This is a genomic window from Blastococcus sp. TF02-8 (assembly GCF_003319175.1).
Lineage (GTDB): Bacteria > Actinomycetota > Actinomycetes > Mycobacteriales > Geodermatophilaceae > Blastococcus.
Map to the genome: position 1 here is coordinate 286,297 of NZ_QOHK01000003.1, position 56,944 is coordinate 343,240.

A 56,944-nucleotide genomic window follows, 5' to 3' on the forward strand; every position below is an offset into this window, starting at 1 on the left:
TGACCACCCACCTCGGCTGGCGGCTGGTCTTCCTGGCCCTGCTGCCGCTGATCGTGCTCGGGCTCGGGCTGGTCCTGCCGGCGGTCCGGGCCCTCCCGCGGCCCGCAGCCGGAACGGTCGCGCGGTCCCGGCGCTGGTGGGCGCTGCTGGCGGGGCTGGGCATCGGCGCGCTGCAGTACGCCGGCCAGCGGCTGGACCTCCTCGCGCTGGGGCTCGCCGGCGTGGGCGCCCTGGCGCTGGTCCTCGGCCTCCGTCCGCTGGTTCCGCGGGGCACGGCGGGCATGCGACCCGGGCTCCCCGCGGTGGTCGCCGGGCGCGGACTTCTGGCGGGCGCCTTCTTCGGCATGGACGTGCTGCTGCCACTGGCGCTGACCGAGCTGCACGGCTACCCGGCGGCCACCGCCGGGATCCCGCTGACCGCCGGTGCGCTCGGCTGGGCCGCGGCCTCGCAGGTGCAGGGCCGCAACCCGCACTGGTCGCGGGTCGCTCTCCTGCGCACCGGCTTCCTGCTCCTCGCCGTCGGTCTGGTGGCCACCGCGCTCGTCGCCGTCCCCGGGGTGGGCGGCTGGCCGGCGTACCTCAGCTGGGCCGTCGCCGGCCTCGGCATGGGGCTGGGCATGCCGTCGCTCAGCGTGCTGCTCCTGGACCGGTCCTCCGACGCGAGCCGCGGCGCGGACTCGGCGGCCTTCCAGATCGCCGACGTCACCGGCAGCGCGGTCTGCATCGGCATCGTCGGTGTCCTGGTCGCGGGTGCGGCCGCCGGCTCCTACGGCCTGTCCACCGCGGTGCTCGCGGGTGTGGCGGTGCTCACGGCCGTGGCCACCACCGGCGCGCTCCTGGCCCCGCGGGCCGGGGCGGGCGCGGGATCGACGGCGGGACCGGCGGTTCCCGCGTCTACCCTGAGCGCGTCATGACCAACACCGAGCCGGTCTACCTGGACCACGCGGCGACCACGCCCGTGCTCCCCGAGGTGCTGGTCGCGATGACCGAGCAGCTCGGCCGCGTGGGCAACGCCTCCTCGCTGCACGCCAGCGGCCGGTCCGCCCGTCGCGCCGCCGAGCAGTCGCGGGAGCGGCTGGCCGAGGCGCTGGGCGCGCGGCCGTCGGAGGTCCTCTTCACCGGTGGTGGCACCGAGAGCGACAACCTGGCGGTGAAGGGCCTGTTCTGGGCGCGCCGGGAGGCCGACGCCCGCCGTCGCCGGATCGTGGTCAGCCCGGCCGAGCACCACGCGGTGCTGGACAGCGTGGAGTGGCTGGCCAAGCACGAGGGCGCCGAGCTCACCTGGCTGCGGGTGGACCCCTCGGGTCGCGTGACCCCGGAGGCGCTGGCCGAGGCCCTGGGCGACGGCAGCGACGTCGCCGTCGCCAGCGTGATGTGGGCCAACAACGAGATCGGCACGGTCAGCGACATCGCCGCGCTGGCCGCCACCGCCCACGACGTCGGGGTGCCGCTGCACACCGACGCGGTGCAGGCCGTGGGCCAGGTGCTGGTCGACTTCGGCGCCACGGGGGTCGACGCGCTGACCATGACCGGCCACAAGCTCGGCGGGCCGATGGGGGCCGGCGCCCTGCTGCTGCGCCGCGACGCGGAGTGCACGCCGCTGCTGCACGGTGGCGGGCAGGAGCGCGACGTGCGCTCGGGCACCCTCGACGTCGCTGCCATCGTCGGCCTGGGGGTGGCCACCGTCGCCGCCGTCGGCAACCGGGTGGAGCGGGCCGGCGAGCTGGCCCGCCTGCGCGACCGGCTCGTCGCCGGGGTGGTGGACCAGGTGCCCGATGCCCAGCTCAACGGCGCCCCGCTGGACGACGTCGTCCGCTCCGGCCCCGGCCGGCTGCCCGGCAACGCCCACCTCTCGTTCCCCGGGGCGGAGGGTGACGCGCTGCTCATGCTGCTCGACGCGCGTGGCATCGAGTGCTCCACCGGCTCGGCCTGCAGCGCGGGCGTCGCCCGACCCAGCCACGTGCTGACGGCGGTGGGCGCCGACCCCGAGCGGGCGCGCAGCTCGCTGCGGTTCAGCCTCGGGCACACCAGCACCGACGGCGACGTCGACGCCCTCCTCGGTGTGATCGCGCCCGTGGTCGAGCGCGCCCGGCGGGCCGGGATGGGCCGGCGATGAGGGTGCTCGCCGCGATGAGCGGGGGAGTGGACTCCGCGGTCGCCGCCGCTCTGGCCGTCGACGCCGGGCACGACGTCACCGGCGTGCACCTGGCCCTCTCCCCGGACCGGCAGACGCTGCGCAGCGGTGCGCGAGGCTGCTGCAGCGTCGAGGACGCGCACGACGCCCGCCGGGTCGCCGACGAGCTCGGCATCCCGTTCTACGTCTGGGACCTCGCCGACCGGTTCCGCGAGGACGTCGTCGACGACTTCGTGGCCGAGTACGAGGCGGGTCGCACGCCCAACCCGTGCCTGCGCTGCAACGAGAAGATCAAGTTCACCGCGGTTCTCGACCGCGCGCAGGCGCTCGGGTTCGACGCGGTGGTCACCGGCCACCACGCGCGGCTGGCCGGCGGGGAGCTGCGCCGGTCGGTGGACGCGGCCAAGGACCAGTCCTACGTGCTGGGCGTGCTGACCCCCGCGCAGCTGGCCTCGGCCATGTTCCCGCTGGGCGGCATGACCAAGGACCGGGTGCGGGAGATCGCCGCCGAGCGCGGCTTCGCCGTCGCCACCAAGGCCGACTCGCACGACATCTGCTTCATCCCCGACGGCGACACCCGCGGCTTCCTGGCCCGGAAGCTGGGCAGCCGGCCCGGCCCGCTGGTCGACGCCGCCACCGGCGCGACCGTCGGGCAGCACGACGGCACCTACGGGTTCACCGTCGGGCAGCGGCGCGGCCTGGGTGTGAGCGTCGGCGACCAGCAGCCCCGGTACGTGCTGGGGATCGAGCCGGTCACGCGCACGGTCACGATCGGGACCGCCGACCTCGCCGGCGTCGACGAGATCACCACCGCCGCCGCGACCTGGACCGGCGCCGCCCCGCTGCTGCCCTTCCGGGCGCAGGTCCAGCTCCGGGCGCACGGGACCCCGGTGGGGTGCGAGGTCCTGGCGGGGGAGGACGGCGGGCTCGTCGTGCGGCTGGACGAGGTGCAGCGGGGTGTGGCCGCCGGGCAGTCCGCCGTCCTGTACGAGCCGGACGCCGAGCGGGGCGACCGCGTTCTGGGGCAGGCCGCCATCCGGCTGTCGGGTAAACGACAGGGAACGGTTCGTCACTGACCCTTGGCTTCGTGAGCGCAAGCAATTAGCTTCCTGTCACGAGCCACTTCCTGAGTGCTACTCCCTGCTCCGGCTCCCGCTCCACCCCGTACGGCCGCCTGCCCGGGACGGCCGGTTCCCGCATGTCCTCTGGAGGACCTCCCTTGCGCAGAACGCGCCTCTCCCTCGCCGCTGCTGTGGTCGCAGCGACGTCGGCCGCCCTGGTCGCGGCGCCGATGACGGCCTCGGCCGCCCCGAAGAAGGGCCCGGCCCAGGACGTCACGGTCCAGCTCCTGGCCATGAACGACTTCCACGGCCGGATCACGCCCCAGGGCCCGACGCCCGACAAGGGTGCCGGCGACGGCACCCTGGCCACGGCGCCCGGGCCGGACGGCAAGTACGGCGGCGCGGACGACGTCGTCTTCCCCGTCGGTGGTGCCCCGCAGATCGCCGCCACCGTCGACCGGCTGCAGGCCTCCTTCTACGGCACGGTCGACGGTCCGAAGGACTCCCTGTTCGTGGGCGCCGGGGACCTGATCAGCGCGTCGCCGTTCGAGTCCAGCGTCTACAAGGACGAGCCCACCATCGAGGCCCTGAACGCGATGGGGCTCGACGTCTCGGCCGTCGGCAACCACGAGTTCGACCGGGGCACGCAGGAGCTGCGCCGGATCTCCGCCGCGACCGACGGCACCTACACCGACGACGTCACCGCCTGCCAGGGCATCACCCCCGGCGTGGACGGCTGCTTCGGCGACGGTGAGCACGCCTTCTCCGGCGCGGAGTTCCCCTACCTGGCCGCCAACGTCGTGGACAAGACGACGAAGCAGCCCATGCTCCCGCCGTACCAGGTCTTCCAGACCCCGGCGAACCAGAAGCTGGCGCTGATCGGTGTGGTCACCGAGACCACGCCGACCATCGTGTCGCCCGACGGCGTCAAGGACGTCGAGTTCCTCGACGAGGCCGACGCCGTGAACCGGTGGGTCCCGGTCCTGCAGAAGCAGGGGATCCAGGCCATCGGGGTGCTGGTCCACGAGGGCGGCGAGGTCGCCGACCCGAACGCGGCTCCCTTCGTGAACGGCTGCAACGCCCTGAAGGGCCCGATCGTCGACATCAACCAGCGCGTCTCGCCCGCGGTCGACCTGATCGTCAGCGCGCACAGCCACCAGGCGTACAACTGCAAGCTCGCCGTCCCCGGCGGCCAGCCGCGGCTGGTGACCCAGGCCGGCTACTACGGGCGGCTCGTCACCGACATCCGCCTCTCCATCGACCGCACGACCGGTGACGTCAACCGCGCCGCCTCGTACTCGGCCACCAACGTCCCGGTGACGCGGGAGACGGCCGACGCCGAGGTCCAGTCGATCGTCGACTACTGGAACGCGCGGTCGGCCGAGTCGCGCAACGTCGTCGTCGGGTCCACCACGCAGGCGATCGGCAGCTCGACGTCGAGCAACCGCAAGGCGGAGCAGCCGATCGGCAACCTCGTCGCCCAGGCCCAGCTCGAGGCGATGCAGCAGAGCCAGTACGGCTTCCCGGTCATCGCGTTCATGAACCCGGGCGGTGTCCGGGCCGACATCGACGCGGGTCCGACGACCTTCGGGGAGCTGTTCACCGTGCAGCCGTTCGGCAACACCGTGAACACGGCCACGCTGACCGGTGCGCAGATCGACGACCTCCTCGAGGAGCAGTTCCAGGACGACCCGGACCGGGTCGTCGACTCCAAGGGAACGGTCGTCAGCGACGGTCCGCTGACCGGTGGCCCGCGTGGGACCCGGCTGATCCTCGGCACCAACCAGGGCTTCACGTACGACTACGACCTCACGCGTGCCTACGGCGACCGCGTTCCCGACGCGTCGATCAAGCTGAACGGCGTCGTGCTGGGGGCCGGCACCCAGTACCGGGTGGCGGCGAACTCGTTCCTCATCGCCGGTGGGGACTCGTTCGACGCGTTCAAGGGCGCGGTGAACCGGACCACCGGCCCGGTCGACGTCGATGCCCTCGTCGCCTACTTCAAGGCGCACTCGCCCGTGAGCCCGCCCCCGGCGAACCACGGCACCCGGATCGGCTGATCGCGCGGCGGCTAACGTCGCCGTGTGAGCTCCGAGAACGACGACCAGAGGCCGGTCCCCACCACGTGGGGGCCGGCCTCCGGCGTCGGGTCGCTGCCCGGCGCCGACCCCGCCGAGGCGCTCCGGACCGTCGTCGGGGAACTGCCCGACTTCGCGCACCTGCCGGAGCTGCCCGGGCGTGGCGCCGGTGCGGACATGCTCGGACGCACGGCGGCACTGCTCGTCGACCTCGCGGTCGACCTGACCCCGGCCGGCTGGCGCCTGGTCCCGCGCCCGGGCATCGACCAGCAGCGGGCGCAGGAGTTCCTGGCCCGCGACCTGGACGCGCTGCACGACGTGGCCGAGGCCTGGACCGGCCCGTTCAAGATCCAGGCAGTCGGCCCGTGGACGCTCGCGGCAGGTCTGGAACGGACCCGCGGCGACCGCGCGGTGACCGATGCCGGTGCCCGGCGCGACCTGGGACAGTCGCTGGCCGAGGGCATCTCCACCCACGTCGCCGAGGTGCAGGCCCGGGTGCCCGGCGCGCGGATCGTCGTCCAGCTCGACGAGCCCTCCGTACCCGCGGTGATCCAGGGGGCGCTGCCGACCGCCAGCGGGTTCGGCAAGCTGCCCGCCGTCCCGGAGGACGTCGTCGAGCAGGAGCTGGGCGTCGTGGTGCGGTCGCTGCCCGGTCCGGCCGTGGTGCACTGCTGTGCCCGCCGCATGCCCCTGGGTCTCTTCCGCGCCGCCGGGGCGGCGGGGGTGTCGTTCGACCTCGGCCTGGTCCAGGACCTCGACGCCGTCGGGGAGGCCGTGGACGCCGGGGTCCACCTCCTGCCCGGGGTCGTCCCGGGGACCGACGCCGTCCTGCCCGCGCCCAGGGCCACCGCGTCCCGGCTGCAGGCCTGGTGGCGGGAGCTGGGGTTCCCGGCCGAGCAGCTCCCCGGCGCGGTGACCCTCACGCCCGCGTGCGGCCTCGCCGGTGCCAGCCCGGCGTACGCGCGCGCCGCGATGCGGCACGTGCGCGAGGCCGCGAAGTACCTGCTGCCCGAGTAGTCAGTCCAGCAACGCGAGCGCGAGGGCGGCGGCGACGGCGACCAGGACCGTGAGCACCGCGAGCGCCTGGAGCGCCGGAGCGGTCCGGGCGAAACCCGGCCGGGTCCGGAGGCCGGCGAGCAGCGCCGCACCGACCGCGCCGGCGAGACCGAGGAACGGGGCGGCGACGGCGCCGAGCAGGCCGACGCCGTCGGCCGGCGTCAGCGAGCAGCCGAAGCCGATGCCCTCGCACTGACCGTCCGCGTTCTCGTCCGGCAGCACCAGCGCCCCGACGACGACCAGGACCAGCGGGAGCAGCCACAGGGCTCCGAGCAGGTAGCCGTAGGCGCGGGTGCCGGGACGTCGTTCGCTGGGTGGGGCGGCCACGACCGGATCCTGTCGCACCTCGACCGGGTGAGCGTCGATTCGCCGTCGTACCCGCCGGATACCGTTCCCGCGTGACCAGCGAGACCGGCATCGGGGAAACCACCGTCGAGCAGCTCCCGGTCGGGGCGCCGACCGACCGGGAGGACCTCACCGAGGTGCCCGACGACGCGCGCACCCGGCACCGCGACCTCTCCGAGGAGCTGGACCGCTACGCCTTCGCGTACTACGTGCGGGACGAGCCGCTGATCAGCGACGGCCAGTACGACGAGCTGATGGGTGAGCTGAAGGCGCTCGAGGCCGCCCACCCGGCCCTGGTCACGCCCGACTCGCCCAGCCAGAAGGTCAACGGCGGGTTCACCGCCACGTTCGCCCCGGTCGAGCACCTGGAGCGGATGCAGAGCCTCGACAACGCGTTCAGCAGCGACGAGCTCTCGGCCTGGGCCGCGCGCGCCGAGCGCGAGGGCGCGGCCGGGGCCGGCTACCTCTGCGAGCTGAAGGTCGACGGCGTGGCCGTGGACCTGGTCTACGAGAACGGGCGGCTGGTCCGCGCCGCCACCCGCGGGGACGGCGTGACCGGGGAGGACGTCACGGCGAACGTGCGCACGATGGGCGACGTCCCGCAGCAGCTGACCGGGGACGACGTGCCGGAGCTGCTCGAGGTGCGTGGGGAGATCTACTTCCCGATCGCCGGCTTCGCCGACGTGAACGCCGGCATGGTCGAGCAGGGCAAGGCGCCGTTCGCCAACCCGCGCAACGCCGCCGCCGGATCGCTGCGTCAGAAGGACGCCCGGGTCACGGCCTCGCGCCCGCTGCGCCTCGTGGTCCACGGCCTCGGGGCGCGGAAGGGCTTCGAGCCGGAGCGGCAGTCCGCGGCCTACGAGCAGCTGCGCGCGCTGGGGCTGCCGGTGAGCGACCGCTACGAGGTGGTCGACGACCTCGAGGGCGTGTGGGCCTACATCGAGCGGTACCGCGAGCAGCGGCACTCGGTGGAGCACGAGATCGACGGCGTGGTGGTGAAGGTCGACCAGGTGGCGCTGCAGCGCCGGCTGGGTTCCACCTCCCGGGCGCCGCGCTGGGCGATCGCCTTCAAGTACCCGCCGGAGGAGGCGACGACCAAGCTCCTCGACATCAAGGTCAACGTCGGGCGCACCGGTCGGGTGACGCCGTTCGCCTACATGGAGCCGGTGAAGGTCGCCGGGTCCACGGTGCAGCTCGCGACGCTGCACAACGCGAGCGAGGTCGTGCGCAAGGGCGTGCTGATCGGCGACACCGTGGTCATCCGCAAGGCCGGTGACGTGATCCCGGAGGTGCTCGGGCCGGTGGTCGCCGCCCGCACCGGCGACGAGCGCGAGTTCGTCATGCCGACGCACTGCCCGGAGTGCGGCACCGAACTGCGCCCGGAGAAGGAGGGCGACGCCGACATCCGCTGCCCGAACGCGCGGTCCTGCCCGGCGCAGCTGCGGGAGCGGGTCTTCCACGTCGCGGGCCGCGGCGCGTTCGACATCGAGGTCCTCGGCTACGAGGCGGCGATCGCGCTGCTGCAGAGCCACCTGCTGGGCGACGAGGGCGACATCTTCTTCCTCGACGAGGAGCAGCTGCAGCGATCGCCGTTCTTCACGAAGAAGAACGGGACCCTGTCGGCGAACGGCGCCAAGCTGCTGACCAACCTGCAGACCCGCAAGGACGTCCCGCTGTGGCGGGTGCTCGTGGCGCTGTCCATCCGGCACGTGGGGCCCACCGCGGCGCAGGCACTGGCTCGTGACTTCCGCTCCATGGACCGCATCATGGCGGCGACCGAGGAGGAGCTGGCTGCAGCGGACGGCGTCGGCCCGACGATCGCGAGGTCGGTCCGCGACTGGTTCACCGTCGACTGGCACCGCGACGTCGTGGAGAAGTGGCGCCAGGCCGGTGTGCGCATGGCCGACGCCGCCGAGGACGCGCCCCCCGGCCCGCTCACCGGCGTCACCGTGGTCGTGACCGGATCGCTGCGCGACCACAGCCGGGACCAGGCGATCGCCGCGATCCAGGAGCGGGGCGGCAAGGTCACCGGCTCGGTGTCGAAGAAGACCGGCTTCGTGGTGGTCGGCGCCGATCCGGGGAGCAAGTACGACAAGGCGGTGCAGGTGAAGGCCCCGATCCTCGACGACGACGGCTTCCGCGTGCTCCTCGAGCAGGGGCCGGAGGCCGCCCGCGAGGTGGCCACCGTGGGGGACGGCAGCGAGCAGGAGTAGCCGTCAGTAGGGCGGCGGTGTCGTGCTCGCCACCAGGCCGCTCGGGGTGGTGACCGTGAGCGTGCCGTCCGGCGCGAGCACGTGCCGCCAGCCCGGTGCCTGGTGCTTGCCCCGGTGGTGGCCGGTGCAGTAGCCGGTCAGGTTCTCCGCGGAGGTCGGCCCCTGCGGGTAGGGGCGGTCGTGGTCGAGCTCGCCGCCCAGCGGAACCCGGCGGCGGCAGCCGGGGAAGCGGCAGCGTCGGTCGCGGGCACGCACGAACCGGTCGAGCGCCCGGCCGGGTCGGTACCCCGCGGAGGGGGCCGGCGGTGCCAGCCCGCTGCCGGCGGCGACCCGCCGACGCAGGTCGGTGCTGTCGGTCAGGGCGAGGAGCGCACCGGTCAGCTCGTCGACGACGGCGATGCGCGGGCGGTCGACCAGCGACCCACCCCCGCTCGCGTCCAGCAGGGCGGCCAGTGCCTCGCGCATCGGTCGGCTCGCCGCGGCCAGTGCCTCGAGGTCGCTCCGAGCGGTGCTGACCCGACCGGCGGCACTCTCCTCCCAGGCGCGCTCGTCGAGGGCGTCGGCGCGGCCAGCGTCGTGCACCGCCCGCCGGGCCGAACCCAGCGCCCGGTCGAGGCCGAGCAGTGCTGCTCCCGCGTCCTCCAGGGCGCGGTGCGCCCGCTTCCACGGGAACGACTCGGGTGAGGAGCCGGGGCCGGCCGCTGGTGGTCCGTCCGGTGACGAGCGGTCCTCTGCAGACGGGGACCACTCGCGTTCGTCGTCCCACGGCTCGAATCCGGGCTCCGACGCCCACCAATGGGCCTGATCGTCGGCCGGGGGATCGTCCTCGCCACCCCACTCGCCGCGCAGGGCACGGGCCTCGACCTCGGCCCACCAGCGCTCGTCGGCGGCGCGCACCGCCTCCGGCCACGACTCCACGGAGGACTCGTCGAGGACGTAGGGGGCGACCGCCCCTCGCGCAGTGCCTGCCGGAGTGCCGGCGTCGAGATCTGCCGGATCCGGTTCGGGGAGCAGACCGAGTGCGCGTGCCAGGGCGCGGACCATCTGTGCGGGCACCGGCTCACCACCGATCTCGGCAGGAGCATCGCCGCCCAGCATCGACCGCACTCCGGCCACGACGGTGAGCTGCGCCTGGACCGGCGACAGCTCGTGCTCGTCGGGGCGCAGCGCGAGGTCGAGCAGGCAGTCGGCCATCTTCTGACCCCGGGTCCGGTCGTCGCCGGGCTCGTCGAGCGTGTCGGCGCAGCGACCGAGCGCGTCCAGCAGCGCCTGCGCCTCGGGCACGGTCAGCAGCACCTCCAACAGGGCCATGCCCTCCTGCTGGTCGGGTCGGATGGAGACGCCTCGCCGGCGCAGCGCTCGGGCCAACCGGTTCGCCTCGTCGCTCGCGTCCCGCGCGAGGCCGAGCCTCCGCGCCTTGGCTCCGAGCTGGGCGGGCGTGGTGACCCGCCCGGACATCCACTCCAACAGCTCGCGCTCGACGGCTGCCCGCCTCGTGGGATCGGCGATCGGGGCGACCTTGTCGAGCATCGGCCACAGGTGACCGACGTGCAGCTCGCCGGACTCGAGGGCTGCGAGCGTGCCCGGCAGGCGGTGCACCAGCGTGAGCGATCGGACCAGCAGGGACTCGGCGGCCTGGGTGGAGATCGACAGACCCACCACCAGTTCCTGGGCTGCCCACTCGCTCACGTCGGCGAGGACATCGGGTCGCGCGGCGCGACGCTCGGCGCTCATCGCCCCCGGCTGCCCCGGCTGCCGGTCCGCGGATGCGGGGCAGCTCGCGGCGAAGTCGGCGACCGCCCGGGCCCGGAGCGCCGTCTGACGCGCGATCTCCCGGTCCGCGGCCTGCACGCGTCCCAGAGGTCCCGTCGCCCACCCCGCCGCAGGGGCGGACGAGGTCGGCGCTGCGGCGGTCACGGGTTCGATCATACGTTCGAACACCTCGTGCGGCAAGGGGGAAAGCGCAGGTGGGGGGCGTGCTGACCGCGCCGTGCTCAGGTCGGGGGGAGCTGGGCGACCGTCGTCGCGATGCCGGTCAGGTGCGCCAGCCGCAGCAGCTCCGACCGGCGGAACGCCGGACCGCCCGAACGGCCGAGCACCACGGCCCGGCCGTCGCCGTAGGGCGCAGCCATCATCTCGATCGCCATCTCCTGCCAGCGTTCCGGCAGCCACGACTCCTCGCTCGGCAGCAGCCGCGGCCCGGACAGCGGCAGCCACGGCAGGGTCAGCCCGGTGAAGTCCGGAGCCGCCTCCGATGCCGCGAAGACCGCGGCCTCCGCCAGCGGCCGCTGCGCTGCGTGCCCGTCGAGGACCACCGACCAGCCGCTGTGGAAGACCCGGGGCAGCTCCTCGCTGAGCAGGTCCGCCGCCGCCCGCTCACCCCGGGACAGCGCGTCCAGGAGGTCCAGCTCGCGGTGGGTGTCCAGCGGCCCGGCGAAGGGCCGCAGCGACTCCACCTGCACGCCCTCGACCGCCTGCACGACGGTGATGAGGCCGTCCGGCAGCCGGTCGGCGGGGAGGTCCACGACGACGTCGTCCACGGCGATGCCGTTGCCGCGCTCGAGCACGTCGAGCGAGACGATGTCGATGCCCGCGGCACCCAGGGCGGTCGCCACCGCGCCGAGGACACCGGGGCGGTCGGGAACGACCAGGCGCAGGAGATAGGACACGGTTCCTCCGGGAGTCCCGCGCAGCTTCTCACGCTGGTCGCGGCGCGGAACGCTCCACGTACAGTGATCCGGTCACGTCCCGGCCCGGAGCGGGCCGCCGGGCATCGCCGAAGTGGAGTTCCACCGCAGCATGAGCACCCCCTCCCCGAAGGGCCGACTGACCCGCGACGAGGTGGCGCACCTGGCGCACCTGTCCCGGCTGGCCGTGAGCGACGAGGAGCTCGAGCTCTTCGCCGGTCAGCTGGCCGCCGTGCTGGACGCCGTCGCCCAGGTGGGCAAGGCCGACGTCGCCGACGTCGCCCCCACCACGCACGCCGTGCCGATGACCAACGTCATGCGCCCGGACGTCGCTCGCCCGAGCCTGCCGCGCGACGTCGTCCTGGCCGGCGCCCCCGCCGCCGAGGACGACCGTTTCCGCGTCCCGCGCATCCTGGGGGAGGAGGCGTGAGCGCGGACCTGACGGCCAGCACCGCGGCCGACCTCAGCACCGCCCTGCAGGCCGGGGACCTCAGCTCCGTCGAGGTCACCCGCGCCTACCTCGACCGCATCGCGGCGACCGACGGGACGATCGGCGCGTACCTGCACGTCGACGCCGAGGCGGCCCTGCAGTCCGCCGAGGCCGTCGACGCCGCCCGGGCGAAGGGCGAGGAGCTCGGCCCGCTGGCCGGCGTCCCGATGGCGCTCAAGGACGTCGTCGTGACCGAGGGCGTGCCCACCACCAGCGGTTCGAAGATCCTCGAGGGCTGGCGCCCGCCCTACGACGCGACGCTGGCCGCGCGGCTCAAGGCCGCCGGCACCGTGCTGCTCGGCAAGACCAACATGGACGAGTTCGCGATGGGCTCCTCCACCGAGAACTCCGCCTACAAGGTCACCCGCAACCCGTGGGACACCGACCGGATCCCCGGTGGCTCCTCGGGCGGGTCGTCCGCCGCGGTCGCCGGCGGGCTGGCCCCGTGGGCGATCGGCACCGACACCGGTGGCTCGATCCGCCAGCCGGCCGCCGTCACCGGGCTGGTCGGTCACAAGCCCACCTACGGCTCGGTCTCCCGGTACGGGCTGATCGCGTTCTCCTCGAGCCTCGACCAGGCCGGGCCCATGACCCGCACGGTCCTCGACGCGGCGCTCCTGCACGAGGCGATCGCCGGCCACGACCCGCTGGACTCCACGAGCATCGACTCGCCGGTGCCGGTGCTGGCCGAGTCGGCCCGCCGCGGCGCCGAGGGCGACCTGGCCGGCCTGAGGGTCGGCGTCGTCACCGAGCTCGGCGGCGACGGGCACACCGACGGCTACGAGCCCGGCGTCCTCGCGCGGGTCGCCGAGGCGATCGCCCTGCTGGAGGGCATGGGCGCGGAGGTCCGGCAGATCTCCTGCCCGGCCTTCGACCTGGCCCTGCCGGCCTACTACCTGATCGCGCCCAGCGAGGCGTCGTCCAACCTGGCCCGCTTCGACGGCGTCCGCTACGGCCTCCGCGCCGGCGACGACGGCAGCCGCGACCTCGACGAGGTCATGGCCCTCACCCGCGAGCAGGGCTTCGGCCCCGAGGTGAAGCGCCGGATCATCCTCGGTACCTACGCGTTGTCCAGCGGCTACTACGACGCGTACTACGGGCAGGCGCAGAAGGTCCGCACGCTGATCACCCGCGACTTCACCAGCGCATGGGACGACGTCGACGTGCTGGTCAGCCCGACCAGCCCCACGGTGGCCTGGTCGATCGGCTCCCGGGTGGACGACCCGATCGCGATGTACGCCGCCGACCTCTGCACGCTGCCGGCGAGCCTTGCCGGCGTACCGGCCATCTCGGTGCCGTGCGGCCTCTCCGAGGGCCTGCCGGTCGGCTTCCAGATCATGGCGCCCGCGCTGGCCGACGACCGCTGCTACCGCGTGGCCGCAGCGCTGGAGGCGGCGCAGGACGCCGCCCGCGGGCACGCGCTGCTGGCCGGGATGGCCACGAAGGAGAACGCCCCCTCATGAGCGACACCCTGGTCGACTTCGACGAGGTCCTGACCCGCTACGAGCCGGTCATCGGTCTGGAGACCCACGTCGAGCTGGGCACCGCGTCGAAGATGTTCTGCGGCTGCTCGACGACGTTCGGGGCCGAGCCCAACACGCAGACCTGCCCGGTGTGCCTGGGCCTGCCCGGCTCGCTGCCGGTGGTCAACGCCGAGGCCATCGAGTCCACCATCCGCATCGGCCTGGCCCTGGGCTGCCGGATCGCGAGCTGGTCGCGGTTCGCGCGGAAGAACTACTTCTACCCGGACATCCCCAAGGGCTTCCAGACCAGCCAGTACGACGAGCCCCTGTGCACCGCCGGACACCTGGACGTCGAGCTCGACGGCGAGACCTACCGCGTCGAGATCGAGCGGGTGCACATCGAGGAGGACACCGGCAAGAACCTCCACGTCGGAGGTTCCACCGGCCGGATCCACGGGGCCGACCACTCGCTGGTCGACTACAACCGCGCGGGCATCCCGCTGGTGGAGATCGTGACCCGGCCGATCCCGGGCGCCGGCGCGAAGGCCCCGGAGGTCGCCCGCGCCTACGTGACCGAGCTGCGCGAGATCCTGCTCGCCCTCGGGGTCTCCGAGGTCCGCATGGAGCAGGGCAACCTGCGCTCGGACGTCAACACCTCGCTGGCCCCCATCGGCAGCCTCGACTGGGGCACCCGCACCGAGACGAAGAACGTGAACTCGCTGCGCTCGGTCGAGCGGTCGGTGCGCTTCGAGATGCGCCGCCAGGCCGCCGTCCTCGACGCCGGGGAGCGGGTGGTGCAGGAGACCCGGCACTTCCACGAGGACACCGGCAGCACGTCGTCGGGCCGGAGCAAGGAGGAGGCGACCGACTACCGGTACTTCCCCGAGCCCGACCTGGTGCCGATCGCGCCGGACGAGGAGTGGATCGAGAAGCTGCGCGCCGCGCTGCCCGAGCTGCCGGCCGCCCGCCGCGCGCGGCTGCGCGAGGAGTGGGGCCTCTCGGACACCGAGATGGCCTGGATCGTCAACGCCGGCGCCCTCGGCCTGGTGAGCGACACCGTCGCCGCCGGCGCCACGCCGGCCGACGCCCGGAAGTGGTGGCTGGGCGAGCTGGCGCGCCGCGCGAACGACAGCGGTGTGGAGCTGACCGAGCTCGCCGTCACCCCGGAGCAGGTCGCCGAGCTGGCCGGCCTCGTCGCCGCGGGCACGGTCAACGACCAGCTGGCCCGGCAGGCGCTGGACGGCGTCCTGGCCGGCGAGGGTGACCCGGCAGCGGTGGTCGAGTCGCGCGGGCTGGCCGTCATGGGCGACTCCGACGAGCTGGTCGCGGCGGTCGAGGCCGCCATCGAGGGCAACCCCGACGTCGCCGAGAAGGTGCGCAGCGGCAAGGTCCAGGCCATCGGCGCGCTGGTGGGGGCGGTCATGAAGACCACCCGCGGCAAGGCCGACGCCGCCACTGTCAAGCGCATGCTCGAGGAAAGACTGGTCAGCGGCTGATCTCTCGTGCCGAGTGGGCCCCGGAGGGGTCCGCGCAGGCGCGACGCAACGGCTCACCGCGGCCGGGGGACGGCTCCCGGCTGCGGTGCCGTCCGGAGGACTGCGGTGTCAGAGCGGGCTCTCCGGCTGGCCGCCGGGCGGGCGGATGCGCAGGACCTTGTCGTCGCCCTCGCCCGGCGTGCCGATGCCGTCCTTGTTCGAGGTCGTGACCCACAGGGAGCCCTCGGCGTCCAGCACCGTGGTGCGCAGCCGGCCGTAGCGGCCGCCGAGCACCTCGTCGGTCGCGTCCTCCATCGGCTTGCCCTGCTCGTCCAGCATCAGCACGTGCACCCGCTGGCCGTCGAGCGCGCCGAGGAACACCGTGCCGTTCGCGACCGCGCAGCCGCCCAGGCCGCCCTCCTCGGGCGGCACGGAGGCCAGTGGCGGCGCCGAGCCGCTCGCGCCCTCGGTGACGACGTCGAACTCGTCGCGGCCGTCGCGCGACTCGTCGGTCGCGTACATCCGCTGGTCGTCCTGGCACAGCGCCGTGACATCGCGGAACCCGCGGCCGAACACCGGCCCGGAGCCGCCCACCGGCCGACCGAAGACGTCGATCCGGAGCACCTTCCCCGCGAGGGACGCCGGGTCCGCGGCCAGCGCCGGGTTGCCCGCGTCGCCGGTGCCGACGTAGAGGTTGCCGTCCTTCCCCGTGAGGAGCGCGCCCCCGTTGCCGACCTCGCCCCGGGGGATGCCGGTGAGCACCGGGTTCGGAGTGCCACCGAGGGGGAACCGCACGACCCGGTTGTCGGTGGCCGTCGACATGTAGGCGAACAGCAGGCCGTCCTCGGGGAACGTGGGGGAGAGGGCCAGGCCGAGCAGGCCACCGTCCCCGCCGGTGTCGATGCCCGGGACGGTCATGAGCTCCTTCGCCGGCGAGCGGTCCGGGAAGACCTGCAGCAGCCGGCCGGTCTCGCGCTCACCCACGATCGCGCTGCCGTCGGGGAGCAGGACGAGGCCCGTGGGCACGGTCAGCCCCGAGGCGACGACGTTGGGGTCACCGCCCTCCTGGCCCGATCCCGGTTGCGCCGGGTCGTCGGGGACGGGCGCGGGGGCCGGCGGCTGGCCGACCTCGGGCGGGGCGCCCTCCGGCAGGGGGCGGAACGGTCCCGCGGGCTCGTAGCCGTCCTCGCCGCAGCCGGCCAGCAGCGCGGCGCCGAGCACGGCGGCGAGCAGCCGTGCCGTCCGCGTCCGCGAGCGTCGTCCCACCCGGATCACAGTACGTGCGCGGCGCCGGCGGCCGCCTAGAGTCCGGGCCGTGGCGCACCTCCCGCTGGAAGCCGACGAGCCCCTGCACGTCCTCGTGCCCTCGCGCGCGATCGGTACCGCCGTCGAGGCGCTGTCCCCGCGGGTCCGGGCCCACCGGATCGACGGCCCGCCCAGGGGCGACGCGGCCCTGGCGCAGGTGTGGGTGCCCCGCTCCGGTGGCACGGCCCCGCCCGAGGGGTTCCTCGACGCGCTGCCCCGGCTCCGCCTGGTGCAGCTGCTGAGCGCCGGCGCCGAGGCGTTCGCCGGCCGGCTGCCGGAGGGTGTCGTGCTGTGCAACGCCCGCGGCGCGCACACCCCGTCGACGGCGGAGTGGGCGGTCACCGCGACCCTCGCGTCGCTGCGCGGCATCCCGTCGTTCGTGCGCGAGCAGGACGCCGGACGCTGGTCCCCGGCGACGCACGGTTCCCTGGTCGGCGCGCGCGTGCTGATCGTGGGTGCCGGTGACATCGGCCGGGCGATCGGCCGCATGCTGGCGGGCTTCGACGTCGAGCCGACCTACGTGGGCCGGACCGCGCGGGAGGGCGTGCACGCGCCCGAGGAGCTTCCCGCGCTGCTCCCGCACGCCGACGTCGTCGTCGTCGTCGTCCCCGTGACCGCGGAGACCCGTGGCCTGGTCGACGCGCGGTTCCTGGCCGCGATGAAGGACGGTGCGCTGCTGGTGAACGCCGCGCGCGGCGTCGTCGTCGACACCGACGCCCTGCTCGCCGAGCTCTCCGGCGGACGACTCCGGGCAGCGCTCGACGTCACCGATCCCGAGCCCCTGCCCGCCGGCCACCCGCTGTGGGCGGCGCCGAACCTGCTGCTCACCCCGCACGTGGGCGGTGCGGTCCCGGCCACCAACGAGCGGGCGGCGGCCGCGGTCACCGAACAGGTCCGCCGGGTCCTCGAGGGGCTGCCGCTGGTGAACGTCGTCGGGGACTACTGAGCGGGCAGCTCGATCCGGCCGCCGGACAGCGCAGCCAGCCCGGGGAGGTCCCGGGCCCGCACCACGGGCAGGTGCACCTCCGTGCCGGCCGTGGTCACCAGCCAGAGGTCGCCCCGTGGCGCGACCCGGATCCCGGCCACCTCGGTCCAGGGCACGTGCCGCCGGCCGACCAGGGCATGCACCGTGAGACCGTCGTCGGCGACGTCCACGCCGGTCCGCAGCACCCACACGGCGAGCGCCAGGGGGACGAGCAGGAGGAGCTGCAGCCCGGGCGCGGCGGACGCGAGCGGGATCGCGCAGAGGGCCAGGAAGCCCACCGGCAGCAGCGCGGTGCGGTTCATCCGGATGCGGGCGGGAGCGGTCACGAGTGACCATGCTCCCACCCCGCGGCGGCGGCTCCCGGCGGACACGGGCCTACCATCGCCGCTCGTGACCACCGTGGAGGACCGCCCGAGCGGCAGCGACACCGCCAACCTCAAGCCCCGTAGCCACGAGGTGACCGACGGGGACGCCAAGGCACCCGCGCGCGCCATGCTGCGCGCCGTCGGCATGGGCGACGACGACTTCAGCAAGCCGCAGATCGGCGTGGCCTCGTCCTGGAACGAGATCACCCCCTGCAACCTGTCGCTGGACCGGCTGGCGAAGCGGGCCAAGGAGGGCGTGCACGCCGCCGGCGGCTTCCCCTTGGAGTTCGGCACCATCTCCGTCTCCGACGGCATCTCCATGGGCCACGAGGGCATGCGCGCGTCGCTGGTCTCCCGCGAGGTCATCGCCGACTCGGTCGAGACGGTCATGTTCGCCGAGCGGCTGGACGGCTCGGTCCTGCTCGCGGGCTGCGACAAGTCCCTGCCCGGCATGCTCATGGCCGCCGCGCGGCTGGACCTGGCCAGCGTCTTCCTGTACTCCGGCTCCACGCTCCCGGGGAAGCTGGGCGATCGCGACGACCTCACGATCATCGACGTCTTCGAGGCGGTCGGCGCCTGCGCCCGCGGGCTGATCAGCCGCGACGAGCTGACCGCGATCGAGAAGGCCGCCTGCCCCGGCATGGGCTCCTGCGGCGGCATGTACACCGCCAACACGATGGCCAGCGTCGCCGAGGCGCTCGGCATGTCCCTGCCCGGCAGCGCCGCCCCGCCGGCCCCGGACAGCCGGCGCGACGGCTACGCCGTGGCTTCCGGCGAGGCGGTCGTGAACCTGCTCCGGAAGGGCATCACCGCGCGGCAGATCATGACCAAGGAGGCGTTCGAGAACGCCATCACCGTGGTCATGGCCCTCGGCGGGTCCACCAACGCCGTGCTGCACCTGCTGGCGATCGCCCACGAGGCGCAGGTCGACCTCACCCTCGAGGACTTCAACCGGATCGGCGACCGCACCCCGCACCTGGCCGACGTGAAGCCCTTCGGCCGGTTCGTCATGACCGACATCGACCGCGTGGGCGGTGTCCCGGTGGTGCTCCGCGCACTGCTGGACGCCGGCCTGCTGCACGGCGACGCGCTCACCGTCACCGGCAGGACCATGGCCGAGAACCTGGCCGACATCGCGCCCCCGGACCTCGACGGCACGATCGTGCACGCGATGGACAACCCCATCCACCGCACCGGCGGCCTCACCATCCTGCGCGGCTCGCTCTCGCCGGACGGCGCGGTCGTGAAGTCCGCCGGCTTCGACGCCGAGGTCTTCGAGGGCACCGCACGCGTGTTCGACGGCGAGCAGGGGGCCATGGACGCCGTCACCGAGGGCACGCTGAAGCCCGACGACGTCGTCGTCATCCGCTACGAGGGCCCGCGGGGTGGCCCCGGCATGCGCGAGATGCTGGCCGTCACCGGCGCCATCAAGGGCGCCGGGCTCGGCAAGGACGTGCTGCTGCTCACCGACGGCCGGTTCTCCGGCGGGACGACCGGTCTGTGCGTCGGCCACATCGCCCCGGAGGCCGCCGACGGCGGCCCGATCGCCTTCGTGCGCGACGGGGACCGGATCCGGCTGGACCTCACCACCCGCACCCTCGACCTCCTGGTCGACGAGGCGGAGCTCGCCGAGCGGAAGGTCGGCTGGGAGCCGCTCCCGGCGCGCTACACCACCGGCGTCCTCGGCAAGTACGCGAAGCTCGTCGGCTCGGCCGCGCAGGGCGCGATCTGCGGCTGACCCCCCAAGGGGTGAGGCGGGGCCGGGTCGACTTGGTGGTCGGCCCGGCACTGCCGAGGAACCAGGTGTGTGCCGACGGCGGTCCTACCTGCCCGGGGTGGTCGCAGGATGACCCCCCGGCAGCTGTCGTTCGCGCCGGCGGCGGTGCTCCTGGGTGCCCTCGGCGGGATCACCGTCGGCGTCCGCCTGATCGGGGGCACACCGGCGGTACCGTCCACGGCCCTGCTGATGGCGCTGAGCGCCGTCGTCGCCACGGTCGCCGTCCTGAGGCGGGCTCGCCGTCTGGATCCCGCCTCGCAGCGGAGCTGGCGGTTCCTGGCCGTGGCCGGCGCCCTGCTGGGCGTCGGTGAGCTGCTGGCGGGTCTGGACGACCGCGGGTTGGCGGCCAACGGGTGGCCGCACCTGCCGCAGGGCCTCGCGGTCCCTGCCGTGATCGCCTGCATCGTCTACCTGCTCCCGCCCCGGGCCGGGCGTCGCGTCGGCGTCCGGGACCTCCTCGACGGCGCCGTCGTCCTCCTGGCGGTGAGCCTCGTCGGGGCCCTCGTCCTCTCCGACGCCGCCGCGCGGACCACCGGGATCGCGGGCGCGATGCTGACCATCGGGTACCCGTCCGTGGTCGCGGTCCTCTGCGGGATCGCGCTCATGGGGGTGTCGCGCGTGGCGGCCGAGCGCCGAAGGTCCGCCGTCGCGCTGCTGGTGTCGATGGTCGCGCTGGCGGTGGTCGCCCTCGCCGGCGCCACGGCCCGGCTCCTGGGCAGCACCACCTCCGACGTCCTGACCGACATCGCCTGGTCGGTCATGCTGCTCGCGGCGGTGCGCGCCGTCTCCATCGACGGCGGCCAGCGCCCCGCGGCGGACGAGGCCTCCGAACCGGGGCAGACGCTCTTCGGCGTCGTCGTCAGCCATGCCACGGCCTACGGGGTCTTCGGCATCACCCTCGGCCTGGTGGGCGCCGGCCACGACTTCACGTTCGCGGAGCAGATCCTCACCGGGCTGCTGCTGGCCGTCACCTCGGTGCGCAGCCTGTTCTGGGCCACCGACGGAGCGCGGGTGAGCCGCCGGCTGCTGCAGACCGAGGCCTACTTCCGCGCACTGGCCGCGAGCGCCGAGGACGTCACGGTCGTCCTCGACGACGAGGGCTGCGTGCGCTGGGTCTCCGGCGCCACCCTGACCCAGCTCGGCCGGACGGAGGCCGATCTCACGGGGCGCCCCCTGGCCGACCTGGTGGTCGCCGCCGACCGTGCCGTCCTCGCCCGCGTGGTGAGCGACGTGGCTGTGTCGGCATCCCTCCCGCCGACGGTGCGGCTGGCGACCGCGGCCGGGGACCTGCGGGACATCGAGCTGTCCGGCGTCGCCCGGGCCGGCGTGCCCGGGACGGCGCTGCGCGAGGGGCTCGTCCTGCACCTGCGGGACGTGACCGCCCGTCGCTCGAGCCAGCGCGAGCTGGAGCGCATGGCCTACACCGACTTCCTCACCGGGCTGCCCAACCGCGCCCGGTTCGTGGCGGAGCTCGATGCTGCGCACGCCCGCGCCGCTGCCGGTGAGCCCTTCGGGGTCCTGCTGGTCGACCTGGACGGGTTCAAGGCGGTCAACGACGTCGCCGGGCACGACGCCGGGGACCGGCTGCTGTGCCTGGTCGCCGATCAGCTGCGCCAGGGGGCCCGCGAGCAGGACCTGGTCGCCCGCCTCGGCGGTGACGAGTTCGCCCTGCTGGTTCCGGGCGACCTGGACGAGGCCACCGCCCTGGCGGAGCGGCTCGTGGTCTCGCTGGACCGGACCTTCCGTGCCCCGGGCCCGGGGGAGGACGCCGCCGGGCTCTCGTTCGCCGTCTCGGGCAGCATCGGCGTGGCTCCGCTGGACCCCGCCGAGCCCACGACGGCGGCGGTGCGACAGGCGGACCTGGCGCTGCGCGCGGCCAAGTCCGCGGGCAAGCGGTGCGTCCGCTCGTCGGGTGAGGCGCTCGACGATGCGCTGGTCCGTCGCAGCCGGCTCGCCCGGGACCTCCCCGGCGCGCTCGAGACCGGGCAGCTGCGGGTGCTCTACCAGCCGGTGGTGGGTCTCGAGGACCGGCGCGTGCTCGGCCTCGAGGCGCTCGTGCGCTGGGAGCACCCCCTGCTGGGCACGGTGGGCCCGGACGACTTCATCCCGCTGGCCGAGGAGGACGGCCTCATCGTCCCGCTCGAGCGCTGGGTGCTGGAGACCGCCGCCGCCGACGCGGCGCGGCTGCTGGCCGAGGGCTGGGACCTGATGACCTCGGTCAACGTCTCGATGCGCCACCTGCAGGCCGGTTGTCTCGCACCCGACGTGGCGCGAGCGCTGGCCGGGGCCGGCCTCCCGGCGGGCAAGCTGATCCTGGAACTCACCGAGTCGGTCATGCTCGACCAGCAGGACGGGCTGGAGAGCGATCTGGCCACCCTGCGCGGCATGGGCGTCGTCCTCGCGCTCGACGACTTCGGGCGCGGCTACTCGTCCCTGGCCTACCTCGCGCGGCTCCCGGTGCAGATCCTGAAGATGGACCGCGAGTTCATCGCCGACATCGACACCGATCCGCGCGGCCGGGCGCTGGTGGCCAGCATCGTCGAGCTCGGGCAGACCCTGGGCATGGACGTCCTCGCCGAGGGTGTCGAGACCGACGGTCAGCTGGCCGAGCTCCGGGCCATGGACTGCCGGTTCCTGCAGGGCTACCTGTTCGCCCGGCCCATGCCCCTGGCCGAGCTGCGGGTCCTGCTGAGCGGGTTCGACCCCGGGGTCCTCGACGGGCGTCCCACGGATCTGGACCCCGGTGTCCACCTGGTGGGACAGGGCGGTTGACGCCGGTGCGCCGCGAGGCGCACAGTGTCGGAGTGCCTCGCACCAGCATGCCCGCAGACGCCCGCCCCAGCGGCGTCCTCGTACTCGCGTAGCGCGTCCGGTCCCCGACCGACGCGCTGACCCTTCGTGCCCGTGGCACGAGGGGTTTTTTGTTGGCCGTGACCTGCCGCACACGCTGATCCGACGCACCAGCCCGTACCACGCCGCAAGGCACAGGAGACCCGCGCGATGACCACCACCCCCCACGAGGCCGCCACCCGCGAGGCGGCCGAGTCCCTGACCGGCGTCGAGACCACGGCCCGGTCGGTCGCCGAGAGCGCCGCCGAGCCCGCGACCGGCATCACCGGCGCCCAGAGCCTGGTGCGCTCCCTCGAGGCCGTCGGCGTGGACGTGGTCTTCGGCATCCCCGGTGGCGCGATCCTCCCGGCCTACGACCCGCTGTTCGACTCGGCGGTCCGCCACGTCCTGGTCCGCCACGAGCAGGGCGCCGGGCACGCGGCCACCGGCTACGCGCAGGCCACCGGCCGGGTCGGCGTCTGCATGGCGACCTCGGGCCCCGGCGCGACCAACCTCGTCACCCCGCTGGCCGACGCCTACATGGACTCGGTGCCGGTCGTCGCCATCACGGGACAGGTGCCCAGCGCCGCCATCGGTACCGACGCCTTCCAGGAGGCGGACATCCGCGGCATCACGATGCCGATCACCAAGCACAACTTCCTGGTGACGCACGCCGCGGAGATCCCGCAGCGGATCGCCGAGGCCTTCCACCTGGCCTCGACCGGTCGCCCCGGCCCCGTCCTGGTCGACATCCCCAAGGACGTCCTGCAGGCCACCACCGACTTCTCGTGGCCGCCGCGGCTGGACCTCCCCGGCTACAAGCCGACGACCCGCCCGCACGGCAAGCAGGTCCGCGAGGCCGCGGCGATGATCGCCGCCGCCGCCCGACCGGTCCTCTACGTGGGCGGCGGGGTGCTCAAGGCCCGGGCCACCGAGGAGCTGGCCGAACTGGCCGAGCTGACCGGGGCGCCCGTCGTCACCACGCTGATGGCCCGGGGGGCCTTCCCCGACAGCAGCCCGCAGCACCTGGGCATGCCCGGCATGCACGGCACGGTCGCGGCCGTCACGGCGCTGCAGAAGTCCGACGTCATCGTCGCGCTCGGCGCGCGCTTCGACGACCGGGTGACCGGCGCGCTGGACAGCTTCGCGCCGGACGCGCTGGTGGTCCACGCCGACATCGACCCGGCCGAGATCGGCAAGAACCGCAAGGCCGACGTGCCGATCGTCGGTGATGCCAAGGAGACCATCGGCCAGCTGGTGGAGGCGCTGCGCGCCGAGCACGCCGCCGGCCGCACCCCCGACCTCGCCGCCTGGTGGGAGCAGCTCGACGACTGGCGCAACCGCTACCCGCTGGGCTACGACGAGCCCGAGGACGGCGCGCTGTCCCCGCAGTACGTCATCGAGCGGCTGGGTGCCATCGCCGGCCCCGACGCGATCTACACCTCCGGCGTCGGCCAGCACCAGATGTGGGCCGCGCAGTTCATCAAGTACGAGAAGCCCGGCACCTGGCTCAACAGCGGCGGTCTCGGGACCATGGGCTACGCCGTGCCGGCGGCCATGGGCGCCAAGTACGGCTGCCCCGACACCACCGTGTGGGCCATCGACGGCGACGGCTGCTTCCAGATGACCAACCAGGAGCTGGCCACCTGCGCCATCGAGGGCATCCCCATCAAGGTCGCTGTCATCAACAACGGCAACCTCGGCATGGTCCGGCAGTGGCAGACGCTGTTCTACGAGGGCCGCTACTCCAACACGAAGCTGCACGCCCGCAACGCCGACGGCACGCCCAAGCCGGTGCGCATCCCCGACTTCGTCGCGCTCGCCGAGGCGCTGGGCTGCGTCGGCCTGCGCTGCGAGAGCAAGGATGACGTGGACGCCGTGATCGAGAAGGCCATGGCGATCAACGACGCCCCGGTCGTCATCGACTTCACCGTCGGCGCCGACGCCCAGGTGTGGCCGATGGTCGCCGCCGGTGCCAGCAACGACGACATCCTCGCCGCGCGCGACCTGCGGCCCGTCTTCGGAGAGGGACAGGTCTGATGACCCGCCACACGCTCTCGGTCCTCGTCGAGAACAAGTCCGGTGTGCTCGCCCGCGTCTCGGCGCTGTTCAGCCGCCGCGGCTTCAACATCGAGTCCCTCGCCGTCGGCCCCACGGAGAACCCCGACCTCTCCCGCATGACGATCGTCGTCGACGCGGAGAGCCAGCCGCTGGAGCAGATCACCAAGCAGCTGAACAAGCTCATCGAGATCATCAAGATCGTCGAGCTGGACGGCGGCGCCGCGGTCCAGCGCGAGCTGCTCCTGGTCAAGGTCCGCGCGCCCCTGGCCGAGCGCACCCAGGTGCTTCAGACCGCCGAGCTGTTCCGCGCGCGGGTCATCGACGTCAACACCGACACGGTGACGCTCGAGGCGACCGGCACCCCGGACAAGCTCCAGGCACTCCTGGCGGTGCTCGCGCCGCTGGGCATCAAGGAGATGGCGCAGTCCGGCACCGTCGCCCTGGGCCGGGGGCCGCGCGCCATGTCGGGCGCCGGTACCTTGCGCCCGGTCGAGCGCAGCGCCTGATCCCCACAGACATCCCGATCCGAACCCACCGAAGGAGCACGTACCGCATGGCCGCCGAGATCTTCTACGACGCCGACGCCGACCTGTCGATCATCCAGGGGCGCACCGTCGCCGTCCTGGGCTACGGCAGCCAGGGCCACGCCCACGCCCTCTCGCTGCGGGACTCCGGCGTCGACGTGCGCGTCGGTCTGCCCGAGGGCTCGAAGAGCCGCGCCAAGGCCGAGGCCGAGGGGCTGCGCGTGGTCACGCCCGCCGAGGCCTCCGCCGAGGCCGACCTGATCATGATCCTCGCCCCCGACCACGTGCAGCGCACGCTGTACGCCGAGTCGGTCGAGCCGAACCTGCAGGACGGCGACGCCCTCTTCTTCGGGCACGGCTTCAACATCCGCTTCGGCTACATCGTGCCCCCGGCCGGTGTCGACGTCGCCATGGTCGCCCCCAAGGGCCCGGGGCACCTCGTGCGCCGCGAGTTCGAGAACGGCAAGGGCGTGCCCTGCCTCGTCGCGGTCGAGCAGGACGCCAGCGGCTCCGCGCTGCAGCTCGCACTGTCCTACGCGGCCGCGATCGGCGGGACCCGCGCCGGTGTCATCAAGACGACGTTCGCCGAGGAGACCGAGACCGACCTCTTCGGTGAGCAGGCCGTCCTCTGCGGTGGCGCCAGTGCGCTGATCACCGCCGGGTTCGAGACGCTGACCGAGGCCGGCTACCAGCCCGAGGTCGCCTACTTCGAGTGCCTGCACGAGCTGAAGCTGATCGTCGACCTCATGTACGAGGGCGGCATCGCCAAGCAGCGCTGGTCGGTGTCCGACACCGCCGAGTACGGCGACTACACCTCCGGCCCCAAGGTCATCGACGCCCGCGTCAAGGAGTCGATGAAGGAGGTCCTCGGCGCGATCAAGGACGGCTCGTGGGCCGCGGCCTTCATCGCCGACCAGGACGCCGGCGCGCCGGACTTCACGGCGAAGCGCGCCGCCGCCGAGCAGCACCCGATCGAGGAGACCGGGCGCAAGCTGCGCGGCCTCATGAGCTGGGTGTCGGCCTCGGACGACTACACCGGCACGGCTGCTCGCAGCTGATCCGACCGCTCGCCCGACGGCCCCCGCTGCACCCGCGGCGGGGGCCGTCGTCGTCTCAGTAGGAGATCCCCTGGGCGGTGTAGTGGCGCTTCGCGTCCGGCTGCCGCAGCAGGTAGACGATCACGCCGGGGAGCACGAAGCCCAGCAGACCTGTGAAGAGGAATCCCCACCCGCTGACGAGCGCCCAGAACCAGGTGAGCAGCTGGACCGCCAGCGCGGCGTAGCTGCCCAGGAGCAGTAGCTGCGGGGACTTGCCCTGCAGGACCTGGATCCCTCCGGCGAGGAGCACCGCCCCGGTGGCGACCGACAGGAGCGTCAGCAGCCCGAGCACGCCGCTGAACGCGAAGATCAGCCCGACGCCGAAGAGGCTGATGAGCGCGAGGGCGCCCATGACGATGCCGATGATCGCCGCGGCGGTCACCCCGCCCGGCCGTTGCGCCACACCGCCCGGGGCACCGGGACCGACCGGTGCGGGGCCGTAGCCGGAGGACTGCCCGGGAGGTGGGGGTGGCGGGGGAGCCCAGGCCGGCGGAGGCTGCGGAGCGCCCCTCGGGTCGGCGGCGGGATCGGGGCCGGCGGATGGGCTGGACATCGTGCGCTCCCTCCTGCGGGAGGTCGCCCGGTCAGGCGACCGCGGCGCGGAGTCTAGGGACGCGAGAGCCTCCGTGGGGGTGTTCGGGACGTCGTACGACGACGGCCCCCGCTGCGGTGCAGCGGGGGCCGTCGAGGAGTAGGCGGGGCGGAGCAGGCGGGGCGGAGCAGGCGGGGCGGGTCAGGCCGGGCGTCCGCCGTACCAGGCCTGCGCCGACCTGCCGCGGAGCAGGCCGACGATCACCGCGGGGCCGATGAGCAGCAGCAGGCCGGCGCCGCCGGCGCCGTTGTCCTCGGCGATCGCGACGACGAGGTTCAGCAGCCAGACCGCGGCGCAGCCGTAGGCCGCGTACAGCAGCAGCTGCGGCCGCCCGCCGCGGAGCACCTGGATGCCACCGACGAGCAGTGCGATGCCCGCGACGACCGCCAGCACCGACACCAGGATGTCGAGGCCGGTGATGTTCAGGTCCGAGTCGCCGATGAACGCGAAGACCAGGAGGTTGACCAGGGACGTGATGGCCCCGATCACGATGCCGACGACGCCGGCCGCGGTGACCGCGCCGGGGCGCTTCGCTCCGGGGTACCCGGGGCCAGGACCGAAGCCCGGCTGCCCGTAGGGCTGGGGCTGGCCGTACTGGGGCTGTCCGAACTGCTGCGGCGGTCCGTACTGCTGGGGTTGCCCGTACTGCGGCTGTCCGTAGGGCTGCTGGCCGTACCCGGGCTGGTCGCCGCCGGGCGGCGGGGCCCAGCCGGGCTGTGGCTGCTGCGGGTCGTGCTCGGGCGTGGGGTTGCTCATCGTGCGGCGTCCTCCTGTCGTCGGTCGCCCGGGTGGCCACCGATGGCGAACGAGGAGATCCTCACATCGGCGGGCCGGCACGGCAGGCGCGACCGGCCGGACCACCCGGTTCAGCGACCGGTGCGGCGGAACCGGTGGGCGGCGTAGAAGTCGGCCGCCCGGCGCGTGCACAGCAGCGCCACCACCGCGATGGCCGCCGCGAGCCCGGCCACGCCCACCAGGGCGGCGGCGCCGTCGGCCTCCGCGGCAGCCCCCAGGAGCGTCAGCCCGAGGAACGTGATGCTCAACGAGCCGCCGACGAGGAGCAGCACGCGACTCCGTCCGGTGAGGGCCAGCACCGACCCCCACACCATCACCACGACGTAGGCCAGCACGAGGACGGCGGCGACGACGAGACCGGCGCTCGCCGCGGCCTCCTCGTCGGCGGTGAACCCCTGGTCCTCGAGGAACTCCGAGCGCGCGACCAGGATGCCCAGGATCCCGAGCAGTCCGAAGGCCGCGAACAGGAAGCCGAGGACCGCCGCCGTCACCACCCCGCCCGGCCGGGCCGGTACCGGAGCGCCGCCCGGGTAGGGCTGCCCGTAGTAGGGCAGTCCGTACTGCGCGGGCTGGCCGTACTGCTGCGGCTGCCCGAACTGCGGCGCTCCGTACGGGGGCTGGCCGTACTGCGGTGCTCCGTACGGGGGCTGGCCGTACTGCTGGGGCTGTCCGTACCGACCCTGCGGGGGCACGTCGCCCCCGGGGCCGGGGGTGGGGCGGTACGGGTCGTCGGGCTGGCTCATGCTCTCCTCCGGTGGGCACCGGTCTCGCCGGTGCGGTCGCCCGCAGCATGTCGGGGCCCGTCCCCGGTGAGCAAGCCGGCCGGCCGCCGGGAGCCCGCTCCGGGGGGCGGCGGCGCGCAGCCGCACCCGATCCCTAGGCTGTGTGCCCGTGACCACGACCGCGCCCGTCGTCCTGATCGCCGAAGAGCTCGCCCCGAGTGTCCTGGAGGTGCTGGGGAGCGACGTCGAGATCCGTCACGTCGACGGTGCCGACCGTGCCGCGCTGCTGCCCGCGCTGGCCGAGGCCGCCGCGGTGATGATCCGCAGCGCGACGCAGATCGACGCCGAGGCCCTCGCCGCGGCGCCGAACCTCAAGGTGGTCGCCCGCGCGGGCATCGGCCTGGACAACGTCGACGTCGCCGCCGCCACCGAGCGCGGCGTCATGGTCGTGAACGCACCGACCTCCAACATCGTCAGCGCCGCCGAGCACGCCGTCGCCCTGCTGCTCGCGGCCGCCCGGCACATCCCGGCGGCCGACGCCTCCCTGCGCGAGGGGAAGTGGGCCCGCTCGAAGTTCACCGGCGTGGAGGTCACCGAGAAGACCGTCGGCGTCGTCGGCCTCGGCCGGATCGGCCAGCTCGTGGCGCAGCGCCTCGCCGCCTTCGACGTCGAGCTCATCGCCTACGACCCCTACATCCAGCCGGGCCGCGCCGCCCAGCTCGGGGTGCGCATGGTGTCGCTGGAGGAGCTGCTGCAGCAGGCCGACTTCATCACCATCCACCTGCCCAAGACCCCCGAGACCCTGGGGCTCATCGGGGCCGAGGAGCTGGCGACCACCAAGCGCGGGGTCATCATCGTCAACGCCGCGCGCGGTGGCCTGGTCGACGAGGCGGCCCTGGCCGAGGCCCTGCGGTCGGGGCAGGTCGGCGCGGCCGGGATCGACGTCTACGCCAAGGAGCCGTGCACCGACAGCCCGCTGTTCGGCCTGCCGAACACCGTCGTCACCCCGCACCTCGGCGCCTCCACGACCGAGGCGCAGGACAAGGCCGGCGCCGCCGTCGCCCGTTCGGTGCGGCTGGCCCTGCAGGGCGAGTTCGTGCCCGACGCGGTGAACGTCCAGGCCGGGGGTGTCGTCGCCGAGGACGTGCGCCCCGGTCTCCCGCTGGCCGAGAAGCTCGGCCGGGTCTTCACCGCCGTCGCCGGTGGGCTGGCCCAGTCGGTCACCGTCGACGTGCGCGGCAAGCTCGCCGAGTTCGACGCGTCGGTCCTGCAGCTGGCGGCGCTCAAGGGCGTGTTCTCCGACGTGGTCGCCGAGCAGGTCACCTACGTCAACGCGCCGCTGTTCGCCGAGCAGCGCGGCCTCGACATCGCGCTGACCACCGACCCGGAGAGCCCCACCTACCGCAACCTCGTCACGCTGCGCGGTGCGATGGCCGACGGTCGGGCCGTCGCCGTCTCGGGCACGCTGTTCGGCAAGAACCAGGTGCCGCGGCTGACCGAGGTCGCCGGCTACGAGATCGACCTCGCGGCGTCGGGCCACCTGCTGTTCTTCATCTACGCCGACCGGCCGGGCGTCGTGGGTGCCGTCGGCGCAGCCCTCGGGGAGGCCGGCATCAACATCGCCGGTGCCCAGGTCAGCCCCGCGGCCGACGGCGGCGAGGCGCTGATGGCGGTCACCGTCGACAGCCCCGCTGCTCCCGAGCTGCTGGAGGCGATCGCCGCCCGCATCGGTGCGCGTGCCGCCCGGGCCGCCGACCTCACGACGCTCTGACCTAGGGTTCCCTCCCATGCGCCTGGCAGTGATCCCTGGAGACGGCATCGGCCCCGAGGTGGTCGCGGAGGGCCTCAAGGTCCTGCGCGCCGTCGCCCCCGACCTGGAGACGACGCCGTACGACCTCGGTGCCACCCGGTGGCAGCGCACCGGCGAGCTGCTGCCGGACACCGTGCTGGACGAGCTGCGCCAGCACGACGCCATCCTGCTCGGCGCGATCGGTGACCCCAGCGTCCCGCCGGGGATCCTCGAGCGCGGGCTGCTGCTGCGGCTGCGCTTCGAGCTCGACCACCACGTGAACCTGCGCCCGGCACGGCTCTTCGACGGGGTGCGCAGCCCTCTGGCCGACCCCGGCCCCATCGACATGCTCTGCGTCCGCGAGGGCACCGAGGGCCCCTATGTCGGCAACGGCGGCGTGCTGCGCAAGGACACCGCGCAGGAGGTCGCCACCGAGGTCAGCCTCAACACCGCGTTCGGTGTCGAGCGCGTCGTCCGGTACGCGTTCGAGCGGGCCACCGCCCGCCCGCGCAAGCACCTCACGCTGATCCACAAGACCAACGTGCTCACCCACGCCGGCGGTCTCTGGTCGCGGGTCGTGGAGGAGGTGTCGGTGGAGTTCCCCGAGGTCACCGTCGCCTACCAGCACGTCGACGCCGCCTCGATGTTCTTCATCACCGACCCGGGGCGCTACGACGTCATCGTCACCGACAACCTGTTCGGCGACATCGTCACCGACGTCGCGGCCGCCGTGACCGGGGGCATCGGGCTGGCGGCCAGCGGCAACCTCGACGCGTCGGGCACCAACCCGAGCATGTTCGAGCCGGTGCACGGCTCCGCGCCCGACATCGCCGGCAAGGGCATCGCCGACCCGACCGCGACGGTGCTGTCGGTCGGGCTGCTGCTCCAGCACCTGGGCCGCACGGAGCAGGCGCGCAAGGTCGACGCCGCGGTCGCCTTCGACCTGTCGACGCGCGACCCGCAGGCACCGATCCGCACGTCCGACGTCGGCGACCGCCTCGCCGCCCTCGCCGGCGGCTGAGCGGTCCGTCGCCGGCGGCTGACCGCCGTCGGCGACGGACGCTGCGGACCGTGCTTTACTCGTCGGCGATGAGCACCACCAGCACGATCACCATCGCCTAGCGCGCAGTCCCTCCCGACTGCGCGCAGACCTCCCGTACCCGGGGGGTCTTTTTGTTTTCCGGGACCGTCGACCACCCGACCCGAGGAGCACCTCGTGACCGAGTTCCACGTCTTCGACACCACGCTGCGCGACGGCGCCCAGCGCGAGGGCATCAGCTACTCGGTCGCGGACAAGCTCGCGGTCGCGCGGCTGCTGGACGAGATCGGCGTCGGCTTCATCGAGGGCGGCTGGCCGGGAGCCCTGCCCAAGGACACCGAGTTCTTCTCCCGTGCCCGCACCGAGCTCAAGCTGCGGCACGCCCAGCTCGTCGCCTTCGGCGCGACGCGCAAGGCCGGCATCCGGGTGGAGGACGACGCCCAGGTCCGGGCGCTGCTGGACGCCGAGACGCCGGTCGTCTGCCTGGTCGCCAAGTCCGACGTCCGCCACGTGCACGACGCGCTGCGCACCACCCCGGAGGAGAACCTGGCGATGGTGGCCGACACGGTCGCCTTCCTGGTCGGTCACGGCCGCCGGGTCTTCGTCGACTGCGAGCACTTCTTCGACGGGTACGCCGCCGATCCCGGCTACGGCGTGCAGGTGCTGGAGACGGCGTTCGCGGCCGGCGCGGAGGTCGGCGTCCTGTGCGACACCAACGGCGGCATGCTGCCGATGGGTGTGGGCCGGGTGGTCGCCGACGTCCGGTCGCGCACCAGCGGGCAGCTCGGCATCCACTGCCAGGACGACACGGGCTGCGCGGTCGCCAACACCCTGGCCGCGGTCGAGGCCGGGGTCACGCACGTGCAGGGGACGGCGAACGGCTACGGCGAGCGGGCCGGGAACGCCGACACCTTCGTGCTGATCGCCAACCTGGTCACCAAGATGGGCATCCCCGCGGTGCCCGACGAGTGCCTGCCCGAACTGCAGCGGGTCAGCCACGCCATCGCCGAGCTGGCCAACATCGCGCCCGACGACCACCAGCCCTACGTGGGTGCCTCGGCGTTCGCGCACAAGGCGGGCCTGCACGCCAGCGCCATCAAGGTCAGCCCCGAGCTGTACAACCACCTCGACCCCGCCGTCGTCGGCAACGACATGCGCATCCTGGTCACCGAGATGGCGGGACGGGCCTCGGTCGAGCTGAAGGGGCGCGAGCTCGGCGTCGACCTGACCGGTCAGTCCGACGCGATCGGCCGGGTGGTCGACCAGGTGAAGGTCCTCGAGGCCGACGGATGGTCCTTCGAGGCAGCCGACGCCTCCTTCGAGCTGCTCCTGCGCGCCCAGCTGCCCGACGCCCCGGCCCCGCTGTTCCGGCTGGAGAGCTACAAGACCTCCGTCGAGCACTGGGGCAACGGCGTCGTGGTCAGCGAGGCGACCGTGAAGGTGCACCTGCCCAACCCGGACGGGACGACGGAGCGCGTCATCAGCACCGGCGAGGGCAACGGCCCGGTCAACGCGCTGGACAACGCCCTGCGCCAGGCGCTGGTGGGCCGCCACCCCCAGCTGGCCGAGGTCTCGCTGGCCGACTACAAGGTCCGCATCCTCGGCTGGCGCAGCGGCACCAGCGCCACCACACGGGTGCTGATCGACACGACCGACGGGGTGGGGGAGTGGACGACGGTGGGCGTCCACGACAACGTCGTCGAGGCGTCGTGGCACGCGCTGGTCGACGCGCTCACCTACGCCGTGGTGCGCCGCCCGGCTCAGCCGTAACGGCGGACGAAGTTGGCCAGCACCCGTGAGGGTGCGCCGACCCGGGCCGAGGACACGAGCGAGATCACCTGTTCCATCTCCTCGGGCGGGAAGTAGCCGGCGTGCTGGTAGATCCGCACCCGGGCGACCAGCCCGTCGACGTCGAGCTCCGGGTGGAACTGGGTGGCGTAGACGTTCCGCCGCACGCGGAACATCTGCACCGGGCAGGTCGCCGACGAGGCCAGGAGCACCGCTCCCGGCGGCAGGACCCGGCAGGCCTCCTTGTGCCCCACGAAGGCCTCGAAGGTTCCCGGGAGCCCGGCCAGGAGCGGGTCGTTCCGGCCTTCGTCGCTGAGCGTCACCTCGACCGCGGACACCGGCTCCCCGTAGGTGCGGTCGACGACGCCGCCCTGGTGCGTGCCGAGCGTGCCGATGCCGTAGCAGGCGCCGAGGAAGGGGAGGTCGCGGGCGACCACCTCGTCGAGCAGCGCACCCAGCTCGCGTTCCACCCGCAGCTGCACCGCCGACTTCTCCTCGGCCGGGTCGCTGGAGTTGAAGGGGCTGCCGCCCAGCAGGATCCCGGCGAAGGCACCCGGATCCAGGTCCGGCAGCGGGCCGGTCTCCAGGCGGACGCGGTGCAGCCGTTCCGGGGACAGCCCGCCGAACCGGAGGAACGACGCGTACTCCTGCTCCGCGGCCTCGTCCTCCGAGCGCGTGGACAGGAGCAGGAACGGCCGTCCCGACCGGCTCGGGACGGCGCTCAGCGGGGCTGGATCTCGCCCATCGGGCCCCAGCCGGGGACCTCGGGCGAGTCGACGTAGATGATCTGCGGCTGCGCGGAGACCAGGTCCGGGGCCTTGTCCACGAACTGCTTGAAGGCGTCGGTGCCCACGTGCGCGGCACCGGCGTCGGAGTCGCGGAACCCTTCGATGCACACCCAGGTGTCGGGCTCCTCGACGCTCCTCGACCACTCGAAGAACAGCGAGCCCTCCTCGGCGTTCACCGCGCGGGCGTAGTCGGCGGCCAGGCCGGCCCACTCGTCGGCGCGCTCGGGGCGGACGGGCATCTTCACCACGATGAGGATCACGACGACATTGTCGTCCTCCGGACGACACCGCGTTCACGGGCCCGGTCAGGGCTCCAGCCGGCGCCTCAGCAGGCAGAACTCGTTGCCCTCGGGGTCCTGCAGCACGTGCCAGCCCTCGTCGCCGGTCTGTCCGACGTCCGCCGGGCGGGCACCCAGGGAGAGCAGCCGCTCGAGCTCGGCGTCCTGGTCGCGGTCGGTGGGGTTGACGTCGATGTGCAGGCGCAGCTTCCCGGGCGTCGGATCGGCGACCGGGCCGAAGACCAGGGTGGGCGCCGCGCCGCCGAAGCCGGCCTCGGGCCCGATCTCCACCGAGCCGTCGGCCTCGCGGCCGAGCACGCGGTAGTCCAGGACGGCGGCCCAGAAGGCGGCGAGCGCCTCGGGGTCGCGGCTGTCGACGACGAGCTCGCTGAGCTTGCAGGCCATGGGCGCACGGTAGGCCAGGAGGGGCGCGACTAACCTCGCCGTGTGCGCATCGTCCGTTTCGCCTCCCAGCAGGGCATGTCCTTCGGCGTCCTCGACGGGGACGGCCAGGTCGCCCAGATCGAGGGCCATCCCTTCGGCCAGATCTCCTTCACCGGCACGCGCTTCGCGCAGGCCGACATCCGGCTGCTCTCGCCGATCCTGCCGAGCAAGGTGGTGTGCGTCGGGAAGAACTACGCCGACCACGTGAAGGAGATGAACACCGGCGACGCCCCGAAGGAGCCGCTGCTCTTCCTCAAGCCGTCGACGTCCGTCATCGGTCCCGGTGACGCGATCCGCATCCCGCCGGGCAGCACCAACGTGCACCACGAGGCGGAGCTGGCGGTCGTCATCGGCGCGCGCGGCGCCCGCAACGTCACGCCCGAGCAGGCCCTGTCCAGCGTCTTCGGCTACACGATCGGCAACGACGTCACCGAGCGCGACATGCAGAAGAGCGACGGGCAGTGGACCCGCGCCAAGGGCTTCGACTCCTTTTGCCCGCTCGGCCCGTGGATCGAGACCGACCTGCCGGGCCTCGGCCTGGATGCCTCGGACCTCGAGGTCACCTGCAGCGTCGACGGCGAGCGCCGCCAGCACGGCCGCACCAGCCAGCTGCTGTTCGGCATCCCGACGCTGATCTCCTACATCTCGCGCGTGATGACGCTGCTGCCCGGCGACGTCGTCCTCACCGGCACGCCCTCGGGCGTGGGCCCGATCCGCGCGGGGCAGCAGGTGGAGTGCGCGATCCAGGGCCTGGGCACGCTGACCAACAGCGTGGCCGACGCCGAGGGCATCTCCACCGCGGGCGCGGCCCGATGACGGGCGAGGTCCGCACCCGGTTCTGCCCCTCGCCGACCGGCACGGTGCACGTCGGCCTGATGCGCACGGCGCTGTTCAACTGGGCGCACGCCCGGCACTCGGGCGGCACGTTCGTCTTCCGCATCGAGGACACCGACGCCGCGCGCGACTCCGAGGAGTCCTACCGCCACCTGCTCGACTGCCTGCGCTGGATGGGCCTGGAGTGGGACGAGGGCCCCGAGGTCGGCGGTCCGCACGGCCCGTACCGGCAGTCCGAGCGCTCCGAGATCTACCGCGAGGTGGCGGCCAAGCTGCTCGAGGCCGGCCACGCCTACGAGTCCTTCTCGACGAACGAGGAGGTCGACGCCCGCCGCCGGGCGGCCGGGCAGGACCCCAAGCTCGGGTACGACAACCACGACCGGTTCCTCACCGACGCCCAGAAGGCGGCCTTCCGCGACGAGGGCCGCCAGCCCGTGCTGCGGCTGAAGATGCCGGACGAGGACCTGGTCTGGACCGACCTCGTGCGCGGCGAGATCCGCTTCGCGGCCGGGTCGGTGCCCGACTTCGTGCTGGTGCGCGGCAACGGCGCCCCGCTCTACCCGTTCGTCAACCCGGTCGACGACGCGCTCATGCGCATCACCGACGTGCTCCGCGGCGAGGACCTGCTGCCCTCGACCCCGCGCCAGCTCGCGCTCTACGCCGCACTCACCGACATCGGCGTCGCGCAGGGCACCCCGCGGTTCGGCCACCTGCCCTACGTGACCGGCGAGGGCAGCAAGAAGCTGTCCAAGCGCGATCCGCAGTCCAACCTGGACGTGTACCGCGACCGCGGGTTCCTGCCCGAGGGGTTCGCCAACTACCTGGCCCTGCTCGGGTGGTCGATCGCAGAGGACCGCGACATCTTCTCGATGGAGGAGATGACCGCGGCCTTCGACGTCACCCGGGTGAGCCCGAACCCGGCGCGCTTCGACCTGAAGAAGGCCGAGGCGATCAACGCCACGCACCTGCGCGCCCTCCCGGTCGAGGAGTTCGTCGACCGGGTGACTCCCTACCTGGCCGCCGAGGGGCTGCTCGCCGACCCGCCGACCGCCGAGCAGGACCGCGTGCTGCGGGCGATCGCGCCCCTGGCCCAGGAGCGGATGGTCGTGCTGTCGGAGGCCGTGGGCCTGCTGCGCTTCCTGTTCGTCGACGACGTGGAGATCGAACCCACCGCCGCCGAGAAGCAGCTGGCCGGTGACTCCGCGGTGCAGGTGCTCGACGCCGCCACGACGGCGCTGGGCGAGCTGGCCGACTGGAGCACCCCCGCCATCGAGCAGGCGCTCAAGGACGCGCTGGTCGAGGGCCTGGGCATCAAGCCGCGGCAGGCGTTCGGACCGGTCCGGGTGGCGGTCAGTGGTCGCACCGTCTCCCCACCCCTGTACGAGTCCATGGAGCTGCTCGGCCGGGAGCGCACGCTCGCCCGGCTGGCCGCCGCCCGCGAGGTGGCGACGGCGGGATGAGCGTGCCGGGCGCCGGCGCCGGGCCGGGGGAGTCCTACGCGGGTCCGCCACCGTTCCTGCGCCCCGGACCCGACCAGCCGCCGCCTGCACCGTGGCCCACGGTGCAGGCGATCCCGCCCTGGGCGCCCCCGTGGCCCTCGGGTGGGGCGCCGCAGGTGGCCTGGGCGCCGCCTCCGGGCACACCTCCGCACGACGTGCCCCAGCCGTTCCTGCACGCGATGCGGGCCCGTGACTGGGGGTGGTGGCGGCCGGTGCTCGGACTGCTGCTGCTGGGGGTGGTCTTCGCCGTCGCGGGTGCCGTGGTCGGCGTGGTGGGCATCCTCACCGGCGTCAGCCCGGACCTCACCATGGGCGACCTCGCCGACCCCGGCGTCCTCCTGGTCACCAACCTGACCCTGATCGTCGGCATCCCCGTCGTCTGGCTGGCGTGGGTCGTGGCGCACGGCATGAGCCCGGGCTGGTCCTCCTCGGTGCTGGCGCGGCTGCGCTGGCGGTTGCTCCCGCGATTCAGCGTCCTCGCGCTGCTGTCGCTGGGCGTGGCCATCGGCCTGGCGGTCCTCCTCGACGTCGTGGCGGGCGACGGCGACATCGAGGGGCCGGTGGAGGACTGGGGCTGGCTGCTGGCGGTCGTCCTGCTCACCACGCCGCTGCAGTCGGCGGCCGAGGAGTACCTCTTCCGCGGCTACCTCAGCCAGGCGATCGCCGGGTGGATCCGCACCCCGGCAGTGGGTGCGGTGGTGGCGGCCGTGGTCACCGGAGCCCTGTTCTCGCTGGCGCACCTCCCGCCCGACCCGGTGACCTTCCTGGACCGCTTCGCCTTCGCCCTCGCCGCCTCGGCGGTCGTGTGGCTGACCGGTGGGCTGGAGGCCGCGATCGTGCTGCACGCGGTGAACAACGTCGTCGTGTTCGTGCTCGCCGCGCTGCTGGGCGGAGGCGTGGCCGACCAGTCCCTCCCGGAGGGGGCGAGCCCGCTGCCGCTGCTCCTCGGCCTGGCCGGCACCGCGGCCTACGTGGCGCTGGTCGCCCGACGGCGGCGCCGGGCACGGCCGGAGACCCGGACGGCGGCCCAGGACCTGCGGGGCCCGTTCCTGCCGGAGCCGGTGCCGGCGGCCTGACCCGCCGAGCGGGGGGTGGTGCGACCGGCCCGGACGGCGTCAGGTACAGTTCTCTCCGGCGCCGCGAGGTGCTCACCCATGGGGTATGGGGTAATTGGCAGCCCGACGGTTTCTGGTTCCGTTAGTCTAGGTTCGAGTCCTGGTACCCCAGCGAGGAAGCCTGGTTCCTCTTGCACCACCAGCACGGCCCCGTCGTCTAGCGGCCCAGGACGCCGCCCTCTCACGGCGGTAGCGAGGGTTCGAATCCCTTCGGGGCTACGCGATCGAGAGCCCCCGACCACCCGGTCGGGGGCTCTCGCCTTTCCCGGCCGCCCGGCCCCCGTGCGGGGGCCCTGGGGCGGCATGGCAGAATGGTGGCTGTCCGGCCCCGTCGTCTAGCGGCCCAGGACGCCGCCCTCTCACGGCGGTAGCGAGGGTTCGAATCCCTTCGGGGCTACGCGATCGAGAGCCCCCGACCACCCGGTCGGGGGCTCTCGCCGTCTCCGGTGGCCCATGATCACCAGCCGGGTTAGCGTCGACCTGCCGCCCCGCACGATGGGGCCGGCGGGAAGGGCGGTCGGCGACGTGATCCGGACGACCCGTCGGCTGGCCGACGGGCGCGAGATCGTCTACTACGACGCCGACGGCTCCCGGGCTCGTCACGACGCCGTGGACACCCGCGACCTCCCACCGGTCAGCACCCACTCCCGGCTGCGCTGGGACGCGTTGCTCGGGGAGTGGGTCGCCTACGCCTCCCATCGGCAGTCACGGACCTTCCTGCCACCGGCCGACCAGTGCCCGCTGTGCCCCACCCGCCCGGGGCGGCCGCCCACCGAGGTGCCCGACGCCGAGTACCAGATCGTCGTCTTCGAGAACCGGTTCCCGTCGCTGGCCACGGGCGTCGACCCCGATGTGCCGCCGGCGGCGCCCGGCTCCCCGCACGCGGAGCAGCGGCCGGGTTTCGGCCGCTGCGAGGTCGTCGTCTTCACCAGTGACCACGATCGCGCGCCGGCCGATCTCGACCCCGCGCGGTTGCGGCTGCTGGTCGATGTCTGGGCCGACCGCACCGAGGCCCTGTCGGCGATCGAGGGCATCGAGTACGTCTTCCCCTTCGAGAACCACGGCGAGGAGATCGGGGTGACCCTCTCCCACCCGCACGGGCAGGTCTACGCGTACTCCTTCCTCCCGGCCCGTGCGCAGCGGCTGCTGGCCTCCGTCGAGCGGCACCGGGCGCAGACCGGCGGGGACCTGTTCGCGGAGGTCGTCGCCGCGGAGCGCAGCGGCCCGAGGGTGGTCGCCGCCAACGAGCACTGGACGGCCTTCGTGCCCGCTGCTGCGCGCTGGCCGTACGAGCTCCAGCTCGTCCCGCACCGGCGGGTGCCCGACCTGCCGGGTCTCGACGCCGAGGAGCGGGATGCCCTGGCGGAGCTGTTCGGCGATGCCCTCGGCCGGTTCGCGCACCGCTTCGACGAGCCGATGAACTACATCGCCGCCTGGAACCAGGCGCCGGTGCGCCGCGGGCGGGAGGACTGGTGGCTGCACCTGCAGCTGTTCAGCTTCCGGCGAGCCCCCGGCAAGCTGAAGTACCTCGCCGGCTCGGAGTCCGGCATGGGCGCATTCATCAGCGACACCGATCCCGAGGACGTCGCGGAGCAGCTGCGGGCCGTCACGTGGTGACCACCGACGCCGAGCTGGAGGCATCGGCACGGGCGGCCTTCGCGGCCGCCTTCGACGGGGAGCCCGAGGGTGTCTGGGCCGCGCCCGGCCGGGTCAACGTGATCGGGGAGCACACCGACTACAACGAGGGCTTCGTCCTGCCGGTGGCCCTGGGGCAGACCACCCGGGCGGCGGTGGCCCGCCGGACCGACGGGCGGGTCGCCCTGGCCTCCGTCCAGCACCCCGGGCAGCGGGTGGAGCTCGACCTGGCCGACCTGTCGCCCGGGACGCCCGACGGCTGGGCCGGCTACCCCGCGGGCGTCGTCGCCGAGCTGCGCGAGCGCGTGCCCGGTGGCGTGAGCGTGCTCGTCGACGGCGACGTACCCGCCGGGATGGGCCTGTCGTCGTCGGCGGCACTGTCGTGCTCGGTGGCCCTGGCCCTGCGCGACCTCGCGGCACCCCAGCTGACGACCGCGGACCTGGTCGACGTCGCCCGGGCCGCCGAGAACGACTTCGTCGGCGCCCCCACCGGGATCCTCGACCAGTCCGCCTCCCTGCTGTGCACCGCGGGGCACGCCCTGTTCCTCGACACCCGCGACCGCAGCAGCGAGCAGGTACCGCTGGACCTGGCGGCCGCCGGGCTGGTCCTCCTCGTGGTCGACACCGGCACGACGCACAGCCACGCCACCGGTGGCTACGGCGACCGGCGGCGGGAGTGCGAACGGGCCGCGGAGCGGCTGGACGTGCCGGCGCTGCGCGACGTGCCCGACGTGGCCGCGCTCGCCCCGCTGGACGACGGCACCGGCGAGGGCTCGGTGCTGCTGCGCCGAGCCCGCCACGTGGTCACCGAGGACGCCCGCGTGCTGGAGGTCGTCCGGCTGCTGCGGGACACCGGGGACCCCCGGGCGGTGGGGCCGGTGCTGACCGCCGGCCACGCCTCGCTGCGCGACGACTTCCAGATCTCCACGGTCGAGCTGGACACCTGCGTCGCGGCCGCGCTGGAGGCCGGAGCCGAGGGAGCCCGCATGGTGGGCGGCGGGTTCGGCGGGAGCGCGATCGTGCTGGTCGAGGACGCGTCCGTCGATCGGGTGACCGAGGTGATCACGCGTCGATTCCGGGAAGAGGGGTACAGCGCGCCCCGGACCTCCCTCGCCGTGCCGTCACCGGGGGCCCGTCGGCTCAGCTGAACCATCCACCCCGAGATTCCGGAGGCACGCGTGGGCGATCTGCGCCTCGACGCCAACTGGGTCGACTACCTCCTGGTCGTCGTCTACTTCGCCGTCGTCCTGCTGATCGGCGCCGCGGCCCGGCGCCGGGTCTCCGACAGCCTGGACTTCTTCCTGTCCGGCCGGTCGCTGCCGGCCTGGGTCACCGGTCTGGCGTTCATCTCGGCCAACCTCGGCGCGGTCGAGATCATCGGCATGTCGGCCAACGGCGCCCAGTACGGCATGCCGACGATGCACTACTTCTGGGTCGGCGCCGTTCCCGCGATGCTCTTCCTCGGCGTCGTGATGATGCCGTTCTACTACGGGTCGAAGGTCCGGAGCGTCCCCGAGTTCATGCGCCGCCGGTTCGGCACCGGCGCGCACCTGGTGAACGCGGTCAGCTTCGCCGTCGCGCAGGTGCTGATCGCCGGGATCAACCTGTTCCTGCTGGCCAGCATCGTCGAGGCGCTGCTCGGCTGGCCGCTGTGGCTCTCGCTGATCGTGGCCGCTGCCGTCGTCCTCAGCTACATCACGCTCGGTGGGCTCTCGGCAGCGATCTACAACGAGGTCCTGCAGTTCTTCGTCATCGTCGCCGCCCTCACCCCGCTCACGCTCATCGGCCTGCACCGGGTCGGGGGCGTCGGCGGGCTCATCGACAAGGTGCGCGAGTCCGGCAACGGCGAGCAGCTGACCTCGTGGCCCGGCACCGAGCTCTCCACGTTCGACAGCCCGGTGTGGTCGGTGATCGGCATCGTGTTCGGCCTGGGCTTCGTGCTGTCGTTCGGCTACTGGACGACGAACTTCGTCGAGGTGCAGCGGGCGATGGCGACCAAGTCGATGTCGGCGGCCCGCGCCACCCCGATCATCGGGTCCTTCCCGAAGATGTTCGTCCCGTTCGTGGTCGTGGTCCCGGGCATCATCGCCGGCGTCCTGGTGCCGGAGATCTCCAAGCTCAAGCAGGGCCAGGAGAGCGGGCTGGACTACAACGACTCGATGCTGGGCCTCATCCGCGACGTGCTGCCCAACGGCCTGCTCGGCGTGGCCATCGCCGGTCTGCTCGCCGCGTTCATGGCCGGCATGGCGGCCAACATCTCCGCCTTCAACACGGTCTTCAGCTACGACCTGTGGCAGCAGTACGTGAAGAAGGACCGGCCCGACGGCTACTACCTCGCCGTCGGGCGGTGGGCTACGGTCGGCGCGACCGTCGTCGCCATCGGGACGGCGCTGATCGCGTCGGGCTACAGCAACCTGATGGACTACCTGCAGACCCTGTTCGGCTTCTTCAACGCGCCGCTGTTCGCCACGTTCATCCTGGGCATGTTCTGGAAGCGGATGACGGCGACCGCCGGCTGGACCGGTCTGGTCTCGGGCACCCTCGCCGCCGTCGTCGTCGCGGTGCTCAGCGAGGACGCGCTCGGTGCGGCCTCCACCGGTGCGCTCCCGCTCAGCGGGCAGGGTGCGAGCTTCGTGGCCGCCAGCGCGGCGTTCGTCGTCGACATCCTGGTGAGCGTCGCGGTGACGACGGTGACCCGGCCGAAGCCCGTGCACGAGCTGGCCGGGCTGGTCTACAGCGAGACCCCCCGGGAGCAGCGCACCGACCCGGACGCGCACCGGCTGCCCTGGTACCAGTCACCGACCAAGCTCGCCGGCATCTCGCTGGTCATGGTCGTCGTCCTGAACGTGATCTTCCGATGAGCCAGGAGCCCTCGATGAGCACGCCCGCACGGCAGCCCTCCGGTCGGCAGCACGCGGCCGGCGCGTTCGACGTCCGCAACGTCATCGCCGGCCTGATCGGCTTCTACGGGGTCGTGCTGGTGCTCGTCGGCCTGTTCGGCGAGAGCGCCGCCGACCGGGAGAAGACCGGCGACGTGCACGCCAACCTCTGGTCGGGCCTGGTGATGGTCGTCGTCGCCCTGGCCTTCTTCCTCTGGACGCGGCTGCGGCCGATCGTCGTGGAGCCCACCCACGAGCCGGGCGAGGGCACCGACGACGGCTCGGCCTAGGAGCGGCGCTCAGGGCAGTACGGTCACCGGCACCCGCTGCACGAGGTTGTTGGCCATGCCCTGCCGGTTCCACTCCTGCTCGACCGGCTGGCCGCCCAGCTCGTCGGTGGCCCGCACGAGCAGCTCGCAGGCGCCCGTCGTCGCCGTCCAGTCGTAGGTCCACGCACGCCAGGCGTACGGGTGCGCCGGGTCGGCCGGGGCCAGGTCCGCCTGCGCCCAGGAAAGGCCGCCGTCGGTGCTGACCTCGACCCCCGTGAGAGCTGCGCGCCCGGACCACGCGCGTCCGGTCAGGGACACCGGTCCGGGACGGAGGAACCGCTCGCGGGTCATGAAGTCCGGCCAGCCGGGCGGGGCCATCAGCGCACGCGGGCGGATCCGGGTGACCGGCTCGCCCGGGTCGTCGGCGTCGACCTTCAGCCGGTAGGCGGTCGCGTTCTGGTAGCCGGTGAAGCGCTCGGTCAGGACCTCGATGCGGGAGAGCCACTTGACGTGCGCCATCCCGTACCAGCCGGGGACGACGAGCCGTAGCGGCGCACCGTGCTGCGGGAGCAGCGGCATCCCGTTCATGCCCCAGACCAGCAGGACCTCCGGGCGGAGGGCCTCGGGCACCGGCAGACCGCGGGCGTAGTCCTGCTCGACCCCCCGTTCGACGCCGTGGTCGGCCCCGGTGAAGGCGACGTCGACGGCGTCGGGGGAGAGGCCGGCCTCGGTGAGCAGGGGGGCCAGCGGCGTGCCGGTCCACTCCGCGGTGCCGACCGCCTCCAGCAGCCAGGGCTGGCTCACCGGGCGGGGCTCGAAGCGGGCCCGCCCGTTGCCGGCGCACTCGAGGAGGACCCGGGAGGTGACGGCCGGGCGGCGCATCAGGTCGGCCAGGGAGAGGGTGGTCGGCCGGTCGACGGCGCCGCCGATCTCCAGCTGCCAGGAGTGGGCATCGGTGGCCGGGATGTCGAAGTGGGTCAGCACGTAGTGGAGCCCGGGCGGGGTGACGTCGTAGCGCAGCGCCTCCAGCGGCAGGCCGTGGTTGCGGGTCGCCAGGGCCAGCTCGTCCAGCCCGATGCCCTCACCGGGGTCGGCGACGCGGGCCCGGCTGTTCGAGGTCTGCGCGATGGTCACGAGGTGCAGTCTGACCTGTCAGCGGGCGGCGCGGGAGATGGCGGCCGCGGCGTCGAGGACGGCACCGACGACCTCCGCGCCCGGCCGCCGGCCCAGTCGCTCGACCGGCCCGGAGATGGAGACGGCCCCGAGGACCGCTCCGGTCTGGTCCCGCACCGGGGCGGACAGGGAGGCCACGCCGGCCTCGCGCTCGGCCACGCTGTGCGCCCACCCGCGGCGGCGGACGTCGAGCAGGGTCCGGGCGGTGAAGCTCGCCGAGGGCAGCAGCCGGGTCACCTCGTCGGCCGGCATGAACGCCAGCAGCGCGTGTGCCGCCGAGCCCGCCGTCATGGGCAGCCGGGCGCCGACGGGGACGGTGTCGCGCAGGCCGCTGGTGCGCTCGGCGGCCGCGACGCAGACGCGGGTGGCGCCGTCGCGCACGTAGAACTGGGCGCTCTCACCGGTCGCGTCCCGCAGGGTCACCAGGTGCCGGCCGGCGATCTCGCCGATGTCGGCGGTGCCGCGGCCGAGCTCGGCGAGTGCGGGCCCGGGGGCCCAGCTGCCCCCGTCGGTGCGCCGGACGAGGCGGTGGCCCTCCAGCGCGACGGCCAGCCGGTGGGCCGTGGCACGTGGCAGACCGGTGCGCGTGACGAGCTCGGCGAGGGTCGCCGGCTCCTGCGCCACGGCATGGAGGATCGACACCGCTTTGTCCAGAACCGCGACCGGGTTAGGCTGTCCCACACAGCAATACTTGCATCCCATCCTGTGAGATCGCTACCCCGATCCCCGGACGGATGACCCGGCGAGAGGACGAACCGTGCCGAAGACCCTGGCAGAGAAGGTCTACGAGGCCCACGTGGTGCGCAGCACCGCGGGCGAGCCCGACCTGCTCTACATCGACCTGCACCTGGTGCACGAGGTGACCAGCCCGCAGGCCTTCGACGGTCTCCGGGCGGCCGGCCGCACGGTTCGCCACCCGGAGCTCACCATGGCGACCGAGGACCACAACGTCCCGACACTGGACATCCTCAAGCCCATCGCCGACCCGATCAGCCGCGCCCAGGTCGACGCGCTGCGGAGGAACGCGAAGGAGTTCGGCATCCGGCTGGCGCCGATGGGCGACCGCGACCAGGGCATCGTGCACGTGATCGGCCCGCAGCTGGGCCTCACCCAGCCCGGCATGACGATCGTCTGCGGTGACAGCCACACCTCCACCCACGGCGCCTTCGGCGCGCTGGCCTTCGGCATCGGCACCAGCGAGGTCGAGCACGTGCTGGCCACCCAGACGTTGCCGCAGTACAAGCCGAAGCAGATGTCGGTCACCGTCGACGGCGAGCTGGCCCCCGGGGTGTCCGCGAAGGACATCATCCTGGCCGTCATCGCCCAGATCGGCACCAACGGCGCCGCCGGGCACGTCATCGAGTACCGGGGCAGCGCGATCGAGGCGCTGTCCATGGAGGCGCGCATGACGATCTGCAACATGTCGATCGAGGCCGGCGCCAAGGCCGGGCTCATCGCGCCGGACCGGACGACCTTCGACTTCCTCCAGGGCCGCCCGCACGCGCCGCAGGGCGCGGACTGGGACGCCGCCGTCGAGTACTGGTCGACGCTGCGCACCGACGAGGGGGCGGTCTTCGACGCGGAGGTCGTGCTCGACGCCTCGACGCTGACCCCGTTCGTCACCTGGGGCACCAACCCCGGGCAGGGCCTGCCGATCGACGGCGTCGTGCCCGACCCGGCCGACTTCGCCGACGAGGGCGAGCGGCGGGCCGCCGAGCAGGCGCTGGCCTACATGGGGCTGACCGCCGGCACCCCGCTGCGCGAGATCGAGGTCGACACCGTCTTCCTCGGTTCCTGCACCAACGGGCGCATCGAGGACCTGCGGGTCGCCGCGGACCTCCTGCGCGGCAGGAAGATCGACCCGAGCACCCGGATGCTCGTCGTCCCCGGCTCGGTGGGCGTCAAGGCGCAGGCCGAGGCGGAGGGGCTGGACAAGGTCTTCCTCGAGGCCGGCGCCGAGTGGCGCGGCGCGGGCTGCTCCATGTGCCTGGGCATGAACCCGGACCAGCTCAAGCCGGGCGAGCGGTCGGCCTCCACCAGCAACCGCAACTTCCAGGGCCGGCAGGGCAAGGGCGGGCGCACCCACCTGGTGTCGCCGTCGGTGGCGGCCGCCACCGCGCTCACCGGCAAGCTGACCGCCCCTGCCGATCTGATCGGAGCCTGACCGCCATGGACGCCTTCACCACGCACACCGGCACCGCCGCGCCCCTGCGCCGTAGCGCCGTCGACACCGACCAGATCATCCCCGCGGAGTACCTGAAGCGGATCACCCGCACCGGGTTCGAGGACGGCCTGTTCATCGCCTGGCGCACCAACGAGCCCGACTTCGTGCTCAACCAGCCGCAGTACGCCGACGCCTCGATCCTCGTGGCCGGCCCCGACTTCGGCACCGGCTCCTCGCGCGAGCACGCCAACTGGGCGCTGCTCGACGGCGGGTTCCGCGTCGTCATCAGCTCGCGGTTCGCCGACATCTTCCGCAACAACTCGACCAAGTCGGGGCTGCTCACCGTCGTCCTCCCGCAGGCCGAGGTGGAGAAGCTCTGGACCGCGATCGAGGCCGACCCGACGACGCCGGTGACCGTCGACCTGCAGGCGAAGGCGGTCTCCTACGGGGACACGGTCGTGCCGTTCGAGATCGACGACTACGTGCGCTGGCGGCTGCTCGAGGGGCTGGACGACGTGGGGCTCACCGAGCGGCACCTCGACGACATCGAGGCCTACGAGGCGAAGCGGCCCTCGTGGCTGCCCACGGCGCTGCCCGCCCGGTGAGTCACGGGGCGTCCGGGTCCGGGCCGAGGTCGCGGTAGTAGTCGGCCGACAGCCCGCCCGGGCGCCCGCCGAGCACCCATACGCTGCCCTTGGCCGCGGGCGGGTGCAGACCGGGGACGCCGTGGCCGTGCACGCCGAGCGCGGCGAGCACGGTCGGGATGGTGCCGCCCTGGCTGCAGACGACGGTGACGCCCGGGCCCTCCAGCAGCCGCAGGGTCGTCTCCAGCGCGCGGTGGGGATCGCCGCCGAACTCCGGCTCGCCGAACTCGACCAGCTCCTCGACGTCCAGCCCCAGGTGCTCGGCGAGCGGGGTGACCGTCTGCCGGCACCGCAGCGGGGTGGCGGTCGCCACCGTCGTGGGTCCGAACAGCGGGAGCACCCGGGCGAGCTGCCGGGACTGCTCCTCCCCGGCGGGGGTGAGCGGGCGGACGTCGTCGGGACCGCTCCAGGCGTCGCTGCTCCCGGCCTTGCCGTGCCGGACCAGGACCAGCGACGGCTCCCGCGGCAGATCGGTGCGCGCCAGGTCGGCCAGCACCTGGCGGTCGGCGTCGTGCGTGCACAGCGCTGCCGCGTCGCCGGGGGACAGCCAGCGCAGCTCGTCGACCTCCTCGTTGGGTGCGAACTCGCCGCCGGTGACCCGCATCAGCCAGTAGTCGACCCGCTTGTCGCCCTCGGGCACCCGGTACCGGCTGGTCACGCTGCGGCGCCCGGCGACCGCGGTCAGCCCCGTCTCCTCGGCGACCTCGCGGACCGCCGCGGTCAGCGAGTGCTCTCCCGGGTCGAGCTTGCCCTTGGGTAGCGACCAGTCGTCGTAGCGCGGGCGGTGCACGACCGCGGTCTCGATGCCGCCGTCGCCGGTCGGCCGCCACACCGCACCGCCCGCGGCGACGACGGTGCGCGCCTCAGCTCGTGAGCTCATGGATCCGGTGCAGCAGCTCGGCCTGGTAGTCGCGGCCCTCGAGTCGTTCCCAGCACCCGTCGCTGCGCAGCTCCCAGCAGCGGACACCGGGGGCGAGGGCCGGCTCGAGGGTCTCCTGCAGCTGGGTGCGGGCCGCCTCGTCGCACACCCGCAGCAGCACCTCCACCCGCCGGTCGAGGTTGCGGTGCATCAGGTCGGCGCTGCCGATCCACCACTCGGCCTCCCCGCCGTTGAGGAACGACATGACCCGGGAGTGCTCGAGGAACCGGCCGACGATCGAGCGCACGCGGATGGTCTCCGACAGGCCGGGGACCCCGGGGCGCAGCGCGCAGATGCCGCGCACGAACAGGTCCACCGGGACGCCGGCCTGCGATGCCTCGTAGAGGGCGTCGATGATCTTCTCGTCGACCAGCGAGTTCACCTTGATCCGGATGCCGGCCGGTCGTCCCTCGGCGGCGTGCCGGGCCTCGCGGCGGATCCTGTCGACCAGGCCCGTGCGGATGCCGTGCGGGGCCACCATCAGCGTCCGGTAGTTGGTCTGCCGCGAGTAGCCGGTGAGCGTGTTGAACAGGTCGGTGAGGTCGGCACCGACCCGAGGGTCGGCGGTCAGGATGCCGACGTCCTCGTAGATGCGCGCCGTCTTCGGGTTGTAGTTGCCCGTGCCGATGTGGCAGTAGCGGCGGATCACCCCCTGCTCCCGTCGGACCACCAGTGCGGTCTTGCAGTGGGTCTTGAGCCCGACCAGCCCGTAGACGACGTGGCAGCCGGCGCGCTCCAGCGAGCGGGCCCAGCTGATGTTGGCCTCCTCGTCGAAGCGGGCCTTGATCTCCACGAGGACGACGACCTGCTTGCCGGCCTCGGCCGCCTCGATGAGCGCGTTGACGATGGGTGAGTCGCCCGAGGTCCGGTACAGCGTCTGCTTGATCGCCAGCACGTTCGGGTCGGCGGCCGCCTGCTCGATGAAGCGCTGCACGCTCGTGGCGAACGAGTGGTACGGGTGGTGGACCAGCACGTCGCCCTCGCGCAGGGTGGCGAAGACGCTCTTCGGGGTCTCGCCCTCGCTCAGCCGCGGATGGGTGGCGGGCACGAAGGGGTCGTCCTTGAGCTCCGGGCGGTCGAGGTCGTACAGCGCCCAGAGGGAGGCCAGGTCGAGCAGCCCGGGCACGTGCACGACGTCGTCGGGAGAGACCTCGAGCTCGGACACCAGGACCTCGAGGATCCGCGGATCCATGGGATCGGCCACCTCGAGGCGCACCGCGGGCCCGAACCGGCGGCGCGCCAGCTCCCGTTCGAGGGCCTGCAGCAGGTCCTCGTCGCGGTCCTCCTCCACCTCGAGGTCCGCGTTGCGGGTGACCCGGAACAGGTGGTGGTCGATGACCTCCAGGCCCGGGAACAGCTGCGGGAGGTGCGCGGCGATCAGGTCCTCCAGCGGCAGGAAGGTGGCCGTGTCGTCGGTCCTCCCCACCTGCACGAAGCGGGGCACGTTGTTGGGCACCTTGAGCCGCGCGAAGCGGGGTGCCCCCGTCTCGGGGTCGCGCACCGACACGGCCAGGTTCAGCGACAACCCGCTGATGTAGGGGAACGGGTGCGCCGGGTCGACGGCCAGCGGCGTGAGCACCGGGAACACCTGGTCGCGGAAGTACTCGCGCAGCCGCACGGTCGCGTCGTCCTCCAGCTCGTCCCACCGGACGATCCGGATGCCCGCGTCCGCCAGCCGCGGGAGGACGTCCTCGTTGAAGACGTCGGAGTGCCGCTGGACCAGCTCCTGGGTGCGCGCGGTGACCCGCTCCAGCTGCTCGCGGATCGTCAGCCCGTCGGGCGAGCGGACGGTGAGCCCGGTGCTCTGCCGGCGCTTCAGCCCGGCGATGCGCACCATGAAGAACTCGTCGAGGTTGCTGGCGAAGATCGCCAGGTACTTCACCCGCTCGAGCAGGGGCAGCGCGTCGTCCTCGGCCAGCTCCAGCACGCGGGAGTTGAAGTCCAGCCAGGACAGCTCCCGGTTCAGGTAGCGGTCGGTCCGGGGCACGCTCTCGGAGGCCACCCGGTCATCGTGCCGCACCCAGGTGAACGGCGAGCGTCGACCAGACGCGCAGGAGCTCCGTCGTCCGCGGGCCGGGACCCAGGGCGAGGGCGGCGCGGAGGTCCTCGGCGGTGTCGACGTCGCGCAGCAACCCGGGCCAGTCGCCGTGCAGCGGCACGGCGCCGTCGGCCCGGTGTGCCGCGGCCGAGCCGTTCCCGAAGCGGGGCCGCAGCGGCGTGCCGACGGCGGTCAGCAGCGTCGTGCCGGTGCCCTGCGCGTCGGCCACGAAGCAGCGGGGCGCCGTCGACGCGGCAGCCAGCGCCGCCTCCAGCTCGGCCGGCCGCAGGGCGGGCAGGTCGGAGGAGAGCGCGGCCACGGCCTCGCCGGCACCGCGCGCGCCGTGCTCGAGAGCGGGGTTGAGGCCGCGGTCGGGCTCGTCAGGCACCGTCCGCGCACCGAGGCCGCGCACCAGGTCGGCGGCGGCGGGCTCGTCGGTGACGACGACGACCGAACCGACCGCGGGGCAGGCGAGGGCGGCCGCCACCGTGTCGGCCAGCAGCGCCAGGACCAGGGCGGTGTGGTCCCCGCCGGGCAGGGCGGTGAGCGGCTGCAGCCGGGTCTTGGCCACGGCGAGCCGCTTCGCCGGAACCACGACCGACCAGCTGTCCACGGCCACAATGTGAGCACACCCGCACCGCTCCCGGGGACCGGCAGGACCCCCGGTGGCCCACGGGCGGACGAGCAGGTCGATCATGGTCTGGCTCACAGGAGAGGGAGGCGGGGCCGGTGGCGGTGGAGAGATGGCGCAGCCGGGGGCACATCCCCTTCCCGCTGTGGCTGTGCATCGTGGTCGTCTACCCGGTGGCCTCGCTGCTGTTCCGGCTCCGCTACCGCGGTGCCGAGCGCATCCCCGCGACCGGTCCGGTGCTCCTCGTGGCCAACCACGTCTCGGTGCTCGACCCGCTGGCCTGCGCGCGACTGGTGTTCGACGCGGGTCGGATCCCGCACTTCCTGGCCAAGGAAGCGGTGTTCAAGGGGCTGGCCGGCACGATCCTGCGGGCCGCCGGGCAGATCCCCGTGGCCCGGTTCTCCACCGCCGCCCGCGGGGCGCTCGCTGCCGCCGAGGCCGATCTGCGGGCGGGCAACGTGATCGTGGTGTACCCCGAGGGCTCGGTGACCCGTGACCCCGACTGGTGGCCCATGCAGGCGCGCACCGGCGCGGCCCACCTCGCGCTCACCACCGACGCACTCGTCCTGCCGGTCGCGCAGTGGGGGCCGCAGCGGGTGCACGACTACCACACCAAGAAGCTCCACCTGCGCTTCCGGACCCCGGCGGACTACGTCGTCGGCGAGCCGGTCGACCTGACCGCCCTGCGGGCCGAGGTCCGCGCGGGCCGCCCCATCGACGCACCACTGCTCCGGGAGACGACCGAGTTGCTGATGTCCCGGGTCCGTTCCCAGCTGGCCGAGCTCCGGGGCGAGCCCGCGCCCCTCGTCGTGCACCCCGCCCCGCGCCGCGAGACCCGGGGCGCCGACGGGAGCGCGGCGTGACGCGGGCCGCCGTCCTCGGCGCCGGTTCCTGGGGGACGACGTTCGCCAAGGTGCTGGCCGACGCCGGCTGCGACGTCGTGCTGCACGCCCGGCGACCCGAGCTGGCGAAGGCCATCACCGACGAGGCCGAGAACGCCGACTACCTGCCCGGGGTGCGGCTGCCCGAGCGGCTGCGGGCCACCTCGGACCCGGCCGAGGCACTGCTGGACGCCGACGTCGTGGTGCTGGCCGTGCCCTCGCAGTCCCTGCGCGACAACCTCACCGCCTGGCGGGACCTGCTGCCGCCGGACGCCACGTTGCTGTCGCTGATGAAGGGCATCGAGCTCGGCACCACCAAGCGGATGAGCGAGGTGATCCAGGAGATCACCGGAGCCGGGCCCGAGCGGGTGGCGGCGCTGTCGGGGCCGAACCTCGCCCGGGAGATCGCCGAGGAGCAGCCGGCGGCCACGGTGATCGCCTGTCCCGACGCCGACCGCGCCGCCCAGCTGCAGGCGGCCTGCCACACCTCGTACTTCCGGCCCTACACGAACCCGGACCTCGTCGGCTGCGAGCTGGGGGGCGCGGTCAAGAACGTGATCGCGCTGTCCTGCGGGATCGCCGAGGGGCTCGGGTTCGGCGACAACACCCGCGCCTCGCTGATCACCCGCGGCCTGGCCGAGACCGCCCGCCTGGGCATCGCGCTGGGGGCGGAGCTGACCACCTTCGCCGGGCTCGCCGGCCTCGGCGACCTCGTCGCCACCTGCAGCTCGCCGCTCTCCCGGAACCGCACCTTCGGCGAGAAGCTCGGCCGCGGCATGACGGTGGAGGAGGTGCAGCAGAGCACCCGGCAGACCGCCGAGGGCGTGAAGAGCTGCCGATCGGTGCTGGACCTGGCGCGGGCGCAGGGTGTCGACGTGCCCATCACCGAGGCCGTCGTCCGGGTCTGCCACGAGGGGGAGACGCCGGCCAAGGTGGTCCGGGAGATGATGTCGCGGGAGGCCAAGCCGGAGTGACCGGCCGGCCCCGGACGGACGGAGCACGGTGGACGGCGAGCTGAGCGGTTACGGGGACGGCACCCGGTCGGTCCGGGCGGGCGAGGACCCCTCGGTCCCCGGGGCGCCGCTGCGTCCCTCGCCGGTCTTCGCCGCCCCCTTCCACCTCGGCGACCAGCCGCCCCGCACCAACGGCGCGGACGCCTACGCCCGCACCGAGCAGCCGACGCTGCGCGTGTTCGAGGACGCGGTGGGCGAGCTCGACGGCGGGCGCGCGCTCTCCTTCGCCACCGGCATGGCCGCGCTGACCGCCGCGGTGCTTGCCTGCGCCCGCAGCGGGGACCGCGTGGTCCTCCCGTCGGACGGCTACTACGCCACCCGCATGCTCGCCGCCGAGGAGCTCGCGCGGTTCGGGGTCGACGCGCAGTACGTGCCGACGCCGGACATCGAGCGGGTCGCCTCCTCCGGTGGCCTGGCCGGTGCCTCGTTGGTGCTCCTGGAGACGCCGAGCAACCCGCAGCTCGACGTCTGCGACATCGCCCTCGTGGCCGAGGCCGCGCACGCGGCCGGTGCGCTCGTCGCCGTCGACAACACGACCGCGACCCCGCTGGGACAGCGCCCGCTGGCGCTGGGCGCGGACATGACCGTCGGCAGCGACACGAAGGCGCTGACCGGGCACAGCGACCTGCTGCTCGGGCACGTCAGCGTCACCGACGACCAGCTGTACGCGCGGCTCAAGGGCTTCCGGGACCGCACCGGAGCAACGCCGGGCCCGTTCGAGGCCTGGCTCGGGCACCGGTCGATGAGCACCCTGGACCTGCGGCTGGCGCGTCAGGCCGCCAACGCCGCCGCGGTGGTCGAGCTGCTCGACGGGCACCCGGCGGTGACGAACCTGCGGTGGCCGTGGCGGCCGGAGGACCCGTCGTTCGCCCGGGCGGCGCGGCAGATGCTGCGCCCGAACGGGGTGGTGTCCCTGGAGCTCGCCGACGAGGCGGCGGTCGCCCGCCTGCTGGGCGCCACCCGGCTGTGGGCCGCCGCGACCAGCTTCGGCGGCGTGCACAGCACGATCGACCGGCGCGCGCAGTGGGGCGGCGACGACGTCCCGGCCGGGTTCGTCCGCCTGTCCTGCGGGATCGAGGACACCGCCGACCTGGTGGCCGACCTACGCAGCGGGCTGGACGCGCTCGGCTGAGGCCCTCCGGCTGCCGACGACGGTGAGCCAGATGCTGACGCCGAAGTAGTAGACGAGGTAGGCCAGGCTCAGCGCTACGACCAGCGGCTGCGGGTCGGGGTACTGGACCAGCAGGACCGCGTAGGTGACCAGCCAGACGGCGGCCAGCCCCAGGTTGAGGCTGCGCAGCAGCTTGGTGCGCGAGGGGTAGACGTACTTGACCGGGACGAACACCAGCACGGTCAGGACGGCCAGCGCGATGCCCACCCCGGTCGTGCCGACGTCCAGCACGATCGCGTAGAAGGCGACGACGTTCCAGTAGCTCGGGAAGCCGAGGAAGTAGTGGTCGTCGGTCTTCGCGTCGACCCGGCAGAACTGGTAGCAGGACGCGAGCAGCGGCAGCGCCGCCAGCACCCAGCCGAAGGCCCCGCCGGGCAGCCGGTCGGTGGTCCAGAGCAGCACCACCGGCGCGAACACGTAGGTGAGGTAGTCGACGATGTCGTCCATCCGCGCGCCGTCGAACCAGGGGATGGTCTGCTTCACCCGCGCGCGACGGGCCAGCATGCCGTCGGTGCCGTCGATGAACAGCGTCGCCAGCCCCAGCCAGAGCGCGGTGACCGCGTCGCCGTCGAGCGCGGCGAGGACGATCAGCAGGGCCAGGACCGACCCGCTCGCGGTGTAGAGGTGCACGGCGGCACCGGCCAGCCGGAGCCGCCGCGAGAACGTCTCCGCCGGGGGAGCTGCCTGATCCTGCACGCGACGAGGCTGCCACACCGGTGCGCCGGGGGTGGGGACGACGGTGGCCGGCGTCGCCCGGAGGCCCCTCGGGCGGTCTCGGTTAGGGTCGCGGGGATGAGCGGACAGGCAGGCAAGGTGCGCGTGGCGGTCGTCTTCGGCGGGCGCAGCGAGGAGCACGCGATCTCCTGCGTCTCCGGCGGGGCCGTGATGGCCGCCCTGGACCCGGAGCGCTACGAGGTGGTGCCGGTGGGCATCGCCCGGGACGGGCGCTGGGTCCTGCCCGAGCCGGGCCAGCCGCTCACCATCAGCGACGGCGTCCTGCCCGAGGTCACCGGGGGGACGGCGGTCTCCCTCGTGGGCGACCCGCAGTCTCGGGGGCTGGCCGTCCTCGACCCGGGCGCCGCCGTCGGAGCCCTCACCGAGGTCGACGTCGTCTTCCCGGTCCTGCACGGGACCTACGGCGAGGACGGCACCGTCCAGGGCCTGCTGGAGATGACCGGCCTGCCCTACGTCGGGTCCGGGGTCTTCGCCAGCGCCGCCTCGATGGACAAGGAGTTCACCAAGAAGCTCCTGGCCGCCGCCGGTCTTCCGCAGGGCGACCACGTGGTGCTCCGCGACGCCTTCGGCGCGGTCTGCCCCGACCCGGCCGTCCTGGACGACGCGGCGCGCGAGCGGCTCGGTCTGCCGGTCTTCGTCAAGCCCGCCCGCGCCGGCTCCAGCATCGGCATCACCAAGGTCACCGACTGGGCGCAGTTCCCGGCCGCGGTCGCCGCGGCCGCGGCCGTCGACCCGAAGGTGATCGTCGAGGCGGCGATCCCCGGACGGGAGATCGAGTGCGGGGTCCTCGCCGCGCGCGGGACCGGCCTGCCCGAGGCCAGCCTCCCCGCCGAGATCCGGCTCCGCCCCGGGGTGGACTGGTACGACTTCGCCGCCAAGTACCTCGACGACGCCGCCGAGTTCGACATCCCGGCCGACCTCACCCCCGAGCAGGTCGCCGCGGTCCAGGAGACCGCCCGGCGGGCCTACCTGGCCCTGGACTGCGAGGGCCTGGCCCGGGTGGACTTCTTCCTGGCCACCGGTCCCGACGGGCGCGACCAGCTGGTCATCAACGAGGTCAACACCATGCCCGGTTTCACGCCCATCTCGATGTTCGCCCGCATGTGGGCGGCGAGCGGCGTCGACTTCGCCGAGATCGTCGACCGACTGGTCAGCGGCGCCCTCGCCGGCGCCTCCCGGCCGGCACGGTGACCAGGGGGCGGCCCGCCGCCCTGCTGCCCGTCGCGCTCGCCGCCGCGCTGACGCTGCCGGCCTGCGGCCAGGTGGTGGACGGCGCGGCCACGGCCGCCCCGGCGTCGGCGCGACCGGTCACCCCCGAGGAGCTCGGCGCGCTGCTGGTCACCGAGGTGCCCTCGGGACTTCCACGGCTGCCCGACGACGAGGTCACGCCCCCGGCCGGCGCGAAGGCGCTGGAGGACGTCGCCGGGTACGCCGCCGACCCGGCCCGGGAGCGAGCCGTGCTGGAGGACTACGGGTACCTGCACGGCTGGGAGCGGTTCTGGGGCCACGGGACCGGCCCCATCACCGGTGTCTTCGTCGACCAGTTCGAGCGGCGGGACGGAGCCCGGGCCTACGCCGAGGACCTCGCCCGCAACGACGCCGAGCTCTACGGCGGCATGCTGAGCGAGGACCCGCCCGACCTGCCCGCGAGCTGCCGCGCGCTGACGGTCGAGGACCCCGTCCCGGAGGCGGGGCTGGCCGACCCCGCAGCCTTCGCCTGGTGCTGGCACGGCGTCTTCAGCGTGGCGGTGACAGCGGTCTCGCCGACCGCCGACGAGGCCCTCGCCGAGGTGCGCGCCGTGATGGGCCGGCAGCTGGCCCAGCTGCCGCCGCGGTGAGCGGACGCTCAGGGGCCGGGCGAGGGCGCCTGGTAGGGCAGTGCCTCGGCCAGCGGCACGGTCAGCTCGGTGACCGGTGCGCTGTCGATGCCCGGTGGCAGCCGCACCTCGACGTAGACCGGCCGGTCGACGGCGGTCCACACGGTGGCGTCGGGGTCGGCGGTGTCCACGTACCACTGCACGCCGTTGATCTGGATCGCGGAGGCGCCCACCGTCCAGCCGGCGGGCCGGGGCACGCCGCAGGTCAGCACGACCGGTGGATCTCCCCAGGCGTAGACGTAGGGGGTGTCGGACTGCACGCGGCGCGAGGTCTCGCCGGCGAGCTCGAGCGGGAGCTTCCCCATCACCGCCGGGCAGGAGGCCTCGGCCTCCGGGGTCACCGGGGGGACCTCCAGCGGCAGCACCGGCAGGTCCTCGCGAGAGCCCGGGCCGGCGCCCTCCACCTGCGCGGGGGCGCGGTCGCGGTCCCGGGGGGCGCCCGTGTCGCCCTCGGTCCCCGCCCCCAGGACGTTGACCAGCACCACGAGCGCGACCACCACCGGCACGGTGATCGCGGTGAAGAGCAGGGCGGCCCGCCGCAGCGGGTCCGCGGGCCGATCGGTCAGATGTTCACGACCGGGCAGGTGAGGGTGCGGGTGATGCCGTCGACCGACTGCACGCGCGCCACGACCAGGCGGCCCAGCTCGTCGACGGTGTCGGCCTCGGCGCGCACGATGACGTCGTACGGGCCGGTCACGTCCTCGGCCTTGGTCACCCCGGTGATGCTGCTGATCGTCGAGGCGACCTGGGCGGCCTTGCCGACTTCGGTCTGGATGAGGATGTAGGCGTGGACCACGGGAGATCCTTCCTCCGGCAACTGTGCCGAGACGTCGTCCCCGCCGGGTGGCGGACTCGTCGGCAACCTACCGCAGCAGCAGGAGGACACCGATGAGTCGGCCCCGACCGCTCGTTCCCCGCAGTGACCCGGCCGACAGCGTGCGGGTCGTCGGCGAGTTCGGCGTGATCGCCCGGGTGCTCGCCCGTGCCGGTACCGCGGCGGCCGCCGAGGTCGGTCCCGGCGACGACGCCGCGGTGGTGCGGGCGGCCGACGGGCGCGTCGTCGTCACCACCGACGTGCTCGTCGAGGGCCGGCACTTCCGGCGGGACTGGTCCTCGGCCGAGGACGTCGGGCACAAGGCGGCCGCCGCCAGCCTGGCCGACGTCGCGGCGATGGGGGGCACCACCACGGCCCTGGTGGTCGGCCTCGCCTGCCCGCCGGACACGCCCACCAGCTGGCTGGAGGGCCTGGCCACCGGGTTGGCGGCCGAGTGCGCCCCGCTGGGGGCG

At 73.7% G+C, this 56,944-nt stretch carries 52 protein-coding genes and 3 tRNA genes (2 of these 55 running past the window's edge); 36 read left to right on the top strand and 19 right to left on the bottom strand.

Translation table 11 applies throughout. The annotated features are described in order from the left end of the window. From DQ237_RS08400 to DQ237_RS08420, 5 genes are all read left to right on the top strand, one after another. Positions 1-914, top strand: partial view of an MFS transporter gene (locus DQ237_RS08400; RefSeq protein WP_240619500.1) — the 3' portion only. 484 nt of this gene lie to the left of the window's left edge; 914 of the gene's 1,398 nt are visible here — the last part of the coding sequence; the start codon falls outside the window, past its left edge; the stop codon is at positions 912-914. Then, entirely contained in the window at positions 911-2,116 is a 1,206-nt protein-coding gene (locus DQ237_RS08405; protein ID WP_113799091.1) for a cysteine desulfurase family protein, read from the top strand. Before DQ237_RS08400 ends, DQ237_RS08405 begins: the two co-directional genes overlap by 4 nt. After that, entirely contained in the window at positions 2,113-3,210 is a 1,098-nt protein-coding gene (gene mnmA / locus DQ237_RS08410; protein ID WP_113799093.1) for a tRNA 2-thiouridine(34) synthase MnmA, read from the top strand. The genes DQ237_RS08405 and mnmA overlap by 4 nt, the downstream gene beginning before the upstream one ends. 143 nt (positions 3,211-3,353) lie before the next feature. Then, a complete protein-coding gene (locus DQ237_RS08415) occupies positions 3,354-5,255 on the top strand; it encodes a bifunctional UDP-sugar hydrolase/5'-nucleotidase (RefSeq protein ID WP_113799095.1) in 1,902 nt (633 codons plus the stop codon). 24 nt (positions 5,256-5,279) lie between these two features. After that, positions 5,280-6,290 (top strand): methionine synthase, encoded by a 1,011-nt coding sequence (locus DQ237_RS08420; protein WP_113799097.1) that lies wholly within the window; start codon positions 5,280-5,282, stop codon positions 6,288-6,290. On the opposite strand, the gene DQ237_RS08425 is transcribed toward DQ237_RS08420, so the two are convergent. Continuing rightward, positions 6,291-6,656, bottom strand: coding sequence for a hypothetical protein (locus DQ237_RS08425; protein ID WP_113799099.1), 366 nt, complete (start codon positions 6,654-6,656; stop codon positions 6,291-6,293). It abuts the gene before it with no gap. A 71-nt stretch (positions 6,657-6,727) separates the two neighbouring features. Between DQ237_RS08425 and ligA the strand changes: the two genes are divergently transcribed. After that, entirely contained in the window at positions 6,728-8,887 is a 2,160-nt protein-coding gene (gene ligA / locus DQ237_RS08430) for an NAD-dependent DNA ligase LigA (RefSeq protein ID WP_113799101.1), read from the top strand. A gap of 3 nt (positions 8,888-8,890) precedes the next feature. On the opposite strand, the gene DQ237_RS08435 is transcribed toward ligA, so the two are convergent. After that, a complete protein-coding gene (locus DQ237_RS08435) occupies positions 8,891-10,804 on the bottom strand; it encodes an HNH endonuclease (RefSeq protein ID WP_240619502.1) in 1,914 nt (637 codons plus the stop codon). Positions 10,805-10,881: 77 nt separating this feature from the next. Continuing rightward, complete coding sequence (locus DQ237_RS08440) at positions 10,882-11,556, bottom strand: ACT domain-containing protein (protein WP_113799105.1); 675 nt, start codon at positions 11,554-11,556, stop codon at positions 10,882-10,884. Positions 11,557-11,686: 130 nt separating this feature from the next. Between DQ237_RS08440 and gatC the strand changes: the two genes are divergently transcribed. From gatC to gatB, 3 genes are read left to right on the top strand one after another with little or no spacing between them, the layout of a single operon-like run. Continuing rightward, positions 11,687-12,004, top strand: a complete 318-nt coding sequence (gatC, locus tag DQ237_RS08445; RefSeq protein ID WP_113799426.1) for an Asp-tRNA(Asn)/Glu-tRNA(Gln) amidotransferase subunit GatC — start codon at positions 11,687-11,689, stop codon at positions 12,002-12,004. Beyond that, complete coding sequence (gene gatA, locus DQ237_RS08450) at positions 12,001-13,527, top strand: Asp-tRNA(Asn)/Glu-tRNA(Gln) amidotransferase subunit GatA (protein WP_113799108.1); 1,527 nt, start codon at positions 12,001-12,003, stop codon at positions 13,525-13,527. The genes gatC and gatA overlap by 4 nt, the downstream gene beginning before the upstream one ends. Next, positions 13,524-15,023, top strand: a complete 1,500-nt coding sequence (gene gatB / locus DQ237_RS08455) for an Asp-tRNA(Asn)/Glu-tRNA(Gln) amidotransferase subunit GatB (protein ID WP_113799110.1) — start codon at positions 13,524-13,526, stop codon at positions 15,021-15,023. Before gatA ends, gatB begins: the two co-directional genes overlap by 4 nt. Before the next feature lie 108 nt (positions 15,024-15,131). Here gatB and DQ237_RS08460 read toward each other — a convergent pair whose 3' ends face one another. Then, positions 15,132-16,268, bottom strand: coding sequence for a sorbosone dehydrogenase family protein (locus DQ237_RS08460; RefSeq protein ID WP_113799428.1), 1,137 nt, complete (start codon positions 16,266-16,268; stop codon positions 15,132-15,134). A gap of 49 nt (positions 16,269-16,317) precedes the next feature. Between DQ237_RS08460 and DQ237_RS08465 the strand changes: the two genes are divergently transcribed. Continuing rightward, on the top strand, positions 16,318-17,253 hold the full coding sequence (locus tag DQ237_RS08465; RefSeq protein ID WP_113799112.1) for a 2-hydroxyacid dehydrogenase: 936 nt from the start codon (positions 16,318-16,320) through the stop codon (positions 17,251-17,253). On the opposite strand, the gene DQ237_RS08470 is transcribed toward DQ237_RS08465, so the two are convergent. Then, positions 17,247-17,618, bottom strand: a complete 372-nt coding sequence (locus DQ237_RS08470; protein WP_240619503.1) for a PH domain-containing protein — start codon at positions 17,616-17,618, stop codon at positions 17,247-17,249. The genes DQ237_RS08465 and DQ237_RS08470 overlap by 7 nt on opposite strands. 64 nt (positions 17,619-17,682) lie before the next feature. Between DQ237_RS08470 and ilvD the strand changes: the two genes are divergently transcribed. The 5 genes from ilvD to ilvC all read left to right on the top strand — a co-directional run bounded on the left by ilvD (position 17,683) and on the right by ilvC (position 25,906). Beyond that, positions 17,683-19,395, top strand: coding sequence for a dihydroxy-acid dehydratase (ilvD, locus tag DQ237_RS08475; protein WP_205730119.1), 1,713 nt, complete (start codon positions 17,683-17,685; stop codon positions 19,393-19,395). A gap of 108 nt (positions 19,396-19,503) precedes the next feature. Continuing rightward, complete coding sequence (locus DQ237_RS20505; RefSeq protein ID WP_113799113.1) at positions 19,504-22,206, top strand: bifunctional diguanylate cyclase/phosphodiesterase; 2,703 nt, start codon at positions 19,504-19,506, stop codon at positions 22,204-22,206. A 228-nt stretch (positions 22,207-22,434) separates the two neighbouring features. Beyond that, on the top strand, positions 22,435-24,303 hold the full coding sequence (locus tag DQ237_RS08485) for an acetolactate synthase large subunit (protein WP_205730120.1): 1,869 nt from the start codon (positions 22,435-22,437) through the stop codon (positions 24,301-24,303). After that, positions 24,303-24,830 (top strand): acetolactate synthase small subunit, encoded by a 528-nt coding sequence (gene ilvN, locus DQ237_RS08490; protein ID WP_113799115.1) that lies wholly within the window; start codon positions 24,303-24,305, stop codon positions 24,828-24,830. The genes DQ237_RS08485 and ilvN overlap by 1 nt, the downstream gene beginning before the upstream one ends. Before the next feature lie 47 nt (positions 24,831-24,877). Further along, the gene (gene ilvC / locus DQ237_RS08495; RefSeq protein WP_113799117.1) at positions 24,878-25,906 is read left to right on the top strand and encodes a ketol-acid reductoisomerase; all 1,029 of its coding nucleotides are present in this window, start codon (positions 24,878-24,880) and stop codon (positions 25,904-25,906) included. Between the two features lie 55 nt (positions 25,907-25,961). Here ilvC and DQ237_RS08500 read toward each other — a convergent pair whose 3' ends face one another. The 3 genes from DQ237_RS08500 to DQ237_RS08510 all read right to left on the bottom strand — a co-directional run bounded on the left by DQ237_RS08500 (position 25,962) and on the right by DQ237_RS08510 (position 28,075). After that, positions 25,962-26,498, bottom strand: a complete 537-nt coding sequence (locus DQ237_RS08500) for a hypothetical protein (protein ID WP_147251765.1) — start codon at positions 26,496-26,498, stop codon at positions 25,962-25,964. Between the two features lie 180 nt (positions 26,499-26,678). Continuing rightward, on the bottom strand, positions 26,679-27,293 hold the full coding sequence (locus DQ237_RS19700) for a hypothetical protein (protein ID WP_166509534.1): 615 nt from the start codon (positions 27,291-27,293) through the stop codon (positions 26,679-26,681). Between the two features lie 110 nt (positions 27,294-27,403). Next, complete coding sequence (locus DQ237_RS08510) at positions 27,404-28,075, bottom strand: hypothetical protein (RefSeq protein ID WP_113799121.1); 672 nt, start codon at positions 28,073-28,075, stop codon at positions 27,404-27,406. 148 nt (positions 28,076-28,223) lie between these two features. Between DQ237_RS08510 and serA the strand changes: the two genes are divergently transcribed. The 3 genes from serA to cimA all read left to right on the top strand — a co-directional run bounded on the left by serA (position 28,224) and on the right by cimA (position 32,652). After that, entirely contained in the window at positions 28,224-29,825 is a 1,602-nt protein-coding gene (gene serA / locus DQ237_RS08515; protein ID WP_113799123.1) for a phosphoglycerate dehydrogenase, read from the top strand. Between the two features lie 16 nt (positions 29,826-29,841). Next, complete coding sequence (locus DQ237_RS08520; protein ID WP_113799125.1) at positions 29,842-30,864, top strand: 3-isopropylmalate dehydrogenase; 1,023 nt, start codon at positions 29,842-29,844, stop codon at positions 30,862-30,864. Between the two features lie 195 nt (positions 30,865-31,059). Beyond that, the gene (gene cimA / locus DQ237_RS08525) at positions 31,060-32,652 is read left to right on the top strand and encodes a citramalate synthase (RefSeq protein WP_113799127.1); all 1,593 of its coding nucleotides are present in this window, start codon (positions 31,060-31,062) and stop codon (positions 32,650-32,652) included. Here cimA and DQ237_RS08530 read toward each other — a convergent pair. The 3 genes from DQ237_RS08530 to DQ237_RS08540 are packed head-to-tail and all read right to left on the bottom strand — an operon-like array spanning position 32,643 to position 34,141. After that, positions 32,643-33,425, bottom strand: coding sequence for a glutamine amidotransferase (locus tag DQ237_RS08530; protein ID WP_240619523.1), 783 nt, complete (start codon positions 33,423-33,425; stop codon positions 32,643-32,645). The two genes, cimA and DQ237_RS08530, sit on opposite strands and share 10 nt — an antisense overlap. Continuing rightward, entirely contained in the window at positions 33,392-33,718 is a 327-nt protein-coding gene (locus DQ237_RS08535; RefSeq protein WP_166509547.1) for a putative quinol monooxygenase, read from the bottom strand. Before DQ237_RS08535 ends, DQ237_RS08530 begins: the two co-directional genes overlap by 34 nt. A gap of 45 nt (positions 33,719-33,763) precedes the next feature. Further along, the gene (locus DQ237_RS08540) at positions 33,764-34,141 is read right to left on the bottom strand and encodes a VOC family protein (RefSeq protein WP_113799129.1); all 378 of its coding nucleotides are present in this window, start codon (positions 34,139-34,141) and stop codon (positions 33,764-33,766) included. 42 nt (positions 34,142-34,183) lie between these two features. Between DQ237_RS08540 and DQ237_RS08545 the strand changes: the two genes are divergently transcribed. From DQ237_RS08545 to DQ237_RS08590, 10 genes are all read left to right on the top strand, one after another. Beyond that, the gene (locus DQ237_RS08545; RefSeq protein WP_113799131.1) at positions 34,184-34,996 is read left to right on the top strand and encodes a fumarylacetoacetate hydrolase family protein; all 813 of its coding nucleotides are present in this window, start codon (positions 34,184-34,186) and stop codon (positions 34,994-34,996) included. After that, entirely contained in the window at positions 34,993-36,474 is a 1,482-nt protein-coding gene (gene gltX, locus DQ237_RS08550) for a glutamate--tRNA ligase (RefSeq protein WP_113799133.1), read from the top strand. The genes DQ237_RS08545 and gltX overlap by 4 nt, the downstream gene beginning before the upstream one ends. After that, positions 36,471-37,589, top strand: coding sequence for a CPBP family intramembrane glutamic endopeptidase (locus tag DQ237_RS08555; protein ID WP_147251766.1), 1,119 nt, complete (start codon positions 36,471-36,473; stop codon positions 37,587-37,589). Before gltX ends, DQ237_RS08555 begins: the two co-directional genes overlap by 4 nt. A 79-nt stretch (positions 37,590-37,668) precedes the next feature. Then, positions 37,669-37,740 (top strand) — tRNA-Gln (locus DQ237_RS08560). Positions 37,741-37,774: 34 nt separating this feature from the next. Beyond that, positions 37,775-37,847: transfer RNA gene (locus tag DQ237_RS08565), tRNA-Glu, on the top strand. A 105-nt stretch (positions 37,848-37,952) separates the two neighbouring features. Beyond that, positions 37,953-38,025 (top strand) — tRNA-Glu (locus DQ237_RS08570). 128 nt (positions 38,026-38,153) lie between these two features. Beyond that, the gene (galT, locus tag DQ237_RS08575; RefSeq protein ID WP_113799137.1) at positions 38,154-39,245 is read left to right on the top strand and encodes a galactose-1-phosphate uridylyltransferase; all 1,092 of its coding nucleotides are present in this window, start codon (positions 38,154-38,156) and stop codon (positions 39,243-39,245) included. Continuing rightward, complete coding sequence (galK, locus tag DQ237_RS08580) at positions 39,242-40,411, top strand: galactokinase (protein WP_240619504.1); 1,170 nt, start codon at positions 39,242-39,244, stop codon at positions 40,409-40,411. The genes galT and galK overlap by 4 nt, the downstream gene beginning before the upstream one ends. A 30-nt stretch (positions 40,412-40,441) precedes the next feature. Further along, positions 40,442-42,124, top strand: a complete 1,683-nt coding sequence (locus DQ237_RS08585) for a sodium:solute symporter family protein (protein ID WP_240619505.1) — start codon at positions 40,442-40,444, stop codon at positions 42,122-42,124. A gap of 14 nt (positions 42,125-42,138) precedes the next feature. Continuing rightward, positions 42,139-42,432, top strand: coding sequence for a hypothetical protein (locus DQ237_RS08590; protein ID WP_205730122.1), 294 nt, complete (start codon positions 42,139-42,141; stop codon positions 42,430-42,432). A gap of 9 nt (positions 42,433-42,441) precedes the next feature. Here DQ237_RS08590 and DQ237_RS08595 read toward each other — a convergent pair whose 3' ends face one another. Both DQ237_RS08595 and DQ237_RS08600 read right to left on the bottom strand, forming a co-directional pair. Continuing rightward, the gene (locus DQ237_RS08595) at positions 42,442-43,545 is read right to left on the bottom strand and encodes a sulfite oxidase (protein ID WP_113799143.1); all 1,104 of its coding nucleotides are present in this window, start codon (positions 43,543-43,545) and stop codon (positions 42,442-42,444) included. Between the two features lie 18 nt (positions 43,546-43,563). Further along, positions 43,564-44,265, bottom strand: a complete 702-nt coding sequence (locus DQ237_RS08600; protein WP_205730123.1) for an IclR family transcriptional regulator — start codon at positions 44,263-44,265, stop codon at positions 43,564-43,566. Between the two features lie 76 nt (positions 44,266-44,341). Between DQ237_RS08600 and leuC the strand changes: the two genes are divergently transcribed. Both leuC and leuD read left to right on the top strand, forming a co-directional pair. Continuing rightward, on the top strand, positions 44,342-45,748 hold the full coding sequence (leuC, locus tag DQ237_RS08605; protein ID WP_113799147.1) for a 3-isopropylmalate dehydratase large subunit: 1,407 nt from the start codon (positions 44,342-44,344) through the stop codon (positions 45,746-45,748). 5 nt (positions 45,749-45,753) lie between these two features. Further along, positions 45,754-46,353: a 3-isopropylmalate dehydratase small subunit gene (gene leuD, locus DQ237_RS08610; protein ID WP_113799149.1), complete on the top strand. Its 600-nt coding sequence runs from the start codon at positions 45,754-45,756 to the stop codon at positions 46,351-46,353. A 1-nt stretch (position 46,354) separates the two neighbouring features. On the opposite strand, the gene DQ237_RS08615 is transcribed toward leuD, so the two are convergent. From DQ237_RS08615 to cofC, 3 genes are read right to left on the bottom strand one after another with little or no spacing between them, the layout of a single operon-like run. Beyond that, a complete protein-coding gene (locus DQ237_RS08615; RefSeq protein ID WP_113799151.1) occupies positions 46,355-47,272 on the bottom strand; it encodes a bifunctional NUDIX hydrolase/histidine phosphatase family protein in 918 nt (305 codons plus the stop codon). After that, positions 47,256-49,313, bottom strand: coding sequence for an RNA degradosome polyphosphate kinase (locus tag DQ237_RS08620; protein ID WP_240619507.1), 2,058 nt, complete (start codon positions 49,311-49,313; stop codon positions 47,256-47,258). Before DQ237_RS08620 ends, DQ237_RS08615 begins: the two co-directional genes overlap by 17 nt. Positions 49,314-49,317: 4 nt before the next feature. Continuing rightward, positions 49,318-49,962 carry a 2-phospho-L-lactate guanylyltransferase gene (cofC, locus tag DQ237_RS08625; RefSeq protein ID WP_205730124.1) on the bottom strand — a complete coding sequence of 215 codons (645 nt, stop codon included), beginning with the start codon at positions 49,960-49,962 and terminating at the stop codon, positions 49,318-49,320. Between the two features lie 116 nt (positions 49,963-50,078). On the opposite strand from cofC, the gene DQ237_RS08630 reads away from it, so the two are divergent. The 3 genes from DQ237_RS08630 to DQ237_RS08640 are packed head-to-tail and all read left to right on the top strand — an operon-like array spanning position 50,079 to position 53,006. Next, positions 50,079-50,843, top strand: a complete 765-nt coding sequence (locus DQ237_RS08630; RefSeq protein WP_113799157.1) for a 1-acyl-sn-glycerol-3-phosphate acyltransferase — start codon at positions 50,079-50,081, stop codon at positions 50,841-50,843. Further along, on the top strand, positions 50,840-51,835 hold the full coding sequence (locus DQ237_RS08635) for an NAD(P)H-dependent glycerol-3-phosphate dehydrogenase (protein ID WP_113799159.1): 996 nt from the start codon (positions 50,840-50,842) through the stop codon (positions 51,833-51,835). The genes DQ237_RS08630 and DQ237_RS08635 overlap by 4 nt, the downstream gene beginning before the upstream one ends. 28 nt (positions 51,836-51,863) lie before the next feature. Beyond that, positions 51,864-53,006, top strand: a complete 1,143-nt coding sequence (locus tag DQ237_RS08640; protein WP_113799161.1) for a cystathionine gamma-lyase — start codon at positions 51,864-51,866, stop codon at positions 53,004-53,006. Here the strand turns inward: DQ237_RS08640 and DQ237_RS08645 are convergent. Continuing rightward, positions 52,977-53,741 (bottom strand): phosphatidylcholine/phosphatidylserine synthase, encoded by a 765-nt coding sequence (locus DQ237_RS08645; RefSeq protein WP_113799163.1) that lies wholly within the window; start codon positions 53,739-53,741, stop codon positions 52,977-52,979. The two genes, DQ237_RS08640 and DQ237_RS08645, sit on opposite strands and share 30 nt — an antisense overlap. 96 nt (positions 53,742-53,837) lie before the next feature. On the opposite strand from DQ237_RS08645, the gene DQ237_RS08650 reads away from it, so the two are divergent. Then, complete coding sequence (locus tag DQ237_RS08650; RefSeq protein WP_113799165.1) at positions 53,838-54,971, top strand: D-alanine--D-alanine ligase family protein; 1,134 nt, start codon at positions 53,838-53,840, stop codon at positions 54,969-54,971. Then, positions 54,968-55,618, top strand: a complete 651-nt coding sequence (locus DQ237_RS08655) for a hypothetical protein (protein WP_113799167.1) — start codon at positions 54,968-54,970, stop codon at positions 55,616-55,618. Before DQ237_RS08650 ends, DQ237_RS08655 begins: the two co-directional genes overlap by 4 nt. A gap of 8 nt (positions 55,619-55,626) precedes the next feature. Here DQ237_RS08655 and DQ237_RS08660 read toward each other — a convergent pair whose 3' ends face one another. Then, a complete protein-coding gene (locus DQ237_RS08660) occupies positions 55,627-56,154 on the bottom strand; it encodes a DUF3515 domain-containing protein (protein WP_240619508.1) in 528 nt (175 codons plus the stop codon). A gap of 65 nt (positions 56,155-56,219) precedes the next feature. Further along, positions 56,220-56,453, bottom strand: coding sequence for an Lrp/AsnC ligand binding domain-containing protein (locus DQ237_RS08665; protein WP_113799171.1), 234 nt, complete (start codon positions 56,451-56,453; stop codon positions 56,220-56,222). Positions 56,454-56,545: 92 nt separating this feature from the next. Here DQ237_RS08665 and DQ237_RS08670 point away from each other — a divergent pair, with 92 nt between their 5' ends. After that, positions 56,546-56,944, top strand: partial view of a thiamine-phosphate kinase gene (locus tag DQ237_RS08670; RefSeq protein ID WP_113799172.1) — the 5' end (the start) only. Its footprint extends 642 nt past the window's final position; only the first 399 of its 1,041 coding nucleotides appear in the window; its start codon is at positions 56,546-56,548; the stop codon falls past the right edge of the window.

What these genes read in the sequence shown, in the direction of transcription:
- DQ237_RS08405 (WP_113799091.1), top strand. Translation starts at nt 911, where the DNA reads ATGACCAACACCGAGCCGGTCTACCTGGACCACGCGGCGACCACGCCC.
- mnmA (WP_113799093.1), top strand. Translation starts at nt 2,113, where the DNA reads ATGAGGGTGCTCGCCGCGATGAGCGGGGGAGTGGACTCCGCGGTCGCC.
- gatC (WP_113799426.1), top strand. Translation starts at nt 11,687, where the DNA reads ATGAGCACCCCCTCCCCGAAGGGCCGACTGACCCGCGACGAGGTGGCG.
- gatB (WP_113799110.1), top strand. Translation starts at nt 13,524, where the DNA reads ATGAGCGACACCCTGGTCGACTTCGACGAGGTCCTGACCCGCTACGAG.
- DQ237_RS20505 (WP_113799113.1), top strand. Translation starts at nt 19,504, where the DNA reads ATGACCCCCCGGCAGCTGTCGTTCGCGCCGGCGGCGGTGCTCCTGGGT.
- DQ237_RS08485 (WP_205730120.1), top strand. Translation starts at nt 22,435, where the DNA reads ATGACCACCACCCCCCACGAGGCCGCCACCCGCGAGGCGGCCGAGTCC.
- ilvN (WP_113799115.1), top strand. Translation starts at nt 24,303, where the DNA reads ATGACCCGCCACACGCTCTCGGTCCTCGTCGAGAACAAGTCCGGTGTG.
- ilvC (WP_113799117.1), top strand. Translation starts at nt 24,878, where the DNA reads ATGGCCGCCGAGATCTTCTACGACGCCGACGCCGACCTGTCGATCATC.
- DQ237_RS08500 (WP_147251765.1), bottom strand. Translation starts at nt 26,498, where the DNA reads ATGTCCAGCCCATCCGCCGGCCCCGATCCCGCCGCCGACCCGAGGGGC.
- DQ237_RS19700 (WP_166509534.1), bottom strand. Translation starts at nt 27,293, where the DNA reads ATGAGCAACCCCACGCCCGAGCACGACCCGCAGCAGCCACAGCCCGGC.
- DQ237_RS08510 (WP_113799121.1), bottom strand. Translation starts at nt 28,075, where the DNA reads ATGAGCCAGCCCGACGACCCGTACCGCCCCACCCCCGGCCCCGGGGGC.
- DQ237_RS08520 (WP_113799125.1), top strand. Translation starts at nt 29,842, where the DNA reads ATGCGCCTGGCAGTGATCCCTGGAGACGGCATCGGCCCCGAGGTGGTC.
- DQ237_RS08540 (WP_113799129.1), bottom strand. Translation starts at nt 34,141, where the DNA reads ATGGCCTGCAAGCTCAGCGAGCTCGTCGTCGACAGCCGCGACCCCGAG.
- gltX (WP_113799133.1), top strand. Translation starts at nt 34,993, where the DNA reads ATGACGGGCGAGGTCCGCACCCGGTTCTGCCCCTCGCCGACCGGCACG.
- DQ237_RS08555 (WP_147251766.1), top strand. Translation starts at nt 36,471, where the DNA reads ATGAGCGTGCCGGGCGCCGGCGCCGGGCCGGGGGAGTCCTACGCGGGT.
- DQ237_RS08590 (WP_205730122.1), top strand. Translation starts at nt 42,139, where the DNA reads ATGAGCACGCCCGCACGGCAGCCCTCCGGTCGGCAGCACGCGGCCGGC.
- leuD (WP_113799149.1), top strand. Translation starts at nt 45,754, where the DNA reads ATGGACGCCTTCACCACGCACACCGGCACCGCCGCGCCCCTGCGCCGT.
- DQ237_RS08615 (WP_113799151.1), bottom strand. Translation starts at nt 47,272, where the DNA reads ATGAGCTCACGAGCTGAGGCGCGCACCGTCGTCGCCGCGGGCGGTGCG.
- DQ237_RS08650 (WP_113799165.1), top strand. Translation starts at nt 53,838, where the DNA reads ATGAGCGGACAGGCAGGCAAGGTGCGCGTGGCGGTCGTCTTCGGCGGG.